The sequence below is a fragment of the Subsaxibacter sp. CAU 1640 genome (assembly GCF_023156585.1).
In the GTDB taxonomy this organism is placed as follows: domain Bacteria; phylum Bacteroidota; class Bacteroidia; order Flavobacteriales; family Flavobacteriaceae; genus JBPOFM01.
The window spans coordinates 461,370-519,040 of record NZ_JALNMI010000003.1; the positions used below are offsets into that span (position 1 = coordinate 461,370).

The window sequence follows — 57,671 nt, forward strand, 5'->3', positions numbered from 1 at the left end:
ATGGATAGTTGAAACGGCTGAAATCAATCCAAAAATTTTTCTTGAAAACAAAAAAGAGACGCAAGAGCAAATAAAGTCAGCCCTCATAGGTTCTAAATTTTACTTTACTAAAACTGATTTGGTGAAAATGGAGTTAAACGGCGAGTTACCTGAACCTTTCAATAACAAAATGTTCAACCAGGTTTTTTATTACAGAATAAAAAATAATCTTATTCAAATAGGTCACGATAAATACTCTACCGATATTATGACTATTGCAGTCAAATCAATGCCAGATGGATTCATCTTAGATTTTTTAGGAGTTACAGCAGAAATTAAACCTATAGACAGTAAATTCAAGCTTAAATTTGACAAAGAAACGGAAAAGTCATTTGAGTTTATAAGACCCTCAAAACCATTGCTTTTTGTCAACATTCCTGAAAACGAAATATATAATTATGACCAAATACAGCGTCCACCTGTTTCATACAATTGTGACGATACTTTGATGTTGGAAGAACAAAAAGATTGTTTAGCTGACAGTTTCGTTATGTATGTTAATAGAAAGTTCAACACAGGTTTAGGCAAGAAATTGGGAGTTTCAGGAAAATTTAGAATCGAAACTGAATTCATAATTGATAAAGATGGTGACATTATAAACATTAAATCAAAAAGCCCAGTTGAGGAATTGTCAAATGAGGCTACAAGGATAATAAATTTGATGCCTCGATTTAAGCCTGCATTAATAAATGATGAGGCAGTAAATGTATCTTATCAACTTCCTATCACATTTTCAATTCAAGATTAATGGCCATTCTCAACCTCATCCGCTGGAAAAATCTTTTAATGATTGCCTTAATGCAATTGCTCGTCAAATATGCGCTTTTGGAACCTTTTGAAGCAGATTATATGTTCAATTGGTTTGGAATTACCTTGCTTATTGTGGCAACGCTTTGCCTTGCCGCTGCTGGCAACATTATCAATGATATTTATGATTTGGATACGGATAATGTCAACAGACCAACCAAGGTGATTATAGGTAAAAAGGTATCTGAAAAAACGGCGTATAATCTGTTTTTTGCTTTCAACATTATCGGAATCCTGATAGGTTTCTACTTATCACATTTGGTGGGAAGAAGTGGTTTCTTTGCACTTTTTGTCATTATTTCTGGCTTGCTGTATGTGTATGCTTCATATCTGAAGCAAACGCTTTTGGTAGGGAACATTGTGGTTTCTGTTATGGTCGCTATGAGCATTCTGATTGTTGGGCTCTTCGAACTTCTGCCTGCCATCACACCTCAAAATCAGCAGGTGCAATTGTTTTTCTTTAAGATATTGCTCGATTATGCGTTGTTTGCCTTTATCATCAATTTGATTCGGGAAATTGCCAAAGATCTGGAAGATGTTGATGGCGATTACAAAGCTGGTATGAATACCTTGCCCATTGCCATCGGACGTGAGCGCGCCGCAAAAGTGTTGTTTGGACTGACATTTATCCCGCTTTTTGGGGTGGTGTACTATGTGATGACCTATATGTACAAACAACAGATTGCTGTTGGCTATTTCTTGCTTTTCATCATTGCACCTTTACTTTACATTTCAATCAAATCTTTTAGTGCCAAATCAAAAAAGGAGTTTCACCACATCAGCAACATGCTTAAATTAGTGATGTTGTTCGGGATGCTCTCATTACTTTTATATCGATTTATTTTGATGTCATAATGCTCAATCAAAAATTAAAAAACTATACCATCATTCTTGCTTCGGGTTCTCCCAGAAGGCAACAGTTTTTTAAAGATTTGGGTATAGATGTGGAGATTCGGCTTAAGCCTGTTGTCGAAGAATTTCCACAGCGCTTGGTCCACTTTGAAATCAGTGATTACTTGGCACAATTGAAAGCGATTCCTTTTAAGGATAGTTTAAAAGCAAATGAAATTCTCATCACAAGTGATACCATCGTTTGGCACAACCAAAAAGCTCTTGGAAAACCACGAAGCCGCGACGAAGCATTTCAAATGATTCAATCAATGAGCAACACCACGCACGAGGTCATCACATCTGTTTGCTTTACAACTTCAGAAAAAGAAAAGACCTTGAATTCTGTGACGAAAGTGACTTTCAAAAAACTCACGGATGACGAAATAAACTTCTACATAGATACCTACAAACCCTTTGACAAGGCTGGTGCTTATGGCATTCAGGAATGGATTGGACTGATTGGTGTGACAAAAATCGAAGGTTCTTATTTTAATGTAATGGGTCTGCCGACAGATTTGGTTTATAAAACCCTCTCGGAGATTGTTAAGTAAATCAAAAAAGCAGCTTTGTTTAAAGCTTCTGATTTATCTTTGTGTTTCATTTTTTAAATACCGACTATGTTTTTTGAAAAATACCAATTCGAGCTCATCACCACAGGATTTTTTCTATTGTTTTTGTTACTGGTACGATGGATTCTAGTGATGCTGATCACAAAGATTTCTCGTAAACAAGGCATCAATTTGGCACGTATCCATTTGATGAATCGCTACGTATCAGTGACCTTACTCATTATCGGATTGCTGATTGTACCTTTTATTTTTGGTACACACGTTAAGGATTTGGCGCTCGTCTTCTCCTCTATTTTTGCGGTCATTGGTATCGGTTTGTTCGCCATTTGGTCTATTTTGAGCAATATTACTTCTGGGATTATTATGTTCTTTTCATTTCCTTATAAGGTGGGTGACAAGATTCAGATTCACGATAAAGATTTTCCTTTGGAAGGCATCATCGAAGATATTCGTGCGTTTCAATTGCATTTAAGATTAGACAATGGCGATTTGGTCACCTATCCCAACAATTTGATACTTCAAAAGGCAGTTACTTTGGTTCAAAAAGATGCCATCGATGAACTCTTTGAAGATGGAACAGATTTGATTTAATCACGTTAAATAAACATTAAAACCAGCCTTTGCGCTGGTTTCTTTTTTATATTTGGCACTAATGCCAATTGAAACTGATTATGTCCAAACGTTACTCGTTGCTGTTACTTATTGTATTCCTTTGTTTTTCCATCCAAGCGCAACAGCCGAAAAAACCAACCTCCTCTGAAATTTATGAATCCATCGAAAAGCTCAATTTTCTTGGGTCTGTTTTATATGTTGCGGCACATCCTGATGATGAAAATACGCGTCTGATTTCTTTTATGGCGAATGACCTTAAGGCTAGGACGGCTTATCTTTCATTGACGCGAGGTGATGGTGGACAAAACCTAATTGGTTCAGAGTTGCGTGAGCTTTTGGGCGTTATTCGTACACAGGAATTATTGGCAGCTCGCCGAATTGATGGTGGCGAACAGATGTTTACAAGAGCGAATGATTTTGGCTATTCAAAACATCCTGATGAAACCTTTGACATTTGGAATAAAGATGAAGTTTTAAATGATGTGATTTGGGCAATTCGAAAGTTTCAACCAGATGTCATCATCAATCGTTTTGACCATAGAAGTCCAGGTTCTACGCACGGCCATCACACTGGCTCGGCAATGTTGAGCGTGGAGGCGTTTGATTTGGCAAATGATAAAAATAGCTATCCTGAACAACTCAAATACGTTTCTACTTGGCAACCAAAACGTCAATTTTTCAATACATCTTGGTGGTTTTATGGCAGTCAGGAGAATTTTGACAAAGCCGATAAAACGAATTTGTTAAGCTTGGAAGTTGGCAGCTACTTCACTTCTTTGGGTCTGTCAAATAGCGAGATTGCCGCATTAAGTCGAAGTGAGCATAAGTCGCAAGGCTTTGGAAATACGGGAAGTCGTGGAAGCGAAATGGAATATCTCGAATTGATCAATGGCAATCTGCCAAAAGATAAATCCAACTTGTTCGACGGTATCGATACGTCGTGGAATCGTGTGAAAGGCGGCAAAGCTATTGGTGATATTCTGAAGAAAGTTCAAGAGAATTATGATTTCAAAAATCCTTCGGCATCAATTCCTGAATTGATGAAAGCCTACCAACTGATTTCAAAATTGGAAAATCAGCATTGGAAAACCGTCAAACTGGAAGATATTAAAAATGTCATTGCTGCGTGCGCCGGACTTTACCTAGAAGCGGCTGCCGATTCCAACACTGCCACGCCAAACAGCAATGTAGCTCTAAAATTGGAGGCTATCAACAGAAGTCCGCAGAATATGAAGCTCAATTCCGTGAGTTTATCTGACGGAAATACTATTCAAAAATCCATCGAATTGAAACAAAACGATTCGCAGCGCTTTGACGCAGAATTTAATGTTGCAGCAAGTACTGCTGTATCCACTCCGTATTGGCTCAATGAAAAAGGAACACTTGGAATGTACAACGTGAAGGACCAAATGCTCATCGGTTTACCGGAAACACCGCATCTTACAACGGCAACCTTCAATTTGACCATTGCTGGACAAACCATCAGTTACTCAAAACCTATCATTTACAAAACCAACGACCCTGTAAAGGGCGAAGTTTACAAACCATTCGAAATTATTCCAGAAGTATCGGCTAAAGTTGCTGAAAAGGTCATCATTTTTGAAACCGATAAACAAAAAGATACCCCTGTGCTGGTGAAGGCTGGAAAAGACAACTTGGAAGGCTATGTTCAAATGGCGTATCCTAATGGTTGGAAAGTTTATCCTGATAAACAGAAGATCGAAATCAAGAACAAAGGCGAGGAACAAACCTTAATCTTCACCGTCATTCCTCCGAAAGAACAAAGCGAAGGCCTTTTGACGCCAATGGTTCACATAGGAGAGAACGTTTATACCAAAGAATTAGTCGAGATTGATTACGACCACATTCCATTGCAAACAGTATTGCTTCCTAGTGAAAGCAAAATTGTGCGATTGGACATCAAAAAACGTGGCGAAAACATTGCCTACATTGAAGGTGCTGGCGATGTGGTTCCTGAAAGTTTGAGACAAATCGGTTATAACGTTGCCATCATCAAACCTGAAAACATTTCGCAGGAAACATTGAGTCATTTCGATGCGGTTGTCGTAGGTATTAGAGCTTATAATACGGTGGATGCGCTTAAATTCAAACAGCAAGCATTGTATGACTTTGTAGAGCAAGGCGGCAACTTAATTGTGCAATACAATACCAGTCGTGGATTGATTATGAATGATCTTGCGCCTTATGAATTGGAACTCTCTCGAGACCGTGTCACCGACGAGAATGCCGAAGTGCGTTTCTTAAATCCTGAACACGAATTATTGAATTTCCCAAACAAAATTACACCAAAGGATTTTGAAGGCTGGACACAGGAACGCGGATTGTATTTCCCTGACAAATGGGGCAGAGAGTTCACACCATTATTATCTATCAATGATAAGGGAGAATCACCTAAAGAAGGTAGTTTGCTGGTTGCCAAATACGGTAAAGGGCATTATATCTACACAGGTTTGAGCTTCTTTAGGGAATTTCCTGAAGGTGTTTCTGGAGCCTATCGTTTGTTTGCCAATATGCTTTCCATTGGGAAAGAAAACATAAAAACGGATAAAAAACTCAACGATTGATATGAGCAACCATATCCCAGAACGGCAACCTTGGCTTAAGCTTTACACGTTAGTGCTGGTGGCAAATGTGCTGTACATCCTCTTGTTTTACATCATTATGAAATCCTTCTAAACTATGCAAACTTTAGATTGGATTGTACTCATCGGCACGCTGTTGACCATCGTTATTTACGGTACGCTCAAAACCAGAGGTAGCAAGGATGTACAAGATTATGTGCGTGGTGGCAACAGTTCTAAATGGTGGACGATTGGACTTTCGGTAATGGCGACACAAGCCAGCGCGATTACCTTTCTATCCACACCAGGACAGGCGTTTCACGATGGAATGGGCTTTGTGCAGTTCTATTTTGGGGTGCCTCTTTCCATGATTATCATCTGTATGGTGTTTATTCCTATTTATCATCGGTTGAAGGTGTACACGGCTTATGAATTTCTTGAAAATCGTTTTGATTTAAAGACCCGAAGTCTTACAGCCATCTTGTTTTTGATACAGCGTGGACTGGCTGCTGGTATTACCATTTATGCACCTGCCATTATCTTGTCGGCGGTTTTGGATTGGAACCTCAACTATCTCAACATCATCATTGGTATTCTGGTCATAATTTACACCGTTTCGGGTGGTACGAAGGCGGTGAGTATCACACAGAAACATCAAATGGCGGTCATTTTTGCTGGTATGTTTGTGGCGTTCTTTTTAATCATCAGTTACTTGCCTGCCGATATTACCTTTACCAAAGCACTGGATATTGCAGGCGCGAGTGGTAAGATGGACATTCTTAATTTTGAGTTCAATCTTGAAAACAGATATACGGTGTGGACCGGTTTGATAGGTGGGACGTTTTTGGCACTTTCCTACTTCGGGACCGATCAAAGCCAAGTGCAGCGCTACCTTTCTGGCAAGTCGATGAAGGAAATGCAAATGGGTCTTATTTTTAATGGACTGCTCAAAGTACCTATGCAATTCTTTATTCTGCTGGTGGGCGTGATGGTTTTTGTTTTTTATCAATTCAATGCCTCACCCATCAACTTTAATCCTGCGACGGATAATGTCGTTTTGTATTCATCCTGTATTGATGACTACAGAATGCTTCAGGCGGAGCAACAACAGATTTTCGATGAGAAACAAGTGATCGTTCAGCAATATTCAAACTCAAATCCTTCTAAAGAAAACATCAAAGCGCTACAAAAAATCAACCAAAAAGACAAAGCCAACCGCGAAGCAGCGCGAATCGTCATAGATGAAGCGGCAAAGGAGTTTGACACCAAAATAGAAACCAACGATAAAGATTATGTGTTCATTCATTTTATATTGAACAACTTGCCACGCGGGTTGATTGGCCTTCTCCTTGCCGTGATTTTGAGCGCTGCTATGTCTAGTACTGCCAGCGAACTGAATGCGCTTGCCTCAACCACCTCTTTGGACATCTACAAACGCAACTTTGCAGAGGGCAAGGAGGATGCACATTACGTCCGTGCCACAAAGTGGTTTACCTTCGGTTGGGGCATTCTCGCCATCATCATTGCGTGCGTGGCGTATCTGGCGGATAATTTGATTCAATTGGTAAACATCATCGGGTCTATCTTTTATGGAAACGTCCTCGGAATATTTCTTCTTGCTTTTTTCTTTAAGGCCATCAAAGGCAATGCCGTGTTCATTGCTGCATTAATTACACAAACCATCGTTGTCATTGGTTGGTGGTTCGATTGGATGCCGTATCTTTGGTTAAACTTATTCGGGTGCGCTTTAGTGATGACGATTGCGTTCCTTATCCAAATTAGCATGACTTGCAATGAAAGAACAGTCTCTTAAACCTGTACAGTGGGGCATTATCGGACTTGGCAAGATTGCCAAAAAGTTTGCTGCTGACGTTCGTAAAACTAAGGGCGCCAAACTTTACGCAGTGGCGTCGCGCGATTTTGAAAAGGCGGAGTCCTTCGCTAGTGAATTCGGGGCGCATTTGAGTTTCGACTCGTATGAAAATCTCTTGAAAAATTCAAAAGTAGAAGCGGTGTACATTGCTACGCCTCATAGCCTTCACTTCAAACATACAATGTTGGCATTACAATATGGCAAGGCCGTACTTTGCGAAAAGCCCTTTGCAATGAACTCTCAAGAGGTAGCAACCATGATTGCGACCGCCAGAGAACAGAACATTCTTCTTATGGAAGCCTTGTGGACTTACTTTTTGCCGCACTATCAGTTTGCCTTGCAGCAATTGCAATCGCAACATTTTGGAAAGATCACGAAGCTTGAGGCGGATTTCGGTTTTGCGCCATTGATCGACTTTCGCTCGCGCGTGTTTAAGAAAGATTTAGGTGGTGGTAGCCTTCTCGACATCGGTATCTACCCTATTTTTGCGGCGTTGAGTACGCTCGGTAAGCCCATTGATATCGATGCCAAGGCATACTTTCTTGAGAATGGCGTAGACGAAAGCTGCGAGATGGTGTTTAATTATGATGATGGTGTCAAGGCATTCCTCAAAAGTACTTTGGTGGAAAAAACTCCGACAGAAGCGATTTTCACTTGCGAAAAAGGCATCGTTAAAATCAATTCGAGGTTTCACGAACCTTCAAGTGTGACCTTGATGGAGAACGGTAAGGAAGAAACCTTTACGTTTGACACCAAAACCATCGGCTACAGCTATGAGATTGAACATTTTAATGAGTTGTTTCGCAATGGCATCACTGAAAGCCCTGTGATGACACATCAAATGAGCAAAGACCTAATAGAACTGTTGGACAAAGTGCGCCAACTCATTGGCTTAGATTACAGCACTACCCGATAAGAACTCGTATTTACTGCGCTGCAGGTTTACTGCGCTGACCACGCTCCTCTTTGAGCGATTTTAGAATGGCCTTCATTTCGTCTTTATACTTATCCTGGCGGTCGCTTAAGGTCCAAACAATTACCTGATACCACGTATCAGCCCCTTCATAAATGCCGTACTCATAATAAATATCTACGCCATCAATAGTGCCGTCGATGGTGGAAAAACGCGCTGGCATACCATTCACATTATCTTCCACAAAATCCGTTTGGGTAGCATTGATAAGGCTTTCATACAGCCCATCGCCTATCAGGTCGGTGTAGCCATCCAAGTCGATGTCGTAATAGTCTGCAAGTTCATTAAACTCCATAAGTTCTTGTAGCTCGGCCTTGGATTCGTCGATGACGATGACGTAAAACTCCTTAAAAATATGCTGATACTGCAAGGAGGCATCCTCATGCAGGTCGCTGCCTTCCGACAGAAAGGCGGGAATGGTAAGGCTGTAAAGATTATCAACGGTAACAGTCTGTACGCCCTCTTCGGAGGCACAAGAAACGAACAACAGCGCAAGGCTGAACACTAGAACTCTGTAGATGTGTGTCATGTAGGCTTTTTAAATATGGGCTTTAGTGCCCTTCGTTGAGCAAAATACGAAATAATTGCAAAGCCGCAACCCCATTTTTTTGTTTCATTTGACATACATATCATTACCAACTAGAAAAATCACAAATCAACCCATTTTATAAACAACTGATAATAAAGTAATTATTTCACTCCGAAGCATTGTGACAACACTCCGAAGCATCCCGACAACACTCCGACGCGTTTTGCCAACACGCCGAGGCATCACCGCTAAAATCGGTAGCCTTACCGCAGGATGCGGAAGGGTAAACTTTAAATTAAAAATTTGTTGAAAAAGTCTCTGCGAGAAGCGCAGCAAACCGGTAAAGCAAGTTGCGGTTATACACCCACCGTTTAGATTCCCACCATTTGATGTCTTGCTTTAATGTTTCTAGGGTCATATATCAAAACTAGCATAATTTATATGCAATCAATCACAAACATCAATCGAAACATTGCCTTTTTTTCTTCCTGTATCGACGTACTCGTGGGCTGCAACAATCTCCGCAAGCGGAAAGCTTTGATCTATATAAGGTGTTAGTTTACCTTGTTCGGCTAGTTCTTTCAAGGCATCTAGATGCTCTTGTGTAGGGCTGGTCATTGTTGCAATAGTCACAAACTGCCCGTTTGGTTTCAATACTTTTTTGGCTGCGGACTTCGATGTTTTCCCTACAGCGTCAAATACTAGATCAAACTTGTCATTGAGCAATGTATAATCTTCTTGGTGATAATCAATCGTTTTATCTGCACCAAATGATTCCACCATAGCACTATTCGCACCACTGCACACCGCCACAACGGTGGCGCCCTTTGCTTTCGCAATCTGTACGGCATAACTACCCACACTACCCGACGCTCCGTAGACTAGCACATTTTGTCCCGCACTTAAGTTGCCTTTATTGAGCAAAAACAATGCGGTCATCCCTCCTACCGGTATGGCAGCAGCTTCTTTGAGACTTAAATTTTTTGGCTTATGGGACAATGCTCCCTTTTTTCTGTCCTGTGGAATGCAGAGATATTCCGTATAGGTGCCAGTTTTGAGACCTGTAGGCGTACCGAAAACCTCATCGCCAACTTTATACTTGACAACGTCCTTCCCTACAGCTTCCACAATGCCTGAAAATTCGTGACCAAGAATGGTCTTTTTTGGTTTGAACAGACCAAACATCAGTCTGGCAAGCAGCCAAACCCCAGCAGGAAAATCTGAACTGCGCAAGCGTACATCACCCGAAGTAACGGTTGTAGCGCATACTTTTACAAGAATTTCATCATCTTTTGGTTGAGGCTTTTTGATATCTACCAATGTCAATACACTTGGCGGACCATACTTGGTGTAAACAACTGCTTTCATCTAATTTAAAGTGTAGAACGGCATTGTGTGACCGTTAGTTAGGACTTTAAAGATAGTATTTTTAGTTTAAGGGCTTGGCGCAGTCTGTTTTAGGGTAATCAATATCTCATGTTTATCTATAAATTAAAATTGTTATTGACTTGTTTTTCGAATCCTAAAATTCACTACTTTCACTTTAACTAACTCCAACTACCATGAGCAACGATTTAGAAAATTATGACGAGCACCTTGAAGATAATTATGATGACTTTGAGGATGACGATTACGATGATGATGACTATGAATACATCACCTTCGGAACAGAGATGGGCAGAGATCTTGCCCCTAATGTAAAGCAGTTCCTTGCCGAGTATTATGGTGATAAAATGGCTGATCTCGATTCTGAAACCTATGTAGATATCGAAGAGATTATCAAGGATGCCTTTTTTTATGAATGCGATGGCATCCCAGATTTGCTGTACAACAACAGAACCATATCGCATCAGGAATTTGATGAATTCTATGAAAACTATAAGTATACACCAAAGTCCTTTGCATGGCCTGCCCGAAAAGAAGAATGGTTCGACAGAACATTTGGTGAAGAGGATGAGGAAGATGAACATAAAGAGTTTGAAACCTATCTAAAGGAAAGTGACCCAATTGATCTTAACGAACAAGAACAGGCCATCAAAAATATTATTGATGCTGCCGACAATATGCTAGATTGGCATTCAGGCTTTGCTGATTTTACCAAAAAAGGTTATGATAAACTATCACCAGAGATACAGCAATATATGGATAACCGAATTGCTCTAGACCTGGAAGTTTTAACTGCGGAAGGTTTTGTAAAACTTCAAGAAACCATTTTCTGGCTGATTACGGAAATGCTGGATAAATTGTATGGCACTATCGAGGCCGACCTTCGAGGTGATGAAGAAGAGGAAGAATAATAAAAAATCAAAAACACCTGATAACTATAAATTATCAGATGTTTTTTTGACTAACTAAATTAACTAATATTGAACAGTCACTCTTGCCATCCCATCAACTTGATAGCATAAACCTTCGTTACAGGCGGTTGATGTGCACCAACTGGCCATTACAAAGAATTTTTGTTCAGGAGTAATGCGCGTTACTGCCAACGAAACACCTACGTAATACCAATTGACATATTCCAAATTACCTTGAACGCCATTGATCATTTCAGTTCCGTAATCAGCAGAAAAAGTTCTTGAAGCATCTGCTGGATAGGTAGTGTCTTCGCCATCACGAGTTCTAGACAAATCATAAAATTCTACCGTATAACTTTCGGCATACGGATCCATGTCAAACTCAATACCATCAATATACATACAGGCAGCAATAGAACCTGATTCTGTTAAAGTATAACTACTACCATCGCGAACATGACCAATAGGCATAGTAAATTCTCTTGTGGAGCCAGCTACGGGAATATTTGTGGTAGTAAAACTCACCTCATTGCCATAGGCCGTCCCTCCAGAATTTGTAGCATAAGCTCTTAAATAATAAGCGGTGTCAGCGGACAAACCTGTTACATTACTGACGAATAACCCTGTACCAGAACCATCAACACTCACATTGTCATTGATAGTAGGATTCTGTGTTGTGCTCCAACACACACCTCTGGCGGTTACTTCTGCCCCACCTTGACTGCTGATATTTCCTCCAGCCACTGCTGTGGTGTTTGTGATATTACTAATGGCAACCGTAGTTAAAGTAGCTACTTGTACAGTGTCATCTTCAGAGGATGAGCAAGAATTTAAAATGATTCCCGATAGAAAAAGGATACTTAATACTTTTAAGCGTTTCATGAAGTTCGATTTTTGAGTTTATTTTTCAATACATCGAATGATGTTTGAAATGTCATCAAAAAATCATGGAAAAAATCTCCTTTTGATTAACTAGTGTTTAAATTTTATAAGAAAGCAAGAATATAAATGGCTTCCGTTAACTCGACAAGCGCTCTTTCAACTGATCGTACCAAACACTGCGTTCATTCACCACTAGGTCGTACTGCTTATCATTTTTAGTAACGATTCGTAAGCCATTGTCAATAAACTTGGCTGTTTTACGTTTTTGAACATCTGCGATGTCTTGATACGAAATAGCAGTCTGCCCACCTTGTACATTAAACTTATGGGATTTGAAGATAAGATGTGTATTGGTTAAAAAAAGCTTTCCTCCTACACCTTCAATACCACGAAATAAGTTGGCTGGTCCTTCTACTTCTACTTTTTCATCGTCGTCCAAATCTGGCGTGATATTCTGGCCTAATGTCCTGAAGACCTTCCCTCCTAATTTTTCATTCAAATAAGGAAACCCAATTCCGAAGAATAACCCGAAAAAAACAGCTTGAAATAGAATACCATTAGTAGAATACATTTCTCCGTCTGTACTATAATTCATCAACCATAATATCAGTCCATAAAATACTCCAGCGCATACAGCAAAAATCAATCGATATTGCCACTTCATCTTCACCATGTTATTCCCCAATTCCATAAAATCTATTTATAAAGTAAAAGTTCTTAATCAAAACTGTCTACTGCTTACTACCTACTACCTACTACCTACTACCCACTAAAAACTAATTCTTATCCTCCAACAAAGGCACAAACCTAAACTCCCCAAACTCGTGCTTTTCAAAATCCTTGAGGCCTGTTCTGATAAACAACGTCATCACTTGCACATCGTCTCCCACAGGAATCACCAATCGACCACCAATGTTGAGTTGGCTCATCAAAGGTTTTGGAACAAAAGGCGCACCAGCCGTCACAATAATACCATCAAAAGGGGCTTCCTCTTTTAAACCTTTATAACCATCACCAAAAATGAGTTTTTTTGCACGATAGCCCAACTTCGGTAGAAACTTGCTGGTAATCTTGAACAACTCTAATTGTCGTTCGATACTATACACCTTCGCTCCCAATTCGCAAAGTACTGCCGTTTGGTAACCACTGCCTGTACCAATTTCCAATATCTTTGATCCTTCCTTGACTTGCAACAATTCAGTTTGAAATGCCACAGTATAAGGTTGCGAAATGGTTTGATCGGCAGCAATGGGAAATGCCTTATCCACATAAGCGTGGTCCAAGAAACCGGAATCCATAAACAGATGTCGAGGTATCTTGCCAATGGCGTCCAAAACCTTTTGCTCCTTGATGCCTTTACCTTTAACGGTCTCAACGAGTTGTTGACGTAAACCCTTATGTTTAAATGTATCTTTCAAGCGGAATTGTGTTTGTGGCTAAATTAATTCAAACATTAGGAAGTTCAAAGTTTAATGCTCAAAGTTTAGCCGAATTTATAATTTCTGAAACTAAAATCTTATTTTTGTTCAAAACGTACAACATATGTTAAAAGCTGGTGTTCTTGGTGCTGGTCACCTTGGAAAAATTCATTTGAGATTGCTCAATCAATCTGAAAAATATGAATTGATTGGGTTTTATGATGCTGATGAAACAAGCGCTAAAAAGGTCGAGGCTGAATTCGGTTATAAATATTTTGATTCCATCGAAAAACTTATCGATGCCGTGGATGTTGTAGACATCGTAACACCTACACTGTCTCATTATGATTGTGCCAGACTCGCCATTACCAAAGGCAAGCATATTTTTATAGAGAAGCCAATTACCAACACGGTTGAAGAAGCTGAAACCATCCGAACGTTAGTTGCCGAGAACAGTGTCAAAGGACAGGTTGGTCACGTGGAACGTTTCAACCCAGCGTTTAAGGCTGTCAAAGACCAGATTCACAATCCGATGTTTATAGAAACCCATCGATTGGCAGAGTTCAACCCTCGTGGTACAGACGTGCCTGTGGTTTTGGATTTGATGATACACGATATTGATATCATCTTGAGCGTGGTAAACAGTAAAGTGAAACAGATTTCAGCTAGTGGTGTTGCAGTTATTAGCGACACACCAGATATTGCCAATGCACGTATCGAGTTCGTAAACGGCTGCGTTGCCAATTTGACGGCGAGCCGAATTTCCTTAAAGAATATGCGCAAAACACGATTTTTTCAGAAGGATGCTTATATTTCTGTAGATTTTCTTGAGAAGAAATGTGAAGTGGTCAAGATGAAGGATGCCCCTGTAAACCCTGGCGATTTTGATATGATTCTTCAAAATGCGGAAGGTATCAAAAAGCAAATCTATTTTGATAATCCTGATATTCCGAATAACAACGCTATTCTTGAAGAACTGGAAACCTTTGCAGATGCCATCAACAACAATACAAAACCAATTGTGACGCTTCACGATGGTACAGAAGCACTTCGTGTGGCGAATATGATTATTGACCAATTTTAGTCTTTAGATAATCATCGGTTGAATTATTTCAATCTATAAATACATTCGTGCATTCGTGGCAACTACTATTAAAAAACAAAAAAAAATAAATAAGATTTTCGCTTTCGCGGAAAAGACAAAAACAGATTTATGAAAAACATCGCAGTTATTGGAGCAGGAACTATGGGCAATGGTATTGCACATACGTTTGCTCAAAGCGGATTTAAAGTACAATTGATTGACATCAACGAAGCTTCTCTAAAAAGAGGTTTGGACACCATCACCAAAAATTTGGATAGAATGGTTTCCAAAGAAAGCATCACAGAAGCACAAAAACAGGAAACTTTATCGAACATTACCACCTTTACCGATATGACAGAAGGTGTGGAATATGCAAGTCTGGTGGTGGAAGCTGCCACAGAAAACATCGATTTGAAGTTGAAGATTTTTAAGCAATTGGATGAAGCTTGTTCTGAAGATACAATTTTGGCAACCAATACATCTTCAATATCAATTACACAAATCGCCGCAGCAACTTCTCGTCCAAAACAAGTCATAGGGATGCACTTTATGAATCCTGTGCCGATTATGAAATTGGTAGAAATCATCAGAGGTTACAGTACAAGTGATGAAGTGACCAAAACCATTATGGATTTGTCCAAAACCTTGAACAAAGTACCAGTTGAGGTCAATGATTATCCAGGATTTGTCGCTAACCGTATTTTGATGCCGATGCTTAATGAATCGATTGAAACGCTTTATAATGGTGTGGCAGGTGTTGAGGAAATCGATACGGTTATGAAATTGGGTATGGCACATCCTATGGGACCATTGCAATTGGCTGATTTTATTGGTTTAGATGTATGCCTTTCCATTTTGAATGTGATGTACGATGGCTTCAAAAATCCGAAATATGCACCTTGTCCATTGTTGGTTAATATGGTAAGAGCAGGAAAACTTGGCGTGAAATCCGGTGAAGGTTTCTACGATTATTTAGAAAGTAAAAAAGCGGAGAAAGTTGCGAAGCAGTTTTTGAAGTAAAAAGTCACAGTCACAGTTTTCAGCTTCCCACTGCGACTGAACACTGAACACTGAATACTGAAAAAGATGGCACAAATCATCCCTTTTAAAGCTGTAAGACCCACACGAGACAAGGTAAGTCTTGTGGCGGCTCGTTCGTATCAAAGTTATACGAAGGAGCAGTTGGAGTCGCGTTTAAGGGATAATCCGTTTTCTTTTTTGCACATTGTCAATCCTGGCTATAAATACGATAGAGAAATTTCTGGGGAGGCAAGATACAACTTGGTTCGAAACCGTTATCTCGAGTTCATTGAAGACGGCATTTTCATTCAAGATGAAAACCCCTGTTACTACGTCTATAAAATTGTAGACCGAGAAAAGCAGGAATTCAATGGTATTGTGGCTGCTACAAGTGCTGTTGATTATGAAAATGACGTTATCAAACGGCACGAAGACACCATTCAGCATCGAGAAATCATCTTTAAAGAGTATCTCAAAACGGTTGGTTTCAATGCCGAACCTGTACTCCTCACCTATCCTGACAATGATTTCATTGCAAGCATCATCAAAGACACTCAAAAGCATCGAGCAGAATTTGAATTCACTACCACTTATCGCGACACGCATTATCTCTGGAAAGTTGATGATAAAACATTGGTAGAAAACATACGCAATGAATTCGAGCAGATGAAAACTATTTACATTGCAGATGGTCATCATCGTACGGCGTCGTCCTATTTGTTGTATCGCGATTTAAAAGCCAACAATCCCAATCATAATGGTGATGAGCATTACAACTTTTTTATGAGTTACCTCATCCCAGAATCTGATTTGAGAATCCACGAATTCAATCGTGTTGTCAAAGATTTGAATGGCTTGACCAAGGAAGAGTTTTTGATTCATTTGGACACTTTATATCGCATTGAAAACAGAGGAAAGATGCCTTACAAACCATCGAAAAAGCATCACTTCAGTATGTATCTGGATGGTGAGTTTTACTCGCTCTATCTTCGGAAAACCAGCTACACCATTGAAACGTCCTTGGATGCATTGGATGCGCAAATTCTTTATAAGACTATTTTGCAACCTATTTTGGGCATTCAAGATTTACGCAATGACGATCGCATTTCGTACATCAATGGTAAAAAGGACATTGTCAATATGAAAGATAGTGTTGATAGTGGTTTTTATAAAGTTGGTTTTGGTATGGTTCCTGTGAACATTGATGAGATGAAACACATCGCGGATGACGGTTTAAAAATGCCTCCAAAAAGTACATTTATCGAACCAAAATTGCGCAGTGGAGTAACGATTTATGAGATTTAGAATGACAGAAATACAACAAAACCTTCAAGATATTTTAAACGCGCTTCCTGAAAAAGTCACATTGGTCGCAGTTTCAAAGACCAAACCCAATTCTGATATTATGGAAGCTTATAACGCTGGTCACAGAATATTTGGCGAGAACAAAATTCAGGAAATGGTCGAAAAGTATGAATCACTTCCCAAAGACATTCAATGGCATATGATTGGTCACGTGCAGCGCAACAAAGTCAAATATATGGCTGATTTTGTAAGTCTGATTCACGGAATTGATAGTTTTAAGTTGTTAAAAGAAGTAAACAAGCAGGCAAAAAACAGCAAAAGAATCATCAATTGTCTACTTCAGATAAAAATCGCCGAAGAAGATTCAAAATTTGGAATGACAGCAGATGAAGCAACAGAAATTTTGCAATCCAAAGAATTTTCAGAATTAAAAAACGTTTGCATTACTGGTGTGATGGGAATGGCCACATTTACAGACAATCAAGAGCAAATAAAAAAAGAATTTTCATTTTTAAAAGCTACTTTTGAAAAGCTCAAACAATTGAATAGTCCAAACTTTAAACCAGAAACCATTAGTATGGGAATGAGTGGCGATTATAATTTGGCAATTGAATGTGGAAGCACGATGATAAGAGTGGGAAGCAGTATTTTTGGAGAACGAAACTATCAGTGATTAATGATTAGTAATTTATGATTTTTGAACTTTGAACTTTGAATTTTAAACCTTAAACTTTAAACCCGAAATTCGGAACTTTAAACCAATAACAAGATTTACGCAATACTCGACATAGAAACTACTGGCGGAAAGTACAATGAAGAAGGTATAACTGAAATAGCAATCTATAAGTTTGATGGCCACAAAACTATCGACCAGTTTATAAGTCTTGTCAATCCGGAACGGGAAATCCAACCCTTTGTAGTTAATCTTACTGGAATCAACAATAATATGCTTCGTACGGCTCCCAAGTTTTACGAAGTGGCAAAACGAATAGTTGAAATCACTGAAGATTGTATTATTGTGGCCCATAATTCTGAATTTGATTATCGCATACTTCGAACGGAATTCAGCAGACTTGGTTTCGATTTTAAGCGCAAAACGCTTTGTACGGTAGATTTGGCCAAAGTACTGATACCAGATCAACCTTCCTACAGTCTTGGAAAACTTACTCGTGCTTTGGGAATACCAGTGAGTGACAGGCACAGGGCCTCTGGTGATGCGATGGCGACGGTGAAATTGTTCAAGATGCTATTGGCAAAGGATGACAAAAAGACGATTATTTCAGATGCCGTAAAATGCGAGCCAATGTTCAAAATGGAAACCAACCTGAAGAATATTATTGACGGGCTCCCTACAACCACTGGCGTATATTATATACACAATGCTCAAGGTGATGTTATTTACATTGGCAAGAGCAAAAACATCAGAAACCGAATCAATCAGCACTTTACAAATACCAGCAACAAATCAAAGAAAATTCAGGTCCAAGTGGCTGCTGTCACTTATGAATCTACAGGGAGTGAATTGGTAGCAATGCTGAAGGAAAATGATGAAATCAAAAAAATTAAGCCAGTACTCAATCGTGGTCTGAAACGAAACGGTTTTACTTACGCTCTTTATAGTTTTGTAGACGATAAAGGTTATATCAATCTGAAAATTGATGCAGCGGATGGGCGAAAAAAATCTATTACTACGTTCGCGAATAAACAAAGTGCCAAGAGCTTTTTATCTAATGTAATTGACAAATTTCAACTTTGTCAAAAGCTTTCGGGTCTCTACAACACAAAAAGCAGTTGCTTCAAATATGACATCAATGAATGTTTTGGCGCGTGCATCGAAAAAGAATCGCCAGAAGATTATAACCAAAGAGTACAAGAACTCATCGATAACAACAGTTTCGAAGCTAAAAACATCGCTATCATCGATAGAGGTCGTGAGATTGATGAGCGCAGTGTTCTTCTAATAGAAAATGGAGTTTTTAAAGGTTTGGGATTTTATAACCTCAACTATCAAATCAACAATCTGAAGGTTTTGGAAACCATCATTACTCCGATGGAAAACAACCGCGACACCCAACATATTATCCAAACTTATTTAAGAAAAAATAAGAATATTAAAATTGTGCACCTAAACAAATGAAATACTTTCTTCTAATTGTCCTGCTTCAACTTTCTATCAAGAGTCAATCTCAAAATGAATTTAATTCACTAGATATGTCTGTAACGAAATCGGATTTAGAGATTAATACCTTTAGTAAAGATTCTACAGCCAATGCCATCATGTTATTTGAGAGCGGTAAAAGTTATTTGGATAAAAACAATTTCATGTTAAAAACTGAAGTCAGCAAAAAACTTAAAATACTTAACCGACAGGGTTTTGGAAAAGCAGAAATCAACATTTACCTCTATAAAAATGGCAGTAAGAAGGAAAAAATTTCAAATATATCGGCCACAACCTACAATCTTGAAAACAATTCAGTCACCAAATCTCAACTGGATTTAAAACAAGTATTTGAGGAAAAGTACAATGATAATTATACCATCATAAAGTTTACATTTCCCAATCTTAAGGAAAATTCAGTTATAACCTATAGCTATACTTTAGAATCTCCGTTCATGTATAAATACAAAGACTGGTATTTTCAGGATGACATTCCAAAACTTTACAGCGAATATAGAGCAAGCATTCCTGCAAATTATGATTACCATATCAAGCTAGTGGGTTTTCTCAAATTAGATGTCAACGATGCCAGAATCGAAAATAATTGTTTAGAGATCGGTAACGGGGCTTCTGCAGGGTGTGTGAATTACACCTATGCTATGAAAGATATTCCTGCTTTTGTTGAGGAAGACTTTATGACTACAAAGTTAAATTACCTGGCAAGGGTAGAGTATGAATTGAAGACTTTTAAGGGATTTGATGGAAGTGTGAACCACTACACCAAATCGTGGAAGACAGTCGATTCCGAATTAAAGACCGATAAAAATATTGGAAGGCAATTGAGCAGAAATGGAATTGTGAAAGACTTATTGGATGCGTCTATAGTTAATGAACCTGATCCTTTAAATAAAGCAAGAGCTATTTACAGTTTTGTTCAGAAGACTTATACTTGGAACAATAAATACGATATCTTTAATGATGTGTCAGTTAACAACCTAATCGACACAAAATCTGGCAACGTCTCTGAAATAAATATGCTGTTGCACAATCTTTTGGATGAAAATGGTTTTGACGTTAAACCTGTTTTATTATCTACACGAAATAATGGTTTTGTCACAAAAGTTTATCCTGTTCTTTCCGATTTCAATTATTTAATTGTTCAGGCCACAATTGATGGTAATTCCTATTTGTTAGACGCTACAGATGACTACTTATCATTCGGTGAACTTCCTCCCAGATGTCTTAACCAAGATGGTAGATTATTGGATTTTAGAAATGGAAGTTCTTGGATAGACATTAAACTTGAAAATACGTATTCTGTGATGTATCGAAGTGATTTAAGCCTGAATATAGATGGAATACTAAAGGGGAATGTAGAGAAAAAATCAACTGGTTATCAAGCATTACCTTTAAAGAAGGCTTATTTTGAAAACAAACAAGCATACATCGAAGGATTGAACGATAAAACTGAAGACCTATCAATTATGGATTATTTCACATCCATTGAAGACAAGACTGATTTTGAATTTAAAGAGAACTTTACTATACAACAAAAAATGGAATTTATAGGTGACAACATATATTTGAATCCTTTTATCTTTAAATTCTTCGCAGAAAATGTTTTCAAGCTTCAAGAACGCACCTATCCTATCGATTTTGGTTATAAAGACTCATATACCTTTGCAATGAAGTTAACTATTGATGAAGGCTTAGAGGTTTTAGATCAACCAAAAGAATCAACCTTAAAGCTTCCAAATAACAAAGGGAGCATTATTTTTACTAGCAAAATTGAAAACAACGTGATGCTTCTATATTTTAAGTTAGCATTTAATGATTCTTTGTACAACCCAGAATATTATTCCTCAATTAAAGAATTTATGGGGAATGCAGTAGATATTCAAAATAATTCACTTTTAGTACTAAAGAAGAAATAAACAATCTTTTTAGTACTTTTGAGTATGCTCGAGTCTAAAGATAAAAACTGGAAAGCCAGACTACATGAGATCATCTATGAAGCTGATACTCCTGAAGGCAAGCTGTTTGATATCATCCTATTGATAGCAATCATTGCGAGTATTGCATTGGTAATGCTCGAAAGCATCAGAGGTTTTGATGTTAAATATCATGATTTTCTCGATACATCAGAATGGATTATAACCATTCTTTTTACACTAGAATATATCGCGAGAATCATTTCTGTAAAGCGGCCATGGAAGTATATTTTCAGTTTTTATGGTATCATAGATTTTCTTTCAACAATTCCTAAATATATCTCTATCATATTTGTTGGTACGCACGCTTTAGTGGCATTGAGAGCTTTGAGGCTACTTCGAATTTTTAGGATATTGAAATTGGCACGGTATCTAGGCGCTTCAAACATGCTTGCTAATGCATTAAGGGCAAGTCGTGCTAAAATATCAGTATTCTTATTTGCAGTGCTCATAGTCTGTATCATTTTTGGCACATTGATGTATCTTGTAGAAGGTGAGGCCAGTGGTTTTAGCAGTATTCCTGTGAGTGTTTATTGGTGTATTGTAACATTAACAACTGTTGGCTTTGGAGATATAGCTCCGGTTACACCTCTAGGACAGTTTATTGCAGCCGTTATTATGGTTTTGGGATATGGTATTATCGCCGTACCCACAGGAATTGTTTCTGCTGAATACGCCGCTCAAAAACCAAAAGAAGGCGAATTAAAACCTGCTCAACCATTGGTTCATCTTAATTCGCAAGCATGTCCAAGCTGTTCGGCCGAAAGACATAGAGATGATGCCAAATACTGCTACAAATGCGGTCATTTCCTAGAGGATTATTCATGACACTTGATGAAAAAAGAAAAGTATCTCATAAGTATTGTCGGTCCTACAGCTATAGGAAAAACGGCTTTGAGCATCAAACTTGCCAATCATTTTAAAACGGAAATCATTTCTGCCGATTCAAGACAGTTTTTCAAAGAAATGTCAATAGGGACTGCGGCTCCTACTTCATCAGAATTGTCCGCCGCCAGGCACCATTTTATTCATCACAAATCTGTAAAAGAAGATTATAATGTTGGTGAATTTGAAAGAGATGCCATTGAAAAGCTCAACTATTTGTTCAAGGAGCATGATGTTGTGATAATGGTAGGTGGGTCTGGTTTATATGTCGATGCCGTGGTGAATGGTCTTGATGATTTTCCAAATATAGATCCAAACATTCGTGAATTTTTGAATCTTCAACTTGAAACGAATGGGCTAGAGTATCTACAGAATAAATTGAAAGAATTAGACCCAATTTCTTATCAAAACACTACTATTGATAATCCTCACCGCGTTATCAGAGCGCTCGAAGTTTCCATCGGAACTGGCAAGCCTTATTCTTCTTTTTTAAATCAAAAGAAATCGAACCGAAACTTTAACACCATCAGCATTGGATTAGATGCCGATAGACAAACTATTTATAATCGTATCAACTTGCGTGTTGATAAAATGGTGAAGGAAGGGCTTTTAGAAGAAGTGAAAGCGTTGCTTCCAATGCGGCATTTGAATGCATTGAATACTGTTGGGTACAAAGAATTATTCCATTATTTAAATGGTGAATGTACATTGGAATTTGCCGTTTCAGAAATAAAGAAGAACTCAAGACGATTTGCAAAACGCCAACTCACATGGTTTAGGAAGAATAAAAATATACTCTGGTTTGATTTTGAAAGTGATATAAAAAATATCATCAAAGCCATTGAAAATCAAATCGAAAAGGTGTAATACAAATGATTTATTTTACGCCTTTTAGAAAATAAATTTAAAAAACACTGAATTACAATGAATTAATACTACATTTGCAACTAATTAATTTTTTAAATTTTATTATGAGTAAAGGTACCGTAAAGTTCTTCAATGAAACTAAAGGTTTTGGTTTTATCACTGAAGAAGGAAACAACAAAGAACACTTTGTACACATTTCTGGTTTGATCGATGAGATCCGACAAGGAGATGAAGTAGAGTTCGAATTAACCGAAGGTAAAAAAGGATTGAACGCAGTAAACGTAAGAGTTATATAATACTTCCGCTTAAACTTTTTAAAAGAAAAAGCCTATCAGTTCGATAGGCTTTCTTATTTCCAGTCATTTCTAAACTGAAAATATATTTTTTATGCTTTTTGATTGACAACCAATCTAAAACCTTCACCATGAATGTTGAGAATCTCTACATTCTCATCAAGTTTTAGATATTTACGCAGTTTGGCAATATAAACATCCATACTTCTGGATGTAAAGTAATTGTCATCTCTCCATATTTTAGTCAAAGCCAACTCACGTGGCATCAAGTCATTTTCATGAAGAGCCAATAATCGCAACAATTCGTTTTCTTTTGGAGACAATTTTACAGGTTCTTTGTCCTTGTATTGTAAAAATCTCAATTTTGAATTCAATTCAAAGCCACCAATTTTGAATTCGGTCTGTTTGCTATCTGCTACGACATCTGTTGCTTTACGTTGCATGATAGCCTTGATTTTCATCAATAAAACCTCACTATCAAACGGTTTGTTCAAATAATCGTCCGCCCCTACCTTATATCCTTTCAATACGTCTTCTTTCATTGCTTTTGCAGTAAGAAAAATGATTGGCACATCAGCATTTTTCTCCCTGATTTCTTTAGCGAGGGTAAACCCATCTTTATAAGGCATCATAACGTCTAAAATACATAGATCGTAATCGTCTTTTTTAAACTTTTCAAAACCCTCCATACCATTCTTTGCATGAACAACTTCGTAGTCATTCATTGCAAGATAGTCCTTTAAAACGGTTCCGAAATTTGGATCGTCCTCAACTAATAGAATCTTTTTGTTTTGTTCTTCCATAATTATGATATTAATGGTAGCTTAATTGTAAAGGTACTACCTTTTCCTTTTTCACTTTCTACTGATATATGTCCTTGGTGGTCTTCGACTATACGTTTTACATAAGCCAATCCCAAACCGTGTCCTTTTATATTATGTACATTTCCAGTATGCTCTCTATAGAATTTTTCGAACACCTTTTTCTGTACCTGTTTTGACATTCCGTTACCTTGATCGGAAATCTTTAATAAAATGTTGGTTCCTACAAGCTCTGTAAAAACATCTATTTTTGGTGCGTTATCAGAGTACTTAATGGCATTGTCTAAAATGTTAACAATAACATTCGTAAAATGAGTTTCATTTGCCAACACTGATGACTTTTCAGCATCCAAATGCGTTTTAATATAACCTTGTCGATCTTCAACTATCAACTCGACGTGAGTGATGGCGTCATGAATTAAATCATGCAACTTCACCCTTTCTTTACTGATATTCAACTCGTTCTTCTCAAGCTTCGAAATACGTAGCACGTTTTCAACTTGTGCATGCATACGCTTATTCTCGTCTTTAATCATATTTAAGTATCGCATCACTTTCTCTTGGTCATTGATGATTTTTGGATTTTTTATCGAATCCAAAGCCAAGTTAATTGTTGCAATGGGTGTCTTAAACTCATGCGTCATATTATTGATAAAGTCAGACTTAATCTGCGAGATTTGTCGTTGCTGAATCAATTGATGAATGGCACTACCAAAGGCAAAAATGATAATAGACGTAAAAACTATTGATAAAATGGTCATCCCCAAAATATTCCGAAACAAGAACTTATTTCTATCAGGGAAATTAACGTACAATCTATAAGTGCTTTCGTTGTTGTTATCCAGAAAAAGAGGAACACCATAAGTGGAGCCCTTAATCATTTCAAAGTTGTTCGATTGCACCTTTGTTGCTAAATCCTTATCATAAATTGCAAATTCGAATTCTGTATCAATACCATCATCGTGCAACTGCCTTTTGAGCATATTTTCAACATCTTCTATCGAAACCCTTTTATAAATTGGGTAATTTTTAAATTGATCTCTGTATGTAGTTTCAAAACGTTTCTTATCAAGTTCTGATAACTTACTAAATTCAAAAACTTTCTTTTCCGAAGGAATATTTAAATTTCCTTCGATAGGATTTCGATTGTAAATGGTGGTTTCTCGCTGACTGGATGTTCTACTGATACTTACGCTGTCTAAACCAATGTCAAGGAACAAAGATGGTACTTTATAACTTTCCTCTAGAATTCCGTTTCTGTAAATAATTGTTTGATTTTGGGATGGATCTTCAGTGATAATGCGCAACTCACTAAAAGCTGTGGAATCTGCAACGGCTCCACTGGCAATAAGTCTATACATTTTTTCAGAAAACCTCTTGAATTCCTTGTCTTCAATAGCATCAGAAACAAAACTCAAAGAACGTTTGGCGTTGAGTGTGAATTGATTTTTTTCGTTTTGTAAGCTATTGTTAATGAAATATACTTGAACGAAAATTATACCAATGAGGGATAGACTCATTAACACAATCAACATAATGAAAAGCTTTTTGCCCATCATTCAAATTTAAGATTTTAACATTTACCATTAGATGCCTTTAACCTTACCTTAACAAAAATGTTAACAGCTAGAATTTGCTTATCTTTTCCAGTATTTGTCTATGTATAGCTATTACTTGTTTTTTGGTGTTTTCTAAATATTCATTAACAATCACAAAGTCTGATTTTTTGATTTTCTCTTCATCTGGCATTTGATTATTGACGATATCAAGAACTTTCTTTTTGGTTGTATTATCTCGATTCATTACCCGAGTCATTTTATCATCAAGACTCGCCGTAACTGTAACGATATAATCATAATCTGATTCTTTCTTATGCTCAAAAATTATTGCAGCCTCTTTAATAACATATTTAGAATCTTGTTTTTTCATCCAACGAATGAAGTCTTTGCCTACCTTCGGATGCACAATGGCATTCATTTGATTCAGCAAATTAGTGTCATTGAAAATCTTTGAAGCGATGAAAGGTCTGTTCAATTGGTTTTCTAGATATGCATCGTCTCCAAATAATGCAATCAGCTTACGTCTGATTACTTTTGAAGTATTCATAAGTCGTTTAGCCTCTTTATCGGCTATATAGATAGGAACACCCATATCTTCAAACATCCTTGCGACCGTAGTCTTACCGCTGCCAATACCGCCTGTCAATCCTACAACTATCATTCGATTATGATAAATTCAATTTTATTTTGTTTCATTCTGGTACTCTTGACAAGCTTTGGCTTTTGAACCAATTGAGGTATCATGAAGGTTTTGTCGGTATTTTTCACATTTGAATAATCACATACCACTTTGAAATCCAAAGCTTTTATTTTTTTATAATCTTCCAGACTTACGTAATATGCCACAGTAACTGTTTTTGGAAAATAATTGATTTTGATATTGCTGGGCATATTCTCAAAGGTCACTGGAACCTCAAAGGTACCTTCTGTAAATTTTTGAACGGAACCAGACACATTGACCTTTGATTGGCTCAACTTTACATTCTTTAATTCCTTGTCGAGCGTTAAATTAACTATTGCGCTGATCGGCTTGTTTACATCGTTAAGCTTTAACTTGGTTGCCATCACCCTGGAAATTTTTTCGACAGACTTCTTCGGCCCAATAACCTTAATGGAGTCTGGCTCAAGTTTAAGGCTATCCAATAAATCGTAACCTGATTCGTACGATATTTCCGTATCCAATTTTACAGGCACGGTTTTGACGGTCATAACTTCATAAGGAAAATTTAATGAATCTGGTTGAATGGATAGCACTTCTATTTTTGAGCCAAGTTGGTTCTCTATTTTGGACCTACCTTTTTTAGTATCATATGAATATAATAATCCTTGTTCTTTAACTTCTTTGTTAAAGTCTACAATCAAATTATGTCTGTAAAAATTTTGAGCCAACAAGCTAAAACCATATGCTTTCACTTTTACCTTAACGATAGAATCGAAATCGGTAGAAATACTGTGCTGTTCTGGAACGTTGGTATAAGACACATGAAAAGTTACGATTTCAGTATATGATTTTGACAGTTTTACAATCACTAAAAACAAAAAAGATAACAGCAAAAAAAAACTAAAAACATTGAGTTTTTTGCTTTTAATAGATTTAAACAATTTTGACTTTAATTTAGTAACCATTTTCAAAAAATAAACTTGGAAAGAGTGCTTCAGGTGATTTTTTGACTAATTTAAGTTTTAAAGTTGACTTTAAAAACCCATAACCATAACCGAAAAATTGAATAAAAATTGCGAATATGCATTGTATGGCAATAAAAAAACTTTTAGTTGATATTAATGCCGCCACAAATACCGCCACAAAATAAAATGAAAATAACAAAAACAGCCACTTTATCTGGAAGATTAAAAGTGTTAATGACACTAAAAATAAAAGACTGAAGACAGTTGGGAACCAATATGTGATTTTAGTGGTTTCAGGATGCCAAAAATTTAAAATTGGACGCACCGAACCAAATTTAAAAACTTGTCTGTAGAATGTTGACCAAGAAATTCTACGCTTATGATACACAAAAGCATCTTTAAACAAAACCGTTTTATAACCAAGTTTGTTCAATCTTATTGCCAAATCTGGATCTTCACCGGGATGAATACTTCCAAATCCACCAGAATCTTCAAAAGCTCTTTTTGATATGCCCATGTTAAAACTTCTTGGTTGAAAATTCTTTTGCTTCTTATTCCCTCCTCTAATTCCACCTGTTGTAATAAATGACGTCATGGCAAAATTTATTGCCTTCTGTAGATTTGAAAAGGATTCATGTGCAGCATCAGGACCTCCAAAACAATCAACATAATTTTCTTGAAGATTTTCTTTAACAACGTCTAAATAATTTTCAGTCAACAAGCAATCAGAATCCAAGATGATGTAATAGTTGCCTTTAGCTTGTCTCATCCCAAAATTTCTAGAATCACCAGGCCCTGAATTGTCTTTGAAAAAATATTTGATGTTTAGATTTGTCTTAAACAAATCAATTATTTTATCGCATTTAATGTCAGAACCATCCTCTACAATAATGATTTCAATACCTTCAGCTCCCTTTAAAATTGTAAAACTATTCAAAAGTTCCTGAACCTCATCAGGTCTATTAAATACTGGAATTATAAACGAAAAAGTCAAAGCATTCATACCATACAAAGGTAACTAAAGAAAACACAAAAGCCACCATATGGTGGCTTTTGAAAATTTAGTCTATGTTAAAATCTATTGCTTAATAACTCTAACTGTTTCAGTAGCATTATTAATTGTCACTTTAACAAAATAAGCACCTTCTTGTAATTGACTCATATCTACATTGCTTTCTAAAGAGTTTGGAGCCGTTCTCAAAACTTCTTGTCCAAGCATATTATAAATAGATACATTTTGAATGTTGCTTTGGGCTTTTAAGTTCAACTCATCATTTACAGGATTAGGGAAATAAGTAAACGAATTTGGGTTCTCTAATTCATCTACAGAAAGAGTAACACAAGTTACCGCTAAATGGAAATTGCCAACATCATCAGAATCATAACCCCCAACAGCTATGTAATAAGTTGTTGTACCATCTGATGTAAATGTTGTTTCAGCAGCCCAGTTCTCCGCTGATCCACCACATTCGTCATATCCATCATCTACCAATGTTAGGTTACCAGAAGTACCTGTGTAAACAAATATTTCAGTATCAAAATCAGTTTGTGCAGTACCACAAGTAGATAATGTTATTTCTTCAGAAACACCAGAACCAGTGTAAGAATACCAAACCCAAGGAGAATCATTATCAGCAAAAGTATCATCCTCAATCGTGGCTACACTTGGAGCATCTGATTCGTCTTGTGTCGCATCTATAGTTGTTCCTGTAACATCATCACCACAATTTAATGCAATTGCATTTGCGAACAGGTCATTTGCTGGAGGAGGTCCAGTAGTAGTAAAGCTATATGGTCCAACCCATTCACTTGTACCGTCTGCATCACAATCTGTTTGAACATATAAGTCATAAGCAGTTGTGCCTGTCAAACCATTCACAGTATCAGAAGTATTTGCAGTATTTCCAACAATTGCGCCAGCAGTGCCTTGAGGCGTACCATCAGGCTGAACTTCCCAGTTATATCCTATTGGTGTACCTATTGTAGGAGCATCCCATGAAATATCTGCACTCATTTCAGCTACGACCGCATCTAAATTAGAAGGTTCTCCACAAGCAGGAAATGGTGTGCAAGATGCAGTAATACTAAAGTCTAATCCTGGATTTCCGTTAATCCAATTTCCAATTCTTATAAAGTATTCAGTTCCTGAATCAGCATCAAAACTGAGCAACACTGGGTTTTCTCCTGAACCTGCACTCTCGAAACATGTCGCTAAAGTAAACCCGGCGCAAGTACCATCTGTACTGCTGTAAACTTCAACTTGAGCGCCTTCTCCAGCAGTGGATGAATTCACAGTCAAATCTACTGTGGAATCATTGCCGGTAAATTGATACCATACATCATTGCCTATTGAGCCTACACAAGAAGTACTGGCACCCCCTGTCGCACTAATAGTTGTTCCGTTTAAAGGTTGATTGCATGCTAAACCAATTGCATTTGAGCATAAATCATTAGACGGTGGTGCAGGTGGAGTTCCGACACAAATGTTAAAATTGGTCTGCGCTGTTCCTGTACCTGACGCCCATCCATATACTCTAACGTAATAAGTAACGCCCGATGTCAAACCTGTTAAATTGAGAGTGTTCGGGTCACTAGTAGCCGTAAACACTAGGGATGCACATCCTCCAGTCCCATCATAAACACCAATTCCCATATCGGTAGATGTCCCTACCACAGCCACTACATCGGACAAAGAAACTCTATGTTCTGCACCAGTTGCAACGAAAGAAAACCATACATCATTATTTGGCGTTCCAGATACATCGTCAGCTTGAGGTGATGCTGTTGCCGATACAGTGGTACCAGCAGTAACATTCCCACAATTCAAATCTGCATTAACAGTCAAAGCAACCGCATTGTCGCATTCATCATTTGATGGTGGTGCAGGTGGTGTTCCAACACAAATATTAAAATTGGCTTGAGCCGTCCCTGCGCCAGAACCCCATCCATATACTCTTACATAATAAGTAACACCAGCTGTCAGACCTGTCAAATTAAGTGTATTTGGATCGCTTGTAGCTGTAAATACCAATGAGGCACATCCTCCTGTTCCATCATAAACTCCAATTCCCATATCTACCGAAGTTCCAACAACGGCAACAACATCTGTCAATACAACTGTATGTGCTGTTCCAGTAGCTAAAAATGAAAACCAAACATCATTATTTGGTGTACCAGAAACATCATCTGCTTGCGGTGAAGCAGTAGCTGCCACGGTAGTACCTGCCGTAACAGTTCCACAACTTAAATCAGTATTAACTGTTAACGCAACGGCATTATCACATTCATCATTTGAAGGTGCTGTAACTGTCAATACTCCAGAACCATTACCATTATCTCCCCATTCACCTCCGAAAGAACCGTCTGCTTGGATTCCTCCATAAGTGTAGAATCCTCCATTAAGTCTCCATCTACTCGCATAATAATAAGTTCCTGTAGCAGATATAGAAGCTCCTAAATTTAAGGAATACTCATCATTATTACCCACTTCGGCATTAAAATTCGCTACTATCCAAGTCCATCCAGCACCACTTGGATCCGTGTCCGCTGTACTATACCCAATCCAAGCTTCAATTCCTGGAGCTTGACCTGCTGTCACATCTGTCAATCCAGCTTCATACGCTTGCGCATAAACTTCAAATGGAGATCCTATTCCAATATTCCCATTAGGTGGCCATTGTAAATTATAATAATCTAAAACATCCGTAGGTGGGGTTGCTGAAACAATTGTAGGAGATTGAAAACAAAACCCCCAGTTCCAATCTGTTCCAGCAGGATTATCATCATATGAAATTCTATATCTAAAACCAGCCAATTGAGTAGATGTAAAACTGGAAATATCCAAAACAGGACTCACATAAGTTTGCGAAATTCCTGTACAAAAATCGTCGTCAACCGCTGTATCTGTGCCCAAAGTATCAAATGAAGGTCCCCAATTAACCCAAGCAGAACCATCAGCATCCCAATATTGGAACACAAGTTCGTCATCCGCTAGATAACGATATACGTAGTCAGCAGAAACTGTCAACCATACCTCGCCTGCATTAAAGGCGGTGGTTAAATCAATAATTGGGGATTCAGCGGCAATATTGTCTTCATGAGATCCTCCAGCATCATCATCGTCAAAAGCAAAGTTAGCAGTAGTTGTTGGATCCGATTCAAACGCTAACGGATCTGTGCTATAATTCCCTGTAACCGTCCAATTGGCATTGGGCCAATTCGCATTTTGATTTAATGTTTGCGCAATTGTAAAATTTGAGAACGCAAACACCAATAAAAGAAAAGAAAATAATGTAATTTTTTTCATGAAAAATTAGTGTTTAAATTGTAGATTATTTGAAAGCCAAAAGATAATCATTAAAAAAGTATTTCTTTAGTTAAAAATCCCCTAACCGATAAACGGCAAAAATCATCGGTAAAACATATGATATTTTTATAAAAAAAAGCTGTCAAAAATGACAGCTCTTATTTTAAGATGTAAAATTTTTATTGTTTTATAATCCGAATTGTCTCTATCAAATCGTTAATTGATACTTTTACAAAGTAAGCACCGGTTTGCAATTGATTCATATTAATAACAGTTTCAAGAGTATTTGGTGTGGTTCGCAAAACTTCCTGTCCTAACATATTAAATACTGATATGTTTTGAATATTGCTTTGAGATTTAACAGTCATTTCATTCTTTACTGGATTAGGATAGTAGGCAAAAGCATCAGCACTTTCAAATTCATTTGTTGATAGCGTTGCATCATTCACCTGTATCGTAAATGTACCTTCGGTTCTAGCTTCGGATGAGGTTCTTGGCGCAACACCATCACTCCATACTCTGATAAAATATACGTTATCTTCTACTAATCCTGTTAGATTAAACGACTCTCCTCCATTTCCTTCTTCACATGCAATAGAATCATTATCTAATTGTGTACAAGCATAATCAGCTGGATTAGTAATGTTTACATCGTACACAGCCACATTAGCCTGATCTGAAGATCCCGTTATAGTAGTTACAATACTCACATCCGTATCAGTGGCCGTAAAATAATACCAAACATCCGATTTGAAACTAAATGAATCACATGTGGTATCATCTATATTGCCAGTAGAATTATCAGTTGCACCAGCCGTAGTTCCACTTGTTGGCGTATTTAATACTAGTTCAATAGCATTTGAACAAAGATCATTTGGTGGTGCAGGAACACTTTCTGAACATGTCAAAGTCAATTCAAAGTCTCCGATGGCTGCACCATATCCTTCAACTAGAATGTAGTATGTTGTTGCACCATCGGATGTGAACGTGCCGTAAGATTGGACACTATTCATCTCACAAGTATCGGAATCATCATTGAATAAAACCTGCGCTCCTGCGGTTAACGAACAATCTGTATAAACTCTGATAGCAGTGTCATAGTCTGAATTACACAAGGAAACCGTGATATCTTCAATATTCCCAGAGCCTGTGTAAGAATACCACAAATCATCGGCGGCATTAGAGTTTCCACCACTATCTGTAGCTCCTAATGTCGAACCTGTGACAGTTTCATCACATATCAAAGCTATAGCTCCAGAGCATTCATCATTTGGAGCTGGTTCTGGGGCATTGGTTAAATTAGTATAAGAAGTGGTATGGCAATCTGTATCTTCTCCACATGTATTATCGTTGTTCCAATGCACCTCCACATTTGAGACGGTTGCAGTCCAATTCAAGGGTGATACTCCGTTAGCTAATACGGTTGTACCATCAGCTGCATCAATAACAGTGACATAACCGTGACTGCCATCATTGTTAAGAGTTATGGCTATTTCATAATCTTCACCTACAGTAAAGCCAAGAAGATTAGAATACTCACCGGAATAGTTACAAGTCGCTACTTCATGGACAAACCCATCATTATTAATAGTAACATCAGTTGTGGGATACAATTCTGCATTTAAACATTGAGCATTAAATTGCCAAGTAAAGGTTATCATGACAATGATTAAAAAAGTAATTTTTCTCATAAATTGGTTATTTTTATTAATAATAGTTTTGAATGCTCAAGTTATTGATTAAATAAAACATAAACAGTAAATTAAGAATCAAATCGTTAAAAAACAATATAAATTCGTTATCACGTCTTATTCTTCCTTCGTGAAAGTATCCATAACAGCATCACTGACACCCATATTACTAAAACCTCCATCATTAAATAAGTTTTGTAGTGTGACTCGTTTTGTTAAATCACTAAAGAGTGTTACAGTATAATTTGCGCAGTCAAGAGCTGTAGCATTTCCTAATGGTGACATTTTATCTGCATAGGCGATAAAACCATCAAAACCTTTAACGCCTTGTCCAGCAGTTGTAGGTGTTGGTGATTGAGAAATAGTGTTAACACGTACTTTTTTATCTCTTCCAAAAAAATAACCAAAGCTTCTTGCAATACTTTCCAAATATGCTTTGTTATCAGCCATATCATTATAATCTGGAAATACGCGCTGTGCTGCCATATAGGTGAGCGCAACAATACTTCCCCATTCATTCATAGCATCTGCTTTGTAAAGTGTTTGCATTACCTTATGGAATGACATTGCGGAGACGTCCGTTCCTTTCTGGGTCCAATCGTAATTTTGGTCCGTGTAATGCTTACCTTTTCTAACGTTTATAGACATTCCGATGGAATGCAATACAAAATCCAATTTACCTCCAAGGATGTCCATTGATTGCTTCACAAGATTTTCCAAGTCTTCTATGGAAGTGGCATCTGCAGGAATAATTTGAGAACCTGTTTTTTCAGCCAATTCATTGATTTGTCCCATTCTCATCGCAATTGGCGCATTTGTCAAGACAAATTTTCCTCCTTCTTCATGAACACGTTCAGCTGTCTTCCATGCAATTGAATTAGCATCTAATGCTCCAAAAATAATTCCTCTTTTTCCTTTAAGTAAATTATATGACATAGTGTGTTTTTTATTGGTTTTCTAATAGTTTTAGTAGTTTCCTAATCGTAAAAGATTCTAATTTATCAAAGTTAATAAAACTTTAAACTTTAATTTCAATCTTTTCAGTTTTAATTCAAGAGTTGTTTGGCATGGGCTATTGCCGATTCTGTTAATTTGAAGCCACCAAGCATTTGTGCAATTTCTACGATTCGATCTTCAGAATTCAGTTTTTTCATTTGAGTGACGGTAACTCCATCGACATCTTGTTTAAATACTTTATAGTGAGTATCTCCTTTCGCTGCAATCTGTGGCAAATGAGTGATGGAAAAAACTTGCATTGAGTTGCTCATTTGTTGCATGATAAACGCCATTTTATTTGAAATTTCGCCAGAAACTCCAGTATCTATTTCGTCAAACATAATTGTGGGAAGTTGAATGTATTTTGATAAAATAGATTTTATTGCCAGCATAATTCTCGACAGTTCACCACCAGAAGCACTTTTTTTGAGTTCATTGAAATTGCCTCCTTTATTGGCCGAAAACAGAAATTCAAGTTCGTCTGAACCATTCAAATAATATTTTTGACCTTGATGGAGTTTGATGTTAAATCTTGAATTTGGCATTCCTAAAGTTCCAAGGATTGCTTCCAACTGCTCAATGAGAGTTGGAATAACAGCTTCTCTGTTCTTATGGATAGTTATAGCCAAAGTATTCAACTGTTCATTTATCGTTTTCAACTCTGACTCCTTTTGCTGAATGACAGCATCCAGGTTTTCTGCATCATTTATTTTAGCGGCAAGTTCCTCTCGAATGCTTATCAACTGGCTTTCGTCTGATACTGAATGTTTCAACATCAAATTATGATAAATCTGAAGCTTTGAATTGACAACCTCCAATCTTTTGGGGTCAGCTTCCAACGATTCCCGAAGCGCTTCTATCTCACTAAAAATATCATCCAATTCTATCAAACTGCTATTGATGCGCTCAAAAACTGATTGATATGCTGTCCCATAACTTGTAAGCCTGGAAAACTGTTGCTTTAATTCGGTTAAATTATTCATTAACCCAACTTCCTCATTACTCATCAAGGCATTGGAGTTTGATAATTTCTCCTTGATGTCTTCAATATTATTTAATGTTTCATACTCTTCCTCTAGAGCATTCATTTCTCCAACCACCAATTTAGCATCTTCCAGTTCTTTCAATAAAAATGAATTGTAATCGTGCTCCTTGATGGCTTCAGATTTCTTTGACTGCAAAGTTTTCAATTCAGTTTGAAGTGAATTATACGTTGAAAGATTTGATGCATATTTCTCTAAAATATCACCATTTGAAGCCAAAGCATCTATGACCTGAAATTGAAAATCATCGTTGGTGAGCTGCAAAGTTTGATGTTGAGAATGGATATCCAACAATCGTTCTCCCAAAAGTTGTAAACTGTCAAGATTTACAGGAGTGTCATTGATGAACGCTCTAGATTTTCCAGATGGAAGGATTTCTCTTCTGATGATTGTGAGCGGTTCATAATCTAAATCTTCTGTCTTAAACAGTGGTTTGAGATTATAATTCGCCAAATCAAATGTGGCTTCAACAATACATTTCTCCGTAGCATTTTTGACATTGCTCAAATCGGCACGTTTTCCTAAAATCAATGATAAACCACCCAATAGAATGGATTTTCCTGCACCGGTTTCACCTGTAATGATAGTCAAACCATTGGTAAAATTGACCTGTAAATGGTCAATCAGAGCATAGTTTTTTATGGTGAGTGAGGTTAGCATTTTATTATTTCAGGTTGAAACATATGTAGATTCCAGAACAGAAACTGATAATCCTAGAATGTAATCGTTCTCCATTTTGAAGAGTACGTTGGCGCTATTCTATTAAGAACATCAAGAACAGAAGTTACGTTGACACTCGGTCCTCCGCTAAAAATATCAGATATTTCATCTGATTTCGCATCAAAAAATACACGAAGAAGAAATGAGTTTGGACGTCTTTGATTCATGGTATTCAAATCGCTCATCAAAGAAGCAATTTTTTCCTTTCCAGCTTTAGGATTGTCAGCCATGACGTCGAGCCCGTTGATATGGTAATCATACATCACGCTTCTGTATTCTTTATATGTTGGTGATAAAATGTTGTCAATCAGAATAAATCGCGTTTGAAGTCCATCTTCCAATTTCCAACCTTTGAAATTGCCTTGTTGTGAATAGTTCAGAATTGTTTGCGCTTGCCTAAAATATTCATCACCTCCATTTAAAGCGAATGTATCTGCATCCAAGCCTAAAATCATATACACATGAAATGCCAAAACCGATATCAAATTTGACTCATACTGATTGGCATTATAGAGAAGGTTTTGGAATTCCAAATATTGAAAATCAAAATTCTTATCATTAAAGTTATAGACAGGAGTGCTATAAGTAGACTTGAATACAGGTCGTGAAGATTGCACTTGTATCGAAGCCTGAAAATTATCAGTATCATAGTCGGTAATGATAATGTTCATGGAACATTCTATTTTTTCCTGTGCTTTATAATTTTTATTGGTCCATTTGGTATTGTTGATGAACTCTTTTAATTGACGCTCCAAAGTTTTAAACACCTGAACATTTTCATTTCCTGTTTGTTGAGCGTTGACAACGATGTTGCAATTCAATTCTTGAGAAAATAATTGAGAGGCAAACAATAGGGCTATTAAAAATATACCTTTACGCATGGATTTGCTTTAAAATTTGATTCAAAATATCATTGGCAACTTCAGCTTTGGTCTTTAGGTCATGCTGAATAATGTCATCACCATCGGTTATAAAAGTAACTTTATTTGTTGAACCTCCAAAACCAGCACCTTCATCCTTTAACGAATTTAAGACAATTAAATTTAAGTTTTTGGATTTCAATTTTGATTTTGCGTTTTCAATTTCATTATTTGTTTCGAGTGCAAAACCAACCAAAAACTGTTGCTTCTTAATTGCTCCCAAAGATTTAAGGATATCTTTAGTTTTTATCAATTCAATGGAGAACGTGTCTTCTTTCTTTTTTATTTTGATATCTGATACATTTTTCGGTTTGTAATCTGCCACAGCAGCGGCCAATACTGCTATATCAACTTCATCAAAATATTGATGTGCAGTTTCATACATCTCTTCAGCACTGGTGACATTAATTACTTTGATGAAACTGTGGAAAGCTTTTTCGTTGGTTGGACCTGCAACCAATATAACTTCCGCACCAAGTTGAGCAGAAGCTTTTGCAATTTCAAACCCCATTTTTCCACTAGAATGGTTTCCAACAAATCGTACAGGATCTATGGCTTCATATGTTGGTCCAGCTGTAACCAGCACTTTCTTCCCTTTCAATGGAAGCTTTTCTAAAATATCATTTTCAATAAAGCTCAAGATATCTTCTGGCTCTGCCATACGACCTTCTCCCACCAAACCACTTGCAAGTTCTCCACTTGTGGCAGGAATCATAACGTTGCCATAGGACTTCAAAATTTTAAATGACCTGATGGTCGATTCGTGCTTGTACATATCCAAATCCATGGCTGGGGCAAAATATACTGGACATTTAGCCGACAGATAGGTTGCCATCAAAAGATTATCACAAATACCGTTCGCCATTTTGGACAAGGTATTGGCCGTTGCAGGAGCAATGATGAAAAGGTCTGCCCATAAGCCTAATTCAACGTGATTGTTCCAAACAGCATTTTCATCTTCTTCATTATAAAAAGATGAGTGAACAGGGTTTTTAGATAAAGTTGAAAGAGTTAAAGGTGTTATAAAGTCTTTAGAAGCAGGCGTCATAACCACCTTTACGTTAGCGCCTGCTTTTATAAATAACCTGACGAGATTGGCAGTTTTATAGGCAGCAATTCCGGCGGTAATGCCTAGAAGAATGTTCTTGCCGCTTAAAACTGACATCTATTATGAATTTTTTTCGTCGTCTTCAGTGTTTCTGTAATAAATCTTGTCGTTCAACCATTCTTGAACTGCAAGAGCATGAGGCTTTGGTAATTTCTCATAGAATTTAGAAACCTCAATCTGTTCTTTGTTTTCAAAGATTTCTTCCAAACTATCATTGAAAGTTGCGAACTCTTCAAGTTTGTCAACCAACTCTCTACGGATGTCCGTGTTGATTTGTTCTGCTCTTCTAGAAATTACGGAAATAGCTTCATAGATGTTGCCTGTAGGAGCATCAATCTCATTTCTGTCATAAGTAACAGATGTTACAGGAGCGTTTGTTTTCTTTAAATCCATCGTATCTTAAAATTAACTTTTTGTATTGTATTGCTGTGATAATGTTTGTAATTCGGCACTCATTTCATCAACGTCTGATAAGTGAGTTGAATTAGGGTATGACTTTTTAAAAGAGTTGTAAAAAGCCAATGCATTATTGACACGTGCTTCTTTTTTTCTTTCTGAACTATTGATTGCCAATTTATAGGCAGCGTCCAAGCGGTAAAACATAGCTTCTTCTCTAAAACTTGTTCCTGGAAACTGCAGTAAAAAATTATCAAATGACTTTATCGAAGATTCGTAATCAGTGATAAGGTTATATTGCTTCGCTATTTCAAATTGCTTTTTCTCAAGTTTATAATCCAATTCTTTAACCATCTCATTTACTTGAGATATGTATTGAGATTCTGGATATTTGTTGATGAACAACTGTAATTTCTCTAATGCTTCGTGGGTTTCTTTCTGCTCTTTACTATAAATCGGAGACAATTCGTAATAACTTTTTGCCGAGAGAAACAAGGCCTCTTCTGCCTTTTCGCTTTTCGGATAAGCAGTTTCAAATTGTTCAAACCTATATGAAGACAGATAATAATCTTTCATCATATAAAAGCAGTTGGCATGCATATACATAAGCTTCTCTGCTTGAGGCTTTCCTCTATATTGCGGAACGATTTGTTCGAAAAGACGATTAGCTTTGTTATATTTTCCTGCTTCATACAGTTCTGTGCCTTTGGCAAATTTCAATGACACATCTTCTGATTTCAGTGCTTTTTGATATTCACTACAAGAACTTAACGTGATGATTATTAAAAGAGTAACTAAAAAATTCTTCATATTAAAAAAACAGATTGCAAAAGTACGTATTTATAACGTATTATAAAATAAAATTTTATCGCTAAAATAAGGCTCTCAACAAGCCCAAAAACATGTTTAAGTTATTTTTAACTTTTGAATGAGACTTGCATTAATCACATGAAATAATAACTCAAGTCTATTTCATCTCTTTGACAATCTTCTTTATCTTGGCTTTCAAAACATCCGAAGCTGGCACCAATGGCAATCTCACTGTGTCTTTACAGAGTTTTAAAGCTTCCAAAACACCTTTAATTCCCGCAGGATTGTTCTCTTCAAAAATGGCGCTAGTGGCATCCATCAGATTAAAATGAATATCATAGGCTTCTTTAGCCTTTCCTTCCAAACCTAATTTTATCATTTTAGAAAATTGTTTTGGAAAGGCTTGTCCAATCACCGAAATCACTCCTGCTCCACCAGCAAGAACCACACTTAACGCAAGGTCATCATCTCCAGAAATAATCAAAAAATCTTCTGGCTTATTTTTTAGTAACTGTAAATATTGTGCTACACTATTTCCTGCTTCCTTAACTGCAATGATATTCTCAAAATCATTTGCCAAACGCAATGTTGTTGCTGGGAGCATATTTGAAGATGTTCTTCCTGGAACATTATACAAAATCACTGGTAATGGAGAAATTTCAGCAACTGCCTTGAAGTGCTGGTAAATTCCTTCTTGTGTCGGTTTACTGTAATATGGGGAAACAGATAAAATGGCATCAATATAGCTCAAGTCGGTGGTTTGAATTTCTTCAATAACTTCTTGCGTATTGTTGCCACCAATTCCCAGTACCATAGGCACTCTACTGCCATTTGCTTTATGAATAGTATCTATAATTTCCTTTTTCTCTTTTTTCGTGATGGTTACACTTTCGCCTGTAGTGCCACTTATGACCAAATAATCGGTTCCATTTTCAATATTGAAATTCACAATCTTTGCCAACGCTTTGTGGTCAACGGATTGGTCTGATTTGAAAGGTGTGACTAAAGCGACTCCTGTTCCAAGAAATGATATCATTATAATTTATTTAATACGGTTAGATATTTTTTTAATTCGATTTTAAACAATTCAAATTGATTGGATTTTACATCAATTACAAAGTCATAAAGTTTCAAATTCTCATTGGAAATACCGACTTTAAAATTTGCTTTGGACGATGCTGTCACTAAATTCAACTCAACTGAATGCTGATTATAAAAACAGATCAGAATATCAAATTGGGTGTCGATAAAATTCTGCAAATCCATATTTTTAATGGCTCCATTCCACCCAAAATCTTTCGGGCTAAAATATGTGTCCCAAAGTTTATCTGTTATTTTATTATCTTCAACAAAAGTGATGATTTTAGTTTTCGGAGGCAAAATATCCAATTCCTTTGCAAATGTCCTAATGGCATCTAAATCACCAAATTCTTTTAAAGTCAATACAACTCCAATAGATGAAATTTTAGTATTGGTGAATTTTACATTTCTGGAATTTAACAATCTGTTAATATGTTTTTGATTGGATCTTTCCTTAAATGCTTTAAAAATCATTTACTTTTGTTTTGCACAAAGGTAATAAAACGCACTGCATTTTTTGCCACACCATAATTAACTTATCTAATGAAAAATAAGCCATTGCTGTTCTGTTTTGCACTCTTTATTCTCATATCGTGTAAAACTACCAATACTTACAATAAAATAGAAGGCAAACGAATCACCATAACCGATTCCTTACCAACCGATCAAAGTGTGGAAGCCTTTATTAAACCTTATCGTGAGCACGTTAATAAAAATCTGGATAGTGTCATCTCATATGCAGTGAACACCTATTCTAAATCGGATGGCCATTTAAATACAGCCATCGGAAATTTTATGGCAGACGCAATGTATGAACAATCAAATCCAATTTTCAAAAAAAGGACAGGAAAAGATATTGATTTTGTGCTTTTAAACCACGGAGGAATCAGGGCAATTATTTCAAAGGGAGGTATTACTATCAGAACTGCTTTTGAAGTAATGCCTTTTGAAAACGCAGTTGTTGTGACGAAATTGAAAGGAGCACAAGTTAAAGAATTGTTGGATTATTTAATTGAAGCCAAAAGGGCGCATCCAATATCAAAATTGAAAATTGTTTTAAATAAAGATGGTAATTTGGAAAACGCAACAATCAAGGGGCAACCCATTGATTACAATAAATCTTATTTCGTTTTGACCAATGACTATTTAGTGAATGGTGGTGACAGAATGGATTTTTTCAAAAAAAGGGATACACTTTACGTGTTAGATTATAAAATCAGGAATGCACTTATCGATTATTTTACAAAAACCGACACGATTAATCCTGTGATTGATGATAGATTTATTCAACTAAACTGATTCAAATGAAGAGAAGAGAATTTATTCAACAAACAGCTGCAGCATCGGCATTGGTAGGATTAGGAGGCATTGGTTTACAATCTTTTTCATCAACCACAAAGAAAATCACTATTCTTCATACCAATGATGTTCATAGTCATATTGACCCATTCGGACCTGAAGACGGACGTAATCCCAATAAAGGAGGTGTCGCACGAAGAGCTGGGCTTATAGCCAACATTAGAAAAGAAAACCCTAACACACTGCTATTGGATGCAGGAGATATTTTCCAAGGAACACCCTATTTTAATTATTATGGCGGTGAATTGGAATTCAAATTGATGAGCATGCTCAAGTATGACGCTGCAACCATTGGCAATCATGATTTTGATAACGGTATCGATGGATTATACGCACAAATGCCTCATGCGAAATTTGAATTTATTTCTTCGAATTATGATTTTTCAAATACGGTTATGGACACTTATGTTAAGCCATACAAAATATTTATGGTTGATGGCATAAAGGTTGGTGTTTTCGGACTAGGGATTGAGTTGTCAGGACTGGTGGACAAGAATCTGTACAAGGAAACCAAATATTTAAATCCGTCTGAAATTGCCAAAGATATGAGTCGCATCTTAAAGGAAGATAAGAAATGTGATTTGGTTATTTGTCTATCTCATTTGGGATATAACTATTCTGAAGATTCAGAAAAACCAGATGATCTCAAAATTGCAAAAGCTTCGAAAAACATCGATCTTATTATTGGAGGACACACACATACTTTTTTGGACAAACCAACTATTGTAAAAAATGCTGAAGGGAAAAATATTCTTGTGAACCAAGTAGGCTGCTACGGAATCAATCTTGGTAGGATAGATTTCTATTTCGATGCCAATAAAAATAAAGCTGCCGAAGGCGTTTCCATAATTGTCTGATTAAGCTGTCAATCTTTCGGAACCTTTGATAAGATAATCCTCTACAGACATTTTAGGTTTCACCTTGATTATTTTGTGATGATTGTAAACATATGTAAACAACAAAATCAAACTTGCCAAATGCAGCATATTGCTCACGAATTCGAATACCCAGAAAAAGACATACATATTGCATATGTAGGTCAATACATCAGAAAATACAAAACAAAATACCATCACTAAAAAAATAATGGATTGCGTTGTTTCTTGACTTAAGTAAACTGCAAAGGCAAAGAAAGTCATCGCCAGCAGTATAATTCCATGGCACACAGATAATACCATATTGATGTTATCCGCAAAATTCTCCTTGATTACACCATACAGTACATAGAGAAAGTAAGAATTGAGCAAAAACACAACAATCAGATAAATCGATACGAGACCTTCGTACTTAATACGCTTGAATTTTCCTAGCAAAACAAAAACCAGTAAGCTATAACTTCCAAGATAAAATGTGGTTGATAGTTTGCTTGAAAGCTCACCTAAATTAAATACATAAAATAAATCTCCTAAAAAGGAAAATAAGAAGATCGTCAAGAACACATTGGCCATCCTATTTCTATAGATGTAGTACAATGTCAACAATATAAGGATACTTGTGATTCTCGTAATGTTTGGAACCAATGAATTGCCATAATATGCTGCAATACCATTAATGGTAAAGATCATTATGAATATTAAAGCCAAAACACCGTTGGGCAAACCAGTGTAAACTTGTTTCATAGTAGGTATCAATAAGTAGGTTCACAAATATAGCAAAAAAAACGAATTTAAACGTCATAATTATGCACTTCGTCGAATTTTTTGTTAAATTTTTTGTTAAAAACAATTAGACTTGGATATCCTGCTGAATGGTCTTTTGTTCAGATTCTAGCGGAATTCTTGCTTGTAAATAAAAAAACAAAAATGCCAAGACCAAGAATAATGAACACATAACGTTTAGAATATTAATATCTGAAATGTAGAAATATGTCATCTGGATCACTTCTGAAAAGAAAATAAATATGGCTCCTAACAATAGATTCATGGACTTTTGGGTGTTTTTAGACATATAATTAATCATAGCAACTGTCAAAAGAACCATAATAACCGCATTGTAGAAAAATTCCATTGAGAATTCATTCACTGAAAGCAAATTCTTCGTAGTTCCAGATAAAATTATTACACAGAAAACATCCAAAACTGTCAATACAATTAAATGGATCCAAAATTTTCTAATAACGGTTTTTAACTCCATATCTCGCAAAACCCTTATTATCAAAAATATGTAGGATAGAATGTAAAATCCATTTCCCAGATAATAAAAATAGTCAGGTGATGTATCATAATCTATTTCAATAAAATAGGATATAAAACCCAGCAATTCAGCCAAAGAAAAACATAACAGAAAAAGTAGGAAAAACAATCTTTTTCTTTCCACTCTAACATAATATAGTAACGTCAATAGTAAGACTAACGAAACTCTGGCTCCAGATGCTTGAAATTCAAGACTAAAAATCTGAAGGCTCAAAAATATCAAGCATAAAGTGATTAAGGTGATTTTTAATATTCGTTCTAACTGCATACAAGTATTTATCTATTTATGAGACAAATATAAATAATTAATACAATTAAACGAATAAAAATGCATTTTATCGATGAAATAATGTATTGTGTACGAATTTACATAATTAACTCTTTGAATTTATACTCATCGATGATTGGAATTCCCAATTGCTCGGCCTTGTTTTTTTTGCTTGGCCCCATGTTATCACCTGCAATAATATAATCGGTTTTGGAAGATATTGAACTTGAAACCTTTCCTCCGTTATCTTCAATGAGTTTCTTCAATTCATCACGAGATAAAGACTCAAAAACTCCTGAAACCACAAAAATTTGTCCTTGAAGTTTATCGGTCTGGTTTGCCAATTGCTCTGCGGAAATCTGTAATTGAACTCCAAATTGTTTCAACCTATCAATAATATGTCTATTTTCTTCGGAATTGAAAAAGTCTACAACACTTTCAGCAATACGAGTACCTATTTCGTCAACTGTCACCAAATCAATAATTGTAGCTTGTGAAAGATTTTCAATCGATTTATAATGCTTGGCCAACTTTTTTGCAACAGTTTCGCCTACATAACGAATCCCTAGCGCAAATAAGACACGCTCAAACGGAATTTGCTTTGAAGCTTCAATGCCTGAAATTAAATTCTCTGCACTTTTCTCCGCCATCCGTTCCAATTGAATGACTTGTTCTTTTGTCAATTCATACAAATCTGAATAATTTGAAATCAATCCAGCATTTACCAGAAGCGCAACCGTTTCTCCTCCAAGTCCTTCAATATCCATCGCTTTTCGGGAAATATAATGTTGGATTCTTCCAATGATTTGAGGTTTGCAACCATTATAATTAGGACAATAGTGTTGTGCTTCACCTTCTGTCCTTACCAATTCTGTATCACATTCAGGACAATGTGTGATGTATTGTGTAGGTTGCGAATCGGCTGGACGCTTTGCTAAATCGACTGCAATAATTTTTGGAATAATCTCGCCACCTTTTTCAACAAAGACCTCATCGCCTACTCTAATATCCAGTTTTTCAATTTGGTCAGCATTGTGCAACGACGCTCGCTTTACAGTAGTTCCAGCCAATTGAACCGGTTCTAAATTTGCAACTGGTGTAATGGCTCCCGTTCGACCAACTTGATAGGTAATTTCGTTTAATCGTGTTGAAACCTGTTCTGCTTGAAACTTGTAAGCCATTGCCCAACGTGGTGATTTGGCTGTATATCCCAATTCTTCCTGCTGTTGCAAATCATTCACCTTAATCACTACGCCATCGGTTTCATAAGGCAAATTGTGCCGATGGACATTCCAATAATCGATAAACTCAAAAACCTCATCCATCGAATTGGCAAGTTTGGCAGCCGTTGGGACTTTAAAACCCCATTTTCTAGCTTTTTCCAAACTTTCAAATTGTGTGGAAATATTGATATTGTTTCCTGTAATATTATAGAGTAGACATTCCAAAGGTCGCTTGGCAACTTCAGCGCTATCTTGCAGTTTCAAACTTCCAGAAGCTGTATTTCTAGGGTTTCGGTAAGGCTCCTCTCCTATTTCAATGCGCTCTTCATTCATTTTATTGAATCCTGCAAACGGCAAGACAATTTCGCCTCGAATATCGAATTTCGTTGGAAAATCTCCCTGAAGCTGTAATGGCACAGAGCGAATGGTTTTCACATTGGTTGTCACATCATCACCTTGCACACCATCACCACGTGTCACAGCTTTGGTGATATTCCCATTCACATAAGTCAAACTTATTGACGCGCCATCGTACTTTAACTCACAAACGTATTCCACCTTTCCTTCAACAACTTTCTTTATACGGGTTTCCCAATCGAGCAAATCTTCTTTAGAATATGAATTGTCAAGCGAATACATTCTGTGTTCGTGCTGAACCGTCTCAAAATTTTTGGTAACCTGCCCACCAACACGCTGACTCGGGGAATTGGCATCAAAAAATTCGGGATGCTGTGTTTCCAATTCCTGAAGTTGCTTCAATCTGACATCAAATTCATAATCGCTTATGGTCGCATTGTCTAGCACGTAATAATTGTAATTGTGCTGGCGCAATTCGTTTCGTAACGTTTCTATTTGCTGTTTGATATCCATTAAAATTCGTTGTAAAAAGTTATTCTTTTGCCTTATATTTAAAGCATCTAATATACTAAAATGCCTTTCAGGAAATTACCAACCTTAATTGTTTTTATCAGTTTTTTATCAAGTGTTTTGGTCGCTCAAAATGAGATTACAAAGCTTCCGATAATTCCAAATCCTTCAATTTCACGTCTATCTGAAGGAACTTTTTCCATAAATAATATGACAGGAATTACTTTTGACAAGGAATTAGAAGCATCCGCCAATTACTTAAAAGATTATATCGAGAAAGGTAGCAACATCAGACTTCAGAAAGGAAAAGGCATATTTTTCATAAAAGATAATTCCATCAAAAATCCTGAAGGTTATTTGCTATTAGTAATACCCGGAAAAATAGAAATCAAGGCAAAAACGGACCAAGGTGCATTTTATGCGGTACAGTCGCTTCGGCAATTACTTCCAGAAACCTTTGAAAACGGTAGCTATTCAAGCAAAAATGTATATATTCCTGCTACTTCGATTTTTGATGAACCAAAATTTCAATATAGAGGTATGCATCTCGATGTTGCGAGGCATTTCTTTTCCGTGGAATTTATCAAAAAATACATCGATATGCTGGCAATGTTGAAGTTGAATACTTTCCATTGGCACTTAACAGATGACCAAGGTTGGCGCATCGAAATCCAAAAATATCCAAAGCTGCAGGAAATTGCTGCTTACAGAAACGAAACACTCATTGGACATTACAATACTGACCCGCAGCAATTTGACGGAAAGCGTTATGGCGGATTTTACACGCAAGAAGAAGTCAAAGAAGTCGTCGCCTACGCCAAATCACGTCATATTACTGTGATTCCGGAGATTGAAATGCCTGGTCACGCGCAAGCCGCCATTTCTGCCTATCCTGAACTTGGATGTACTGGCGAGCAAATTTCAGCCGCTACAAAATGGGGCGTTTTTGAAGATATATTTTGCCCAAAGGAGGAAACATTTGAGTTTTTGGAAGGTGTTTTGGATGAAGTATTGGATTTGTTCCCTTCGGAATATATACACATTGGAGGTGACGAAGCTCCTAAAACGAGATGGAAAGCCTGTCCACATTGTCAAAATCTGATAAAAGAAAAAGGATTGAAGGACGAGCACGAACTTCAAAGTTATTTCATCACACGTATGGAAAAGTTCCTGAACGAAAAGGGTCGACAAATCATAGGTTGGGATGAAATTCTAGAAGGCGGTTTGGCTCCAAACGCGACGGTTATGTCGTGGCGAGGCACCAATGGCGCTGTGGAAGCTGCCAAACAGCATCACAATGTCATTATGACGCCAACTTCGCATTTATATTTTGATTATTACCAGTCGGAAAATGACGATGAACCATTGGCCATTGGTGGATTTTTGCCTTTGGAAAAAGTTTATAACTTCAACCCTATTCCTAAAGAATTGAGCGATGAAGAAGCAAAATTTGTTCTCGGAGCGCAAGCGAATCTTTGGACAGAATACATCACAACCGAACAACAAGTGGAATATATGGTGTTTCCGCGTATGCTTGCGTTGAGCGAAATGGTTTGGTCAAAACCTGAAAACAAAAATTACGATGATTTTGTACAGCGTGTAGAGCATTTCCATAAGCGATTGGATGCTTTGGGAATCAATTATGCGAATCATTTGTATGAGATTGAAGGTAATTTGACAGCGAATGGTTATGAATTGAAAACATTGACAAATGGAAAAAACATTCGCTATTCGTTGGATGGTTCGGAGCCAAACTTGGATTCAAAAATTTATTCAAATCCTATTCCTATCAATGAGAACACATACATTAAAGCAACTGTTTTTGATGATGGAACGAAATTGGGCAACACATTCTCACAAGCTATCAATCCGCATTTAGCGTTTGGAAAAAAAATCACTTTAAACGTTGAACCGAACAAAGCGTATTCTGGAAGTGGAGCAACTGGACTTATCAACGGCATTTCTGGAAGCGACAAACGATTTGGCGATAAAGAATGGCTGGGATTTTGGGGCGATGATGTTGAAATTACGATTGATTTGGGTGAGGAAAAGCAAATCCAATGGATTAAAACGCGCTTTTATGATGCTCAAGGTCAATGGATTTACGCACCAAAAAATATTGAAATAACTTTTGATGATGGTCGAAGATTTCCAATGAGGCCTGACACTTCTATTTTACATCCCAAAAAATCGATAAAATATGTTTCAATAGTAACTAACATAAAATCCCGCTTTTTAAAAATCAAAGTCAAAAACTTTGGAACCATTCCAGAAGGCAAACAAGGAGCTGGCAACAAGGCGTGGACATTCATTGACGAAATAATCATCAAATGATACTCGAAATTTGCACATCCAATATTCAATCTGCCATCAATGGCGAAAAAGCTGGTGCACATCGCATTGAATTGTGCAGCGAACTGGCAGTTGGTGGCATTACACCTTCATACGGATTAATCAAGCAAGTTTTAGAACTTGTCAACATTCCGGTATTTGTACTTATTCGACCTCGAAGTGGCAATTTCACCTATTCCGTTGACGAATTTGAAATGATGAAAAACGATATTCAACTATCTAAAGATTTGGGTTGCGCAGGAATTGTTTCAGGCGCTTTAAATAGTGACAATACCGTTGATGTCGAAAAAACCAAGGAATTAATCGAAGTTTCAAAACCTCTTGAATTCACGTTTCACAGAGCATTTGATTGGACACCAAATCCTTATGAAGCGTTGGAGCAACTCATTCAATTGAATGTCAATAGAATTTTAACATCTGGCCAAGAATCATTCGCAGAAAAAGGTATTTTTGTACTTCAACAGTTGAAAAAGCTAGCCAACGGACGAATTACAATCCTTCCAGCAAGCGGCATCAACAGAGATAACGTTCTGATTTTTAAAGGTGGTGGATTTGATGAAATTCACTGTTCAGCAAGCTTACCTTCGGCGGTCAATCCGAGTCCGAAAGTGGCGATGAACAGTTCGAAATTTTTCGATGAAACCATCCAATACAATTCAGATGTTGAACTTATCCAATCGATTTTAAATATTATAAATGATAAAGCATAGTTTCGTTTTACTTCTCTTATTGAGTCTTTGTTTCAGTTGTGAGCCCACATATCACTCACCTCGCACTACTTTTATTGATTCTGACTGGAGCTTTAAAAGCCTTGCCGATAATACGTGGCGAGAAGCTTCTGTGCCTGGAGATGTGTACTCTGATTTGTTCTCCCACAATTTGATTGCAAACCCTTATGTTGCGGAAAATGAACTCAATGTGCAATGGGTTGCAGAGAATGATTGGGAATATAAAACGAACTTTAGAGTAGATGATAGTACGTTTACAAAAAAGAACATTCACCTGAATTTTGAAGGTCTGGACACCTTCGCATCGGTTTTTTTGAACGACAGCCTTATCCTTCAAACGAACAATGCGTTCCGTAGTTATGATATTGATGTAAAACCATTCATCAAAAAAGAGAACAAATTGCATATTGTCTTCAATAGCACGCATTATTTTGAAGAAGAAGGCAAGAATAAATTGAATTACAAACTTCCGGAAGGCGAACGTATTTTTATCAGAAAGCCGCAGTTTCAATATGGATGGGATTGGGCACCTAAACTAAAAACATCTGGCATTTGGAAACCCATTTCATTGACATCTTGGAATGATTTAAAAATCAATGACGTGTTCTTGGTTCAAAATTCGATTGAAGAAAGTCTTGCCAAATTGACTGCTCAAGTGGAATTTACAACTTCACTAAATGAAGAATTGACTTTTGAAATTGTAGTCAATGATGATGTGGTTGCCAAATCGAAAGTGCAGGTAGATTCTTCTACAACCAAGTATGAAGTGCCTTTTGAAATTGAAGACCCACAACTTTGGTGGCCACATAACATTGGCGAGCCTTATTTATATGATGTTGGAGTTCGAATTAAAAAAGGTTGGTCCATTTTGGATTACAAAGGATTATCCAAAGGGTTGAGGACGATTGAACTTGTTACCGAAAAAGATTCTGTTGGAGAATCATTTTATTTTAAAGTGAATGATGTTCCTGTTTATGTGAAAGGTTCTAATTATGTGCCTCAAAACAGTCTTCAAAATAAGGTTGCAGATACTGACTATGAAAAATTGTTGAATGATGTTGTAGATGCCAATATGAATATGATACGAGTTTGGGGAGGCGGCATTTATGAAGAAGATACATTTTATGATTTGTGCGACCAAAATGGAATTTTAGTATGGCAAGATTTTATGTTTGCCTGCGCTATGTATCCTGGAGACAAAGAGTTTATGGACAATGTCACACAAGAAGCTATTGAACAGGTTACGCGTTTGAGAAACCATACATCCATAGCCTTATGGTGTGGCAATAATGAAAACTCTGAAGGTTGGGAAAATTGGCATTGGAAAGATGGATTGTCTAAAGCACAACAAGCCGAAGTCTGGAACAATTACATCAAACTGTTCAACAACATCCTGCCAAATACAGTTAGAGACTTGACCGACAACACTTCCTACTGGGAAACCTCGCCAAAATTTGGTCGTGGCAACCCGAATTACAACACTGAAGGTGACACACACGATTGGTTTGTATGGCACGATGCCTATCCTTTTGAGCATTTTGAAGAAAAAGTGCCTCGCTTTATGAGCGAATTCGGTTTTCAATCGTTTCCGACTTATGAAACCATTAAATATATAAGTCAAAATGATTCTGTAAAAATGGATTCCTTGAGGTTTTCTTTGCATCAGAAACACACCAGAGGTGCCGAATTGATTAATGAGTATATGAAACGTGATTTTCCTGTGCCAAGCAATTTTGAAGATTATGTATATATGAGCCAGGTGCTGCAAGCGTATGGCATTACCAAAGGCGCAGAAGCTCACCGACGTGCAAAACCTTACAATATGGGAAGTATGTATTGGCAGCTGAACGATTGCTGGCCTTCCGTTTCTTGGTCGAGCATAGATTTTCTAGGGAATTGGAAAGCGCTTCATTATCAAGCTAAAAAAGCCTACAAAAATGTGATTACATCTTCAATCATTCAAAATGACACATTGAAAACCTATATTATCAATGACGAAATGAAAGAGCAAAGAGGCTCTTTATCCTTGCGAATTATAGATTTTAAGGGAAATGAATTGTGGTCGGTTTGCGATACAACCAACGTGCAACCTTTGAGCAGCGAATTGAAATATGCCTTGGATATAAAATCGTTGAAATTAAAGAAAAATGAGGTAGTTTTTGAAGCTTCCTTTAACAATAGTGTGTCATATTTCTATTTCTCAAGACCGAAAGATTTAATGCTACATACTTCTGAAATCGAACAGACCATCACTAAAACCGAGACAGGATTCATCATTGAGTTGCAAAGCGAAACGCTTCAGAAAGATGTGTTTTTATATACAGACACAAAAGGACATTTCAGTGATAATTATTTTGATTTGATGCCAAACGAACGAAAAGTCATTGAATTCCAAACGCGTAATTGGGAATGGAACGATTTAAACATCAAAACCTTAAATCAATTTGTAAAAGCTAAAAAGGAAATCACAAAACCTAGCGAAGCTATTCAGTAGACTTTACAGCTCTTATCATTCTGTCGTTTCCAAAAATATCTTTTTTAAGTTGAACAGCTTTAAAACCATTGTTTTCTAGCAATTCAACCATTTCGTTTCCTAAATATTGATTGATTTCAAAAAATAACCGTCCATCACTTTTGAGATATTCTTTCGAAAAGTTTGTGATAGCTCGATAAAACATCAAAGCATCGTCATCTTCAACAAATAAGGCCAGAGATGGTTCATAATCGAGTACATTTTTCTTAATTTCCGCCTTTTCAAGATGCCGTACGTAAGGAGGATTGGATACAATGATATCGAAATTTAAACCTTTAAAAACCGAATTCCAACGTTCCTCATTCAAAATATCAGCATTTATGAATTGAACATCAACCTCATTCACTTTCGAATTTTCTTCGGCTATTATTAGAGCGTCTTTGCTGACATCCAAAGCAAAAACTTGTGCGTTTTTAGCACTTTTTGAAAGGGAAATGGCAATACAGCCACTGCCTGTGCCTATGTCTAAAATGTTTAAGGATTCATTGTTCTTTGACGATTCCGTTACAATCCAATCTACCAACTCTTCAGTTTCGGGACGAGGAATTAACGTATGTTCATTCACCTTAAATGGCAAACCGTAAAATTCTGTTTTACCAAGAATGTATTGAATGGGTTGCTCCAATTTCAATTTTGAAAGCGCTTCAAATAACGATTGTTCCTCCTCTTTTGTAACAGTAAAATCTGGCTGAAGCGAAAAAGCCAATCGCTGAAGCCCTAAATATTCATCTGTTACGATATAAAAGAAACTGTCCACTTCATTCTTTCCATAAATGGCATCCAATTCCTTGTGAAAAATATCCTGAATATCTTTTAACCTCATAATTGCTTTGTCATATGCACATCACAGGAAAAGTGCCCTGTGTTGCCCAAAGGTTTGTCGATATGAACAAATCCAACCGATTCATAAATGTGGATGGCTGCCTTCAATGAAGGAACCGTTTCCAAATAACAGGTTTTATACCCGAAAGATTTCGCAGCTTCCAAACATTTCAAAATGATGGCTTTGCCCAAACCTTTTCCACGAATTTCAGGAGAAAAATACATTTTCTGCAGTTCGCATACATCAGCTTCAAAATCCCGAAGTGGCTTGATGCCAGCACCTCCATAAATTTCGTCGTTTTTCTCAATCACATAATAGACTTCATTATCACCTTGATAAGATTCAAACATTTGTGATGTTTCCTCATCAGCGTAGGCAGTTCCTACCAATGGCAATCCAAATTCAGGGAAAATGGACTTGATGACACGCTCGACGCCTGCATTATCGTTTGGCTGAATTTGTCTGATTGTAAAATTATCTTCACTCACTTTAAAACCTTATTTTTGTTTCGATAAAAATCGTGATGAAGATACACGAAAAATACATAAAACGCTGTATTGAGATTGGCAAAAATGGCTTGGGCACCACAGCTCCAAACCCAATGGTTGGTTGCGTCATCGTACATAACGACAACATAATTGGTGAAGGCTACACAAGTCCTTATGGTGGCAATCACGCGGAAATCAATGCACTAAATTCAGTTGAGGACAAGTCGCTGCTCAAACAATCTACACTGTATGTGACTCTGGAGCCTTGTTCTCATTTTGGAAAAACACCGCCTTGTTCAGATGCTATCATTAGATATCAAATTCCGAAAGTGGTCATTGGCACCATCGATACACACAGCAAAGTTGCAGGAAAAGGCATTGAAAAACTGAAGAATGCTGGCTGCGAGGTGTTGGTTGGCATTTTGGAAGAAGAATGCAAGATTCATCACAAACGATTTTTTACATTTCACAACAAAAAACGTCCTTATATAATATTGAAATGGGCAGAAACCAAAGACGGTTTTATTGCTCCAAAGTCCAAAACCGAACAAAAGCCCGTTTGGATTACCAACGAAATTTCGAGGCAGTTGGTACATAAATGGCGAGCTGAAGAGCAATCAATTTTAGTTGGAACCAACACTGTGGTGGAGGACAATCCGAGTTTGACCGTTCGAGATTGGACTGGTAAGCATCCCATTCGCGTGGTTTTGGATAAAAATTTGAAACTGGACACAACATTAAATGTTTTCAATAATGATGCTGAAACCATTATTCTTTCTGATGAAAACATCAATTTTGAGCAACCATTAGCAAAACAAATTTGTGCCATTTTATTCCAAAAAGACATCAATTCGGTCATTGTAGAAGGTGGTAGACAAACACTACAAACCTTCATTGATGAAAATCTTTGGGATGAAGCACGAATGTTTGTTGGCAATCAAATGTTTCAAGAAGGCACAAAAGCTCCAATAGTTTCTGGGAAATTACTTTCAGAAGAACATATCTTGGAGGATATTTTAAGAATTTATGATAATGGCCTTCAATGTCAAAAAACATAAGTCATTTTGATTGAATCTGACATTTATAAGACGATAGCCAAAGCTTCAGAGGAAGTATTGTTCAAGGATAAAAACAGTAAGTTTTTCGGTTATGCGTTTCCAGTTCTTACTGAAGAAGACGTGAAAGAACATATTGAAGCGCTAAAAAAACAGCATCATTCGGCACGACATTGGTGTTACGCCTATCAAATAGGTACAGAGGAAAAAGACTTAATTTTTAGAGCCAACGATGATGGAGAACCGAACAATAGTGCAGGAATACCAATTTATGGCCAAATACAATCATTTGAATTGACAAATGTGCTGATTGTAGTAGTGCGTTATTTTGGTGGTACAAAACTTGGCGTGAGCGGATTGATCAACGCTTACAGAACGGCAGCGCAAATGGCACTGGAAACTTCAAAAATTATTACAAAAACCATTAATGTTCATTTTCTGATTTCTTTTGACTATAAGAATATGAACAAGGTGATGCGCATCATCAAAGAAAAGAATCTGAATATGGTAAATCAAACTTTAGAATTGGATTGCCAAATTGAAATTTCTGTTAGAAAAAAAGACTCCGAAAACATCCATCAACTATTTGATGCATTACACGCAATTGACATCAAAATTTTAAACGATTAATCTTGCAGTTTGTCTAAAATATATTTTGGACATCGCGTAGGCCTATTCTTATTAATATCCATAAATACCAAAGAAGTATTTCCGGTCGCCAAAAGTTCATTTTTTTCATTGACAATTTCGTAATCAAATTCAATGGTTGCCGAAGGAATTTTTACTAATTGTGTTTTTACTTTAAGCAAGTCATCATAACGGGCTGACTTTTTGTAATTTATAGATAAGGATATAACAGGTAGCATAATTCCATCTTCCTCCATTTGTTTGTAAGACACTCCAAATTTGCGTAGCCACTCTACTCTACCCACTTCAAAGTATTGGGCATAATTTCCGTGATAAACAACACCCATTTGATCTGTTTCTCCGTATCTCACCCTCAATTGAATTTCATCGTATTTTAGCGATTCTGCCATCGTTTTTGATTTTTTTTTTGTAATTTGAACAAGTTTTAAACATGAGAAAAAAATTCTAAAAATTCAATGGTATTTCATTTTTTTATTAAGAATTTTGTTCACATATTTGTCACACTAAAACATTCAAGAGAAATCCGTATTTCTCTTTTTTTTGCTAATCAACTGTCAATAAAAAACTAACTTTAAGAATGAATTTAACTGCGCAAACAGTTTGGGAAAATTGCCTGTCTTTTATAAAAGATAACATACAACCTCAAGCATACAAAACTTGGTTCGAACCCATAGCCGCAGTTAAACTTACTGATAATGCATTGAGTATTCAGGTACCAAGTAAATTTTTCTACGAATGGCTTGAAGAACATTATGTAAAAATTTTAAAAGTTGCCCTTACCAAGGAACTTGGTGAAACTGCCAAGTTGGTATACGTTATCAAAATGGAAAACAGTTATGGCAACAGACAACCATTTACAGAGAAAATACCAAGTTCAAACAGAGGTGCCGTAAAATCCCAGGATGTTGATATCCCTTTACAAAACAAAAATCCGGAACTCAAAAACCCTTTTGTAATTCCAGGTATTCGAAATGTAAAGATTGAGTCTCAACTTAATCCAAGTTATAACTTTGAAAATTTCTTGGAAGGTGATTCTAATCGTTTGGCAAGAAATGCAGGTTTGGCTGTTGCCAACAAACCTGGAGGTACGTCTTTCAATCCTTTGCTAATTTTTGGAGGAGTTGGTTTGGGTAAAACACATTTGGCGCACGCTATTGGTGTTGACATTAAGGATAAATATCCAGAAAAGACTGTTCTTTATATATCTGCTGAAAAGTTCACACAACAATATATAGATTCGGTAAAAAAGAACAATCGTAACGATTTCATTCATTTTTATCAGATTATCGATGTGTTGATTATTGATGATGTTCAATTTCTTTCAGGAAAATCTGGAACACAAGATGTATTCTTCCATATATTCAACCACTTGCACCAAAATGGCAAACAGGTTATTCTAACGAGTGATAAAGCACCTGTAGATATGCAAGATATTGAACAACGTTTGTTGTCTCGATTCAAATGGGGACTTTCTGCCGAATTACAAACACCAGATTTCGAAACTCGTGTATCAATTCTGAAGAATAAACTCTACAGAGATGGTGTGGATATGAATGATGACATCATTGAGTACGTCGCCAAACATATCAAAACGAATGTTAGAGAGCTTGAAGGTGCCATTATTTCGTTGATTGCACAATCTTCTTTCAACAAGAAGGAAATCACTGTTAATCTTGCGAAAGATATCGTAGAAAAGTTTGTTAAAAACACTAAACGTGAAGTTTCCATCGACTATATCCAAAAGGTAGTTTCTGATTATTTCCAAATGGATGTCAGCACTTTACAATCCAAAACAAGGAAACGTCATATTGTTCAAGCGAGACAATTGGCAATGTTTTTTGCCAAAAAGTTCACCAAGGCATCTTTGGCGAGTATCGGTTCTCAAATAGGAAAAAGGGATCACGCTACTGTACTTCACGCGTGCAAAACGGTGGACAATCTTTCTGCAACCGACAAACAGTTCAGAAAGTATGTTGAGGATCTTTCCAAAAAGTTATCGCTCTAATTTAGCAAAGTTATGACTAAAATACTAATGGTTTGCCTTGGGAACATCTGTCGTTCACCTTTGGCACACGGTATTTTGGAATCAATGCTACCACCTGACCAATTCTATGTCGATTCAGCTGGAACTGGAAATTATCATATAGGTTCTCCACCTGACCATCGCTCTATTAAAGTGGCGAAAAAATATGGTATTGATATTTCGAAACAACAATGTAGGCAATTTCAAGCTTCAGATTTTGATCGTTTCGACTATATTTTTGTAATGGATGCCTCGAATCTTCAAAATGTAAAACGCCTTGCTAGAAACAGTTATGATATCGCTAAAATTCGATTGATTCTTAATCCGGAACTCAATGGTTTAAGTGAAGTTCCAGATCCATACTATGGAGATGACTCTGATTTTGAAAAGGTTTTTCATCTACTCAATGATGCTTGTACTTATATTTCTGACGAGCTTCAAGAATTGCATTAAGAAAATTCTCAATTTTATATATTCCTTTTTTTGTAAATTAGGCATTTAAACTCCTTAAATTAACAAAATGAAACAGTTCTACGTTTTTATTTCGCTATTAGCCTCTATTCATTTAAATGCTCAAGTTATCGATATCGAAACTTTTGCAACTGGATTTAGCAATCCAATAAGTATTAAACACGCTGGAGATGACAGACTTTTCGTTGTTGAACAAGCTGGCGTTATTAAGATCGTCAATTCAAACGGAACAACTAATTCTACTCCTTTTCTAGATATCAATTCTATTGTAATAAATGGCGGAGGAGAAAGAGGCTTATTAGGTTTAGCCTTTCATCCAAACTACGTTTCAAACGGATACTTTTATGTAAATTACATCAACAATAGTGGAAATACCGTTATTTCTCGATTTTCCAGAAGCACTAGCAATCCAAATACTGCTGATTCAACGTCTGAATTGCAAATTTTGAGCTATACTCAACCCTTTACCAATCACAATGGAGGTGATATG

53 protein-coding genes (2 of these 53 cut by a window edge) are annotated in these 57,671 nt (G+C 36.8%); 27 read left to right on the plus strand and 26 right to left on the minus strand.

Annotated elements, in window-relative coordinates; all coding sequences use genetic code 11:
- From M0G43_RS09485 to M0G43_RS09515, 7 genes are all read left to right on the plus strand, one after another.
- Positions 1-787, plus strand: partial view of an energy transducer TonB gene (locus M0G43_RS09485; RefSeq protein ID WP_248025444.1) — the 3' portion only. 86 nt of this gene lie to the left of the window's left edge; 787 of the gene's 873 nt are visible here — the last part of the coding sequence; its start codon lies beyond the left edge, outside the window; it ends in the stop codon at positions 785-787.
- On the plus strand, positions 787-1,701 hold the full coding sequence (locus M0G43_RS09490; RefSeq protein WP_248025446.1) for a geranylgeranylglycerol-phosphate geranylgeranyltransferase: 915 nt from the start codon (positions 787-789) through the stop codon (positions 1,699-1,701). Before M0G43_RS09485 ends, M0G43_RS09490 begins: the two co-directional genes overlap by 1 nt.
- A complete protein-coding gene (locus tag M0G43_RS09495; protein WP_248025449.1) occupies positions 1,701-2,288 on the plus strand; it encodes a Maf-like protein in 588 nt (195 codons plus the stop codon). The genes M0G43_RS09490 and M0G43_RS09495 overlap by 1 nt, the downstream gene beginning before the upstream one ends.
- Before the next feature lie 66 nt (positions 2,289-2,354).
- Positions 2,355-2,897 (plus strand): mechanosensitive ion channel domain-containing protein, encoded by a 543-nt coding sequence (locus M0G43_RS09500; RefSeq protein ID WP_248025452.1) that lies wholly within the window; start codon positions 2,355-2,357, stop codon positions 2,895-2,897.
- 80 nt (positions 2,898-2,977) lie between these two features.
- A complete protein-coding gene (locus M0G43_RS09505; protein WP_248025454.1) occupies positions 2,978-5,503 on the plus strand; it encodes a PIG-L family deacetylase in 2,526 nt (841 codons plus the stop codon).
- A 115-nt stretch (positions 5,504-5,618) separates the two neighbouring features.
- Positions 5,619-7,313: a sodium:solute symporter gene (locus M0G43_RS09510; protein WP_248025456.1), complete on the plus strand. Its 1,695-nt coding sequence runs from the start codon at positions 5,619-5,621 to the stop codon at positions 7,311-7,313.
- On the plus strand, positions 7,294-8,289 hold the full coding sequence (locus M0G43_RS09515) for a Gfo/Idh/MocA family protein (protein WP_248025459.1): 996 nt from the start codon (positions 7,294-7,296) through the stop codon (positions 8,287-8,289). The genes M0G43_RS09510 and M0G43_RS09515 overlap by 20 nt, the downstream gene beginning before the upstream one ends.
- A gap of 10 nt (positions 8,290-8,299) precedes the next feature.
- Here the strand turns inward: M0G43_RS09515 and M0G43_RS09520 are convergent, their stop codons facing one another.
- Both M0G43_RS09520 and M0G43_RS09525 read right to left on the minus strand, forming a co-directional pair.
- Complete coding sequence (locus M0G43_RS09520; protein WP_248025460.1) at positions 8,300-8,716, minus strand: hypothetical protein; 417 nt, start codon at positions 8,714-8,716, stop codon at positions 8,300-8,302.
- A 606-nt stretch (positions 8,717-9,322) separates the two neighbouring features.
- Entirely contained in the window at positions 9,323-10,243 is a 921-nt protein-coding gene (locus tag M0G43_RS09525) for an NAD(P)-dependent alcohol dehydrogenase (protein WP_248025461.1), read from the minus strand.
- A gap of 194 nt (positions 10,244-10,437) precedes the next feature.
- On the opposite strand from M0G43_RS09525, the gene M0G43_RS09530 reads away from it, so the two are divergent.
- Positions 10,438-11,172: a hypothetical protein gene (locus tag M0G43_RS09530; protein WP_248025462.1), complete on the plus strand. Its 735-nt coding sequence runs from the start codon at positions 10,438-10,440 to the stop codon at positions 11,170-11,172.
- Between the two features lie 63 nt (positions 11,173-11,235).
- Here M0G43_RS09530 and M0G43_RS09535 read toward each other — a convergent pair whose 3' ends face one another.
- The 3 genes from M0G43_RS09535 to M0G43_RS09545 all read right to left on the minus strand — a co-directional run bounded on the left by M0G43_RS09535 (position 11,236) and on the right by M0G43_RS09545 (position 13,472).
- Positions 11,236-12,054 carry a hypothetical protein gene (locus tag M0G43_RS09535; protein WP_248025463.1) on the minus strand — a complete coding sequence of 273 codons (819 nt, stop codon included), beginning with the start codon at positions 12,052-12,054 and terminating at the stop codon, positions 11,236-11,238.
- A gap of 136 nt (positions 12,055-12,190) precedes the next feature.
- The gene (locus tag M0G43_RS09540; RefSeq protein WP_248025472.1) at positions 12,191-12,718 is read right to left on the minus strand and encodes a GRAM domain-containing protein; all 528 of its coding nucleotides are present in this window, start codon (positions 12,716-12,718) and stop codon (positions 12,191-12,193) included.
- A gap of 112 nt (positions 12,719-12,830) precedes the next feature.
- On the minus strand, positions 12,831-13,472 hold the full coding sequence (locus M0G43_RS09545) for a protein-L-isoaspartate(D-aspartate) O-methyltransferase (protein ID WP_248025479.1): 642 nt from the start codon (positions 13,470-13,472) through the stop codon (positions 12,831-12,833).
- A gap of 124 nt (positions 13,473-13,596) precedes the next feature.
- On the opposite strand from M0G43_RS09545, the gene M0G43_RS09550 reads away from it, so the two are divergent.
- The 9 genes from M0G43_RS09550 to M0G43_RS09590 all read left to right on the plus strand — a co-directional run bounded on the left by M0G43_RS09550 (position 13,597) and on the right by M0G43_RS09590 (position 23,078).
- The gene (locus M0G43_RS09550; protein ID WP_248025480.1) at positions 13,597-14,556 is read left to right on the plus strand and encodes a Gfo/Idh/MocA family protein; all 960 of its coding nucleotides are present in this window, start codon (positions 13,597-13,599) and stop codon (positions 14,554-14,556) included.
- A gap of 129 nt (positions 14,557-14,685) precedes the next feature.
- Positions 14,686-15,576 (plus strand): 3-hydroxyacyl-CoA dehydrogenase family protein, encoded by an 891-nt coding sequence (locus tag M0G43_RS09555; protein ID WP_248025481.1) that lies wholly within the window; start codon positions 14,686-14,688, stop codon positions 15,574-15,576.
- A gap of 66 nt (positions 15,577-15,642) precedes the next feature.
- Positions 15,643-16,881: a DUF1015 domain-containing protein gene (locus M0G43_RS09560; RefSeq protein ID WP_248025484.1), complete on the plus strand. Its 1,239-nt coding sequence runs from the start codon at positions 15,643-15,645 to the stop codon at positions 16,879-16,881.
- 1 nt (position 16,882) lies between these two features.
- Positions 16,883-17,554, plus strand: a complete 672-nt coding sequence (locus tag M0G43_RS09565) for a YggS family pyridoxal phosphate-dependent enzyme (protein WP_248025492.1) — start codon at positions 16,883-16,885, stop codon at positions 17,552-17,554.
- Between the two features lie 96 nt (positions 17,555-17,650).
- Complete coding sequence (locus tag M0G43_RS09570) at positions 17,651-19,018, plus strand: exonuclease domain-containing protein (RefSeq protein WP_248025660.1); 1,368 nt, start codon at positions 17,651-17,653, stop codon at positions 19,016-19,018.
- Positions 19,015-20,973 (plus strand): DUF3857 domain-containing protein, encoded by a 1,959-nt coding sequence (locus M0G43_RS09575; RefSeq protein WP_248025493.1) that lies wholly within the window; start codon positions 19,015-19,017, stop codon positions 20,971-20,973. The genes M0G43_RS09570 and M0G43_RS09575 overlap by 4 nt, the downstream gene beginning before the upstream one ends.
- A gap of 24 nt (positions 20,974-20,997) precedes the next feature.
- Entirely contained in the window at positions 20,998-21,858 is an 861-nt protein-coding gene (locus M0G43_RS09580; RefSeq protein WP_248025496.1) for an ion transporter, read from the plus strand.
- A 6-nt stretch (positions 21,859-21,864) separates the two neighbouring features.
- Positions 21,865-22,782: a tRNA (adenosine(37)-N6)-dimethylallyltransferase MiaA gene (miaA, locus tag M0G43_RS09585; RefSeq protein WP_248025498.1), complete on the plus strand. Its 918-nt coding sequence runs from the start codon at positions 21,865-21,867 to the stop codon at positions 22,780-22,782.
- 104 nt (positions 22,783-22,886) lie between these two features.
- Positions 22,887-23,078 carry a cold-shock protein gene (locus tag M0G43_RS09590; protein WP_248025501.1) on the plus strand — a complete coding sequence of 64 codons (192 nt, stop codon included), beginning with the start codon at positions 22,887-22,889 and terminating at the stop codon, positions 23,076-23,078.
- 89 nt (positions 23,079-23,167) lie between these two features.
- On the opposite strand, the gene M0G43_RS09595 is transcribed toward M0G43_RS09590, so the two are convergent.
- From M0G43_RS09595 to M0G43_RS09665, 15 genes are all read right to left on the minus strand, one after another.
- Positions 23,168-23,878 (minus strand): response regulator transcription factor, encoded by a 711-nt coding sequence (locus M0G43_RS09595; protein ID WP_248025503.1) that lies wholly within the window; start codon positions 23,876-23,878, stop codon positions 23,168-23,170.
- A 2-nt stretch (positions 23,879-23,880) separates the two neighbouring features.
- Entirely contained in the window at positions 23,881-25,431 is a 1,551-nt protein-coding gene (locus M0G43_RS09600) for a sensor histidine kinase (protein ID WP_248025505.1), read from the minus strand.
- A 91-nt stretch (positions 25,432-25,522) separates the two neighbouring features.
- On the minus strand, positions 25,523-26,116 hold the full coding sequence (gene coaE, locus M0G43_RS09605; protein WP_248025507.1) for a dephospho-CoA kinase: 594 nt from the start codon (positions 26,114-26,116) through the stop codon (positions 25,523-25,525).
- Entirely contained in the window at positions 26,113-27,009 is an 897-nt protein-coding gene (locus M0G43_RS09610; protein WP_248025512.1) for a CdaR family protein, read from the minus strand. The genes coaE and M0G43_RS09610 overlap by 4 nt, the downstream gene beginning before the upstream one ends.
- Before the next feature lie 61 nt (positions 27,010-27,070).
- A complete protein-coding gene (locus tag M0G43_RS09615; RefSeq protein WP_248025513.1) occupies positions 27,071-28,084 on the minus strand; it encodes a glycosyltransferase in 1,014 nt (337 codons plus the stop codon).
- Positions 28,085-28,159: 75 nt separating this feature from the next.
- Positions 28,160-31,387 (minus strand): T9SS type A sorting domain-containing protein, encoded by a 3,228-nt coding sequence (locus M0G43_RS09620; protein ID WP_248025514.1) that lies wholly within the window; start codon positions 31,385-31,387, stop codon positions 28,160-28,162.
- A gap of 179 nt (positions 31,388-31,566) precedes the next feature.
- Positions 31,567-33,078 carry a T9SS type A sorting domain-containing protein gene (locus M0G43_RS09625; RefSeq protein ID WP_248025518.1) on the minus strand — a complete coding sequence of 504 codons (1,512 nt, stop codon included), beginning with the start codon at positions 33,076-33,078 and terminating at the stop codon, positions 31,567-31,569.
- Between the two features lie 117 nt (positions 33,079-33,195).
- Positions 33,196-34,014 carry an enoyl-ACP reductase gene (locus M0G43_RS09630; RefSeq protein ID WP_248025520.1) on the minus strand — a complete coding sequence of 273 codons (819 nt, stop codon included), beginning with the start codon at positions 34,012-34,014 and terminating at the stop codon, positions 33,196-33,198.
- 110 nt (positions 34,015-34,124) lie between these two features.
- Positions 34,125-35,777, minus strand: a complete 1,653-nt coding sequence (gene recN, locus M0G43_RS09635; RefSeq protein WP_248025523.1) for a DNA repair protein RecN — start codon at positions 35,775-35,777, stop codon at positions 34,125-34,127.
- Between the two features lie 53 nt (positions 35,778-35,830).
- Positions 35,831-36,718, minus strand: a complete 888-nt coding sequence (locus M0G43_RS09640) for a DUF4835 family protein (protein ID WP_248025524.1) — start codon at positions 36,716-36,718, stop codon at positions 35,831-35,833.
- On the minus strand, positions 36,711-37,922 hold the full coding sequence (gene coaBC / locus M0G43_RS09645) for a bifunctional phosphopantothenoylcysteine decarboxylase/phosphopantothenate--cysteine ligase CoaBC (protein WP_248025532.1): 1,212 nt from the start codon (positions 37,920-37,922) through the stop codon (positions 36,711-36,713). The genes M0G43_RS09640 and coaBC overlap by 8 nt, the downstream gene beginning before the upstream one ends.
- A gap of 3 nt (positions 37,923-37,925) precedes the next feature.
- A complete protein-coding gene (locus M0G43_RS09650) occupies positions 37,926-38,258 on the minus strand; it encodes a DNA-directed RNA polymerase subunit omega (RefSeq protein WP_248025534.1) in 333 nt (110 codons plus the stop codon).
- A gap of 12 nt (positions 38,259-38,270) precedes the next feature.
- Positions 38,271-39,071 (minus strand): outer membrane protein assembly factor BamD, encoded by an 801-nt coding sequence (locus M0G43_RS09655; protein WP_248025537.1) that lies wholly within the window; start codon positions 39,069-39,071, stop codon positions 38,271-38,273.
- 157 nt (positions 39,072-39,228) lie between these two features.
- Positions 39,229-40,107: a 4-hydroxy-tetrahydrodipicolinate synthase gene (gene dapA, locus M0G43_RS09660; protein WP_248025539.1), complete on the minus strand. Its 879-nt coding sequence runs from the start codon at positions 40,105-40,107 to the stop codon at positions 39,229-39,231.
- Positions 40,107-40,625, minus strand: coding sequence for a DUF6913 domain-containing protein (locus tag M0G43_RS09665; protein ID WP_248025543.1), 519 nt, complete (start codon positions 40,623-40,625; stop codon positions 40,107-40,109). The genes dapA and M0G43_RS09665 overlap by 1 nt, the downstream gene beginning before the upstream one ends.
- A gap of 69 nt (positions 40,626-40,694) precedes the next feature.
- Here M0G43_RS09665 and M0G43_RS09670 point away from each other — a divergent pair, with 69 nt between their 5' ends.
- Together M0G43_RS09670 and M0G43_RS09675 are read left to right on the plus strand one after the other, a co-directional pair.
- A complete protein-coding gene (locus M0G43_RS09670) occupies positions 40,695-41,450 on the plus strand; it encodes a 5'-nucleotidase C-terminal domain-containing protein (protein WP_248025545.1) in 756 nt (251 codons plus the stop codon).
- A gap of 5 nt (positions 41,451-41,455) precedes the next feature.
- On the plus strand, positions 41,456-42,367 hold the full coding sequence (locus tag M0G43_RS09675; RefSeq protein WP_248025550.1) for a bifunctional metallophosphatase/5'-nucleotidase: 912 nt from the start codon (positions 41,456-41,458) through the stop codon (positions 42,365-42,367).
- Here the strand turns inward: M0G43_RS09675 and M0G43_RS09680 are convergent, their stop codons facing one another.
- The 3 genes from M0G43_RS09680 to ligA all read right to left on the minus strand — a co-directional run bounded on the left by M0G43_RS09680 (position 42,368) and on the right by ligA (position 46,063).
- Complete coding sequence (locus M0G43_RS09680; RefSeq protein WP_248025551.1) at positions 42,368-43,129, minus strand: hypothetical protein; 762 nt, start codon at positions 43,127-43,129, stop codon at positions 42,368-42,370. It abuts the gene before it with no gap.
- 106 nt (positions 43,130-43,235) lie between these two features.
- Positions 43,236-43,970, minus strand: coding sequence for a hypothetical protein (locus M0G43_RS09685; protein ID WP_248025553.1), 735 nt, complete (start codon positions 43,968-43,970; stop codon positions 43,236-43,238).
- 98 nt (positions 43,971-44,068) lie between these two features.
- A complete protein-coding gene (ligA, locus tag M0G43_RS09690; protein WP_248025557.1) occupies positions 44,069-46,063 on the minus strand; it encodes an NAD-dependent DNA ligase LigA in 1,995 nt (664 codons plus the stop codon).
- A 60-nt stretch (positions 46,064-46,123) separates the two neighbouring features.
- Between ligA and M0G43_RS09695 the strand changes: the two genes are divergently transcribed.
- The 3 genes from M0G43_RS09695 to M0G43_RS09705 are packed head-to-tail and all read left to right on the plus strand — an operon-like array spanning position 46,124 to position 51,634.
- Positions 46,124-48,394, plus strand: a complete 2,271-nt coding sequence (locus tag M0G43_RS09695) for a beta-N-acetylhexosaminidase (protein ID WP_248025561.1) — start codon at positions 46,124-46,126, stop codon at positions 48,392-48,394.
- The gene (locus tag M0G43_RS09700; RefSeq protein WP_248025564.1) at positions 48,391-49,122 is read left to right on the plus strand and encodes a copper homeostasis protein CutC; all 732 of its coding nucleotides are present in this window, start codon (positions 48,391-48,393) and stop codon (positions 49,120-49,122) included. The genes M0G43_RS09695 and M0G43_RS09700 overlap by 4 nt, the downstream gene beginning before the upstream one ends.
- Entirely contained in the window at positions 49,109-51,634 is a 2,526-nt protein-coding gene (locus M0G43_RS09705) for a beta-mannosidase (RefSeq protein WP_248025568.1), read from the plus strand. Before M0G43_RS09700 ends, M0G43_RS09705 begins: the two co-directional genes overlap by 14 nt.
- Here M0G43_RS09705 and prmC read toward each other — a convergent pair.
- Positions 51,624-52,496 carry a peptide chain release factor N(5)-glutamine methyltransferase gene (prmC, locus tag M0G43_RS09710; RefSeq protein ID WP_248025570.1) on the minus strand — a complete coding sequence of 291 codons (873 nt, stop codon included), beginning with the start codon at positions 52,494-52,496 and terminating at the stop codon, positions 51,624-51,626. The two genes, M0G43_RS09705 and prmC, sit on opposite strands and share 11 nt — an antisense overlap.
- Positions 52,493-52,984 (minus strand): GNAT family N-acetyltransferase, encoded by a 492-nt coding sequence (locus tag M0G43_RS09715; protein ID WP_248025572.1) that lies wholly within the window; start codon positions 52,982-52,984, stop codon positions 52,493-52,495. The genes prmC and M0G43_RS09715 overlap by 4 nt, the downstream gene beginning before the upstream one ends.
- 35 nt (positions 52,985-53,019) lie before the next feature.
- Between M0G43_RS09715 and ribD the strand changes: the two genes are divergently transcribed.
- Positions 53,020-54,042, plus strand: coding sequence for a bifunctional diaminohydroxyphosphoribosylaminopyrimidine deaminase/5-amino-6-(5-phosphoribosylamino)uracil reductase RibD (gene ribD / locus M0G43_RS09720; RefSeq protein ID WP_248025576.1), 1,023 nt, complete (start codon positions 53,020-53,022; stop codon positions 54,040-54,042).
- Between the two features lie 6 nt (positions 54,043-54,048).
- Positions 54,049-54,669 carry an IMPACT family protein gene (locus M0G43_RS09725; RefSeq protein ID WP_248025578.1) on the plus strand — a complete coding sequence of 207 codons (621 nt, stop codon included), beginning with the start codon at positions 54,049-54,051 and terminating at the stop codon, positions 54,667-54,669.
- Here M0G43_RS09725 and M0G43_RS09730 read toward each other — a convergent pair.
- Positions 54,666-55,076 (minus strand): acyl-CoA thioesterase, encoded by a 411-nt coding sequence (locus tag M0G43_RS09730; protein WP_248025580.1) that lies wholly within the window; start codon positions 55,074-55,076, stop codon positions 54,666-54,668. The two genes, M0G43_RS09725 and M0G43_RS09730, sit on opposite strands and share 4 nt — an antisense overlap.
- A 188-nt stretch (positions 55,077-55,264) precedes the next feature.
- On the opposite strand from M0G43_RS09730, the gene dnaA reads away from it, so the two are divergent.
- The 3 genes from dnaA to M0G43_RS09745 all read left to right on the plus strand — a co-directional run.
- Positions 55,265-56,692 carry a chromosomal replication initiator protein DnaA gene (gene dnaA / locus M0G43_RS09735; protein ID WP_248025591.1) on the plus strand — a complete coding sequence of 476 codons (1,428 nt, stop codon included), beginning with the start codon at positions 55,265-55,267 and terminating at the stop codon, positions 56,690-56,692.
- Between the two features lie 12 nt (positions 56,693-56,704).
- Positions 56,705-57,163 (plus strand): low molecular weight protein-tyrosine-phosphatase, encoded by a 459-nt coding sequence (locus M0G43_RS09740; RefSeq protein WP_248025595.1) that lies wholly within the window; start codon positions 56,705-56,707, stop codon positions 57,161-57,163.
- Positions 57,164-57,230: 67 nt separating this feature from the next.
- Positions 57,231-57,671 carry the start of a PQQ-dependent sugar dehydrogenase gene (locus tag M0G43_RS09745; protein WP_248025597.1) on the plus strand. Its footprint extends 966 nt past the window's final position, so 441 of the gene's 1,407 nt are visible here — the first part of the coding sequence; its start codon is at positions 57,231-57,233; its stop codon lies off the right edge, out of view.

Excerpts from the sequence above, each read along its gene's own strand:
- M0G43_RS09490 (WP_248025446.1), top strand. The coding sequence starts at position 787 with ATGGCCATTCTCAACCTCATCCGCTGGAAAAATCTTTTAATGATTGCC.
- M0G43_RS09495 (WP_248025449.1), top strand. The coding sequence starts at position 1,701 with ATGCTCAATCAAAAATTAAAAAACTATACCATCATTCTTGCTTCGGGT.
- M0G43_RS09500 (WP_248025452.1), top strand. The coding sequence starts at position 2,355 with ATGTTTTTTGAAAAATACCAATTCGAGCTCATCACCACAGGATTTTTT.
- M0G43_RS09505 (WP_248025454.1), top strand. The coding sequence starts at position 2,978 with ATGTCCAAACGTTACTCGTTGCTGTTACTTATTGTATTCCTTTGTTTT.
- M0G43_RS09510 (WP_248025456.1), top strand. The coding sequence starts at position 5,619 with ATGCAAACTTTAGATTGGATTGTACTCATCGGCACGCTGTTGACCATC.
- M0G43_RS09515 (WP_248025459.1), top strand. The coding sequence starts at position 7,294 with ATGAAAGAACAGTCTCTTAAACCTGTACAGTGGGGCATTATCGGACTT.
- M0G43_RS09525 (WP_248025461.1), bottom strand. The coding sequence starts at position 10,243 with ATGAAAGCAGTTGTTTACACCAAGTATGGTCCGCCAAGTGTATTGACA.
- M0G43_RS09530 (WP_248025462.1), top strand. The coding sequence starts at position 10,438 with ATGAGCAACGATTTAGAAAATTATGACGAGCACCTTGAAGATAATTAT.
- M0G43_RS09535 (WP_248025463.1), bottom strand. The coding sequence starts at position 12,054 with ATGAAACGCTTAAAAGTATTAAGTATCCTTTTTCTATCGGGAATCATT.
- M0G43_RS09540 (WP_248025472.1), bottom strand. The coding sequence starts at position 12,718 with ATGAAGTGGCAATATCGATTGATTTTTGCTGTATGCGCTGGAGTATTT.
- M0G43_RS09550 (WP_248025480.1), top strand. The coding sequence starts at position 13,597 with ATGTTAAAAGCTGGTGTTCTTGGTGCTGGTCACCTTGGAAAAATTCAT.
- M0G43_RS09555 (WP_248025481.1), top strand. The coding sequence starts at position 14,686 with ATGAAAAACATCGCAGTTATTGGAGCAGGAACTATGGGCAATGGTATT.
- M0G43_RS09560 (WP_248025484.1), top strand. The coding sequence starts at position 15,643 with ATGGCACAAATCATCCCTTTTAAAGCTGTAAGACCCACACGAGACAAG.
- M0G43_RS09565 (WP_248025492.1), top strand. The coding sequence starts at position 16,883 with ATGACAGAAATACAACAAAACCTTCAAGATATTTTAAACGCGCTTCCT.
- M0G43_RS09575 (WP_248025493.1), top strand. The coding sequence starts at position 19,015 with ATGAAATACTTTCTTCTAATTGTCCTGCTTCAACTTTCTATCAAGAGT.
- M0G43_RS09580 (WP_248025496.1), top strand. The coding sequence starts at position 20,998 with ATGCTCGAGTCTAAAGATAAAAACTGGAAAGCCAGACTACATGAGATC.
- miaA (WP_248025498.1), top strand. The coding sequence starts at position 21,865 with ATGAAAAAAGAAAAGTATCTCATAAGTATTGTCGGTCCTACAGCTATA.
- M0G43_RS09590 (WP_248025501.1), top strand. The coding sequence starts at position 22,887 with ATGAGTAAAGGTACCGTAAAGTTCTTCAATGAAACTAAAGGTTTTGGT.
- M0G43_RS09595 (WP_248025503.1), bottom strand. The coding sequence starts at position 23,878 with ATGGAAGAACAAAACAAAAAGATTCTATTAGTTGAGGACGATCCAAAT.
- M0G43_RS09600 (WP_248025505.1), bottom strand. The coding sequence starts at position 25,431 with ATGTTGATTGTGTTAATGAGTCTATCCCTCATTGGTATAATTTTCGTT.
- coaE (WP_248025507.1), bottom strand. The coding sequence starts at position 26,116 with ATGATAGTTGTAGGATTGACAGGCGGTATTGGCAGCGGTAAGACTACG.
- M0G43_RS09615 (WP_248025513.1), bottom strand. The coding sequence starts at position 28,084 with ATGAATGCTTTGACTTTTTCGTTTATAATTCCAGTATTTAATAGACCT.
- M0G43_RS09620 (WP_248025514.1), bottom strand. The coding sequence starts at position 31,387 with ATGAAAAAAATTACATTATTTTCTTTTCTTTTATTGGTGTTTGCGTTC.
- M0G43_RS09625 (WP_248025518.1), bottom strand. The coding sequence starts at position 33,078 with ATGAGAAAAATTACTTTTTTAATCATTGTCATGATAACCTTTACTTGG.
- M0G43_RS09630 (WP_248025520.1), bottom strand. The coding sequence starts at position 34,014 with ATGTCATATAATTTACTTAAAGGAAAAAGAGGAATTATTTTTGGAGCA.
- recN (WP_248025523.1), bottom strand. The coding sequence starts at position 35,777 with ATGCTAACCTCACTCACCATAAAAAACTATGCTCTGATTGACCATTTA.
- M0G43_RS09640 (WP_248025524.1), bottom strand. The coding sequence starts at position 36,718 with ATGCGTAAAGGTATATTTTTAATAGCCCTATTGTTTGCCTCTCAATTA.
- coaBC (WP_248025532.1), bottom strand. The coding sequence starts at position 37,922 with ATGTCAGTTTTAAGCGGCAAGAACATTCTTCTAGGCATTACCGCCGGA.
- M0G43_RS09650 (WP_248025534.1), bottom strand. The coding sequence starts at position 38,258 with ATGGATTTAAAGAAAACAAACGCTCCTGTAACATCTGTTACTTATGAC.
- M0G43_RS09655 (WP_248025537.1), bottom strand. The coding sequence starts at position 39,071 with ATGAAGAATTTTTTAGTTACTCTTTTAATAATCATCACGTTAAGTTCT.
- dapA (WP_248025539.1), bottom strand. The coding sequence starts at position 40,107 with ATGATATCATTTCTTGGAACAGGAGTCGCTTTAGTCACACCTTTCAAA.
- M0G43_RS09665 (WP_248025543.1), bottom strand. The coding sequence starts at position 40,625 with ATGATTTTTAAAGCATTTAAGGAAAGATCCAATCAAAAACATATTAAC.
- M0G43_RS09670 (WP_248025545.1), top strand. The coding sequence starts at position 40,695 with ATGAAAAATAAGCCATTGCTGTTCTGTTTTGCACTCTTTATTCTCATA.
- M0G43_RS09675 (WP_248025550.1), top strand. The coding sequence starts at position 41,456 with ATGAAGAGAAGAGAATTTATTCAACAAACAGCTGCAGCATCGGCATTG.
- M0G43_RS09680 (WP_248025551.1), bottom strand. The coding sequence starts at position 43,129 with ATGAAACAAGTTTACACTGGTTTGCCCAACGGTGTTTTGGCTTTAATA.
- M0G43_RS09685 (WP_248025553.1), bottom strand. The coding sequence starts at position 43,970 with ATGCAGTTAGAACGAATATTAAAAATCACCTTAATCACTTTATGCTTG.
- ligA (WP_248025557.1), bottom strand. The coding sequence starts at position 46,063 with ATGGATATCAAACAGCAAATAGAAACGTTACGAAACGAATTGCGCCAG.
- M0G43_RS09695 (WP_248025561.1), top strand. The coding sequence starts at position 46,124 with ATGCCTTTCAGGAAATTACCAACCTTAATTGTTTTTATCAGTTTTTTA.
- M0G43_RS09700 (WP_248025564.1), top strand. The coding sequence starts at position 48,391 with ATGATACTCGAAATTTGCACATCCAATATTCAATCTGCCATCAATGGC.
- M0G43_RS09705 (WP_248025568.1), top strand. The coding sequence starts at position 49,109 with ATGATAAAGCATAGTTTCGTTTTACTTCTCTTATTGAGTCTTTGTTTC.
- prmC (WP_248025570.1), bottom strand. The coding sequence starts at position 52,496 with ATGAGGTTAAAAGATATTCAGGATATTTTTCACAAGGAATTGGATGCC.
- ribD (WP_248025576.1), top strand. The coding sequence starts at position 53,020 with ATGAAGATACACGAAAAATACATAAAACGCTGTATTGAGATTGGCAAA.
- M0G43_RS09730 (WP_248025580.1), bottom strand. The coding sequence starts at position 55,076 with ATGGCAGAATCGCTAAAATACGATGAAATTCAATTGAGGGTGAGATAC.
- dnaA (WP_248025591.1), top strand. The coding sequence starts at position 55,265 with ATGAATTTAACTGCGCAAACAGTTTGGGAAAATTGCCTGTCTTTTATA.
- M0G43_RS09740 (WP_248025595.1), top strand. The coding sequence starts at position 56,705 with ATGACTAAAATACTAATGGTTTGCCTTGGGAACATCTGTCGTTCACCT.